This window comes from Bacteroides stercorirosoris (assembly GCF_900142015.1).
GTDB classification, from domain to species: Bacteria; Bacteroidota; Bacteroidia; order Bacteroidales; family Bacteroidaceae; genus Bacteroides; species Bacteroides stercorirosoris.
Map to the genome: position 1 here is coordinate 1 of NZ_FQZN01000013.1, position 57671 is coordinate 57671.

Consider the following 57671-nt stretch of genomic DNA (forward strand, 5'->3'; position numbering starts at 1 on the left):
ATTAAAACTTCGGGAAAGATGACTCGTAGTAACTTATGTAGGTTGCGATTGGAAGGCATTGGGCAGATAATTTTAATTTGAACGCAAAGATAGTTTACTTGCGCGTATTAACATAACATACCCACAGGGGTTTCGGACTGACCCAGTATAAGTCATTAAAATCTATTTCGTAGGATGAAAATATTCGTCTCGTGACCCGAATTTTTGCACATCATGAGACGAAAAAAACGTCCCCTGAGATGAATTTGGTAATCTCAGGGGACGAATATAAAAGCTTATCTCTCTTTAGCACTTAATGTTCAGTTCATCCAGAATCTTTCGCATGGCCTCGAAAGTTGTAATTCTGGTAGGCACGAGCGGGAGGCGGAGTTTGTTTTCAATCATTCCCATAACGTTAAGCATCGCCTTTACACCTGCCGGATTGCCATCTACAAAAAGCAGCTTGAATAATTCGGCAAATTTATGGTGAATGGTCAATGCATTTGCATAGTCTCCTCGTAAAGCCAGACGTACCATGCGACTAAATTCGCGCGGAAAGGCGTTTCCTATGACTGATATGATACCAACTGCTCCCAAGGTAATCAAAGGGAAGGTGATGCCATCATCACCTGAAATAACGTCAAAATTGGCGGGTTTGTTTTTTATGATATCATCCATTTGGGTAATATCTCCGGAAGCCTCCTTGATAGCAATTACATTCTTGAAATCACGGGCAATGCGTAACGTAGTTTCCGCTTTCATATTGACTCCGGTACGCCCCGGAACATTATAGAGTACTATAGGAAGCTCTGTAGCTTCAGAAATGGCTTTATAATGCTGATAAATGCCCTCTTGGGATGGTTTATTATAATATGGAACAACGGATAGAATGGCATCTACACCGGTGAAATCGTCGTTTTTAAGACTTTCTACGATGGCACGGGTATTATTTCCTCCAACTCCAAGTAGAATAGGTATCCGACCATTCACGCGTTCGATGACCATTTTCTTGATTTTCTTTTTTTCTTCTTCCGTCAGTGTCGGAGTTTCTGCCGTGGTACCCAACACACATAAAAAATCAGTATTGTTTTGAAGCTGATAGTCCACCAAACGTATCAATGCATCGTAATCAACGCTTTCATCCTCTTTAAAAGGAGTAATCAGCGCTACCCCCATTCCTTTCAATTTAGCCTGTATCATGAGTGAAATTTAAGTAATCTCTAATTAAATGACTCGCAAAAGTACGAATATTTTCGATTTCTACAGCAAATATTATCTATAAAAAAGATTTCACTGGAAAAATGTTACGAAATGAGTGCTAAAAATTCATCTTCGCTCATAATCTGTACACCTAGCTTTTGGGCTTTTTCCAGTTTGGCCGGACCCATATTTTCTCCTGCCAGTATAAAGCTGGTTTTAGCGGAGATACTGCCTACATTTTTCCCGCCGTTTTTTTCTATCAGATCTTTATACTCATCTCTGGAATGATGTGTGAATACGCCACTGATGACAATGGATTGTCCCGCAAGCTTGTCGGTGTAGCCACTTAAGTCTTCTTCTTTCCGGTTAAACTGCAATCCTGAGGCTTTCAGACGTTCTATCAGTTCTTTGTTCAAAGGGTTAGAGAAGTAAGCGAGAATGCTTTGCGCTATTTTTTCACCGATTTCATCGATATTTATCAGTCTTTCAATATCTGCATTTTCCAATTCCTCTATGTCAGTGAAGGATTTGGCAATCTTCTTTGCCACAGTTTCACCAACGAAGCGAATGCCCAGTGCAAACAATACGCGCTCAAAAGGAACTTCTTTACTTTGGGCAATGCCGTTTACTATGTTCTCGGCTGATTTATCTCCCATACGCTCCAGGTTTTTGATGTCGTCGGAGGTTAGCTTATACAGGTCAGCAGTATCTTTAATTAGTCCTAAACGGAAGAACATATCCACGGTTTCCGGCCCCAATCCGTCTATATTCATAGCCTTTCGGCTGATGAAATGCTCGATTTTTCCTTTTATTTGGGGGGGGCAGGCTGTTTCGTTCGGGCAATAGTGCGCTGCTTCTCCTTCATAGCGTATTAATTTGCTACCACATTCGGGACAATGTGTGATGAATTTCACCTTTTCTCCGATCATCATGCCTCGAGCATCTTTATCTACTCCGGTAATTTTAGGTATGATTTCGCCACCTTTCTCTACATAAACCATATCTCCGACGTGTAAGTCAAGTCCTTCGATGATATCGGCATTGTGCAAAGACGCTCGTTTTACGATTGTACCGGATAATTGCACTGGGTCCAGATTGGCAACCGGGGTGACAGCTCCGGTTCGTCCTACTTGATAAGTTACTTTGTTTAAACGGGTTAATGCCCGTTCAGCCTGAAACTTGTAAGCAATGGCCCAACGGGGAGATTTTGCGGTGAAACCGAGGTTTTTTTGCTGTTTCAGACTATTGACTTTCAAAACAATACCATCCGTGGCAACAGGCAGATTCTTGCGTTCGGTATCCCAATAATGGATATAGTCAAACACGTCCTGCAGACTATGGCACTTTTTCATATGGTCTGATATCTTAAAACCCCACTGTGCGGCTTTCTGTAAGTTTTCATAATGTCCGTCACAAGGTAATTCTTCACCTAATAGATAATAAAGATATGCATCCAGTTTGCGGGAAGCTACGATGGCAGAATTTTGTAATTTCAGAGTTCCCGAAGCCGCATTGCGTGGATTGGCGAACAGGGGCTCTTCGCGGGCTTCTTTTTCGCGGTTCAATTCTTCAAAAACGACCCATGGCATTAATATTTCGCCTCTTATTTCGAACAACTCAGGATAGTCTCCATGCAATACAAGGGGAATTGTGCGGATTGTCTTAACATTATCTGTCACGTCATCGCCTTTTTCGCCATCCCCACGGGTTACGGCGCGTATTAGTTTTCCGTTCTCATAGGTCAGCGAGATTGAAGTACCATCATATTTCAGTTCGGCGCAAATTTCAAAATCCTCATTCAGTGCCTTTTGTACGCGATCATAGAAGTCTGATACCTCACCTTCAGAGTAGGTATTGCCTAATGAAAGCATCGGATATTTGTGCGCCACTTGCGTGAAATTCTTGTTCAAATCACTTCCTACACGCATTGTCGGCGAATTATCATCTTGATATTCAGGGTGCTCTCGCTCTAGGTCCTGCAATTCCCGCATCATATCGTCAAACTCCTTGTCAGAGATTTCCGGAGTGTTCAATACGTAATAATTATAGTTATGCCGATGTAGTTCGGCACGGAGCTGATCTATCTTTTCTTTTGTAGTCATAGCTATTTCAGATTGTTTGAACGCAAAAATACAGGTTTCTCCTCTAATATTTGTACTTTTGCAGAAAATTAAAATTAATATGCGCATTGATATTATAACAGTTTTACCGGAGATGATTGAAGGCTTTTTCAATTGCTCCATTATGAAACGTGCTCAAAATAAAGGGCTTGCAGAAATACATATTCATAATCTGCGTGATTATACTGAAGATAAATATCGTCGGGTGGATGATTATCCTTTTGGTGGTTTTGCCGGAATGGTGATGAAAATAGAGCCGATAGAACGCTGTATCAACGCTCTGAAAGCAGAACGGGACTATGATGAAGTTATTTTCACCACCCCTGACGGCGAGCAATTCAATCAGCCGATGGCGAATACGCTTTCTCTTACCCGGAATCTTATTATCCTCTGCGGACACTTCAAAGGAATCGATTATCGTATTCGCGAGCATCTTATTACTAAAGAAATCAGTATTGGAGACTACGTGCTGACCGGTGGAGAACTGGCGGCGGCAGTGATGGCGGATGCTATTGTCCGCATTATCCCCGGTGTGATCTCTGATGAACAATCGGCCTTGTCCGATTCATTCCAGGACAATCTGCTGGCAGCTCCGGTTTATACACGGCCTGCCGACTATAACGGTTGGAAAGTTCCGGAAATTTTATTGTCCGGTCATGAGGCAAAGATTAAGGAATGGGAGTTGCAGCAGTCTTTGGAACGGACGCGTAGACTTCGTCCGGATTTACTTGGCGATGAATAAGACAGCTGTATAAAAACAGAAAAAGGACATTCTTTTCGAATGTCCTTTTTTATGTAAAATGAATGCGAACGGTATTCTCTTGTTATTAGTTATACCTCAAGCGCGCCAATAATTTCTTTCACAGATTTATATCCGTGTCTATCGAGATAGTCATTGATGCCTTCCACTACTTTAATCGTAACTGTAGGATCAATGAAATTTGCCGTACCGATTTGGATGGCTGAAGCTCCGGCAAGCATAAATTCCACAGCATCTTTCCAGTTCATGATACCTCCTAAACCTATGACTGGAATTTTTACCGCCTTAGCGACTTGCCATACCATACGGAGAGCAATCGGTTTAACAGCTGCCCCCGACATACCACCTGTTATGGTAGATAGCACCGGACGCTTGCGCTCCGCATCAATAGCCATTCCTAGTAGTGTATTAATTAATGATACGCTATCTGCACCGCCATTTTCTGCTGCGCGAGCAATTTCCGTTATGTCCGTAACGTTAGGAGACAGCTTTACGATAAGTGTCTTTTTGTAAACAGCGCGCACGGCTTTCACTACTTCTTCGGCACCTTTTGCCGTGACACCAAAAGCCATTCCACCTTGCTTCACATTGGGGCAAGAAATATTCAATTCTATGGCAGGAATTTTGTCAAGTGCATTGATGACTTCTGCTGTTTTCACATAATCTTCTATCGCAGACCCCGAAACATTTACAATCATATTGGTTTCAATGTCTTTGATGCGCGGATAGATATGTTCAACAAAGTAATCTATACCCTTATTTTGCAGTCCCACAGCGTTTAACATGCCTGCCGGCGTTTCTGCCATACGCGGATACGGATTACCTTCACGTTTGTGAAGAGTAGTTCCCTTTACAATTATACCACCTATTCGCGCAATATCAATGAAATCGGCAAACTCTTCACCATATCCAAATGTACCGGAGGCTGTCATTACCGGATTCTTCATTTGTAATTCGCCTATGTTTACACTTAAATCTGCCATAATAGTTTGTTTATATTAAAAACCGGACCTTCTTTACATACACACAAATGTCCTTCCGTTGTGTTTTCCACACAACAAAGGCAGGCACCTATACCACATGCCATCGTATTTTCCAATGATACTTCGCAGGCTATCTCTTTACTTTTGGCATATTTGGCAACAGCCATCATCATAGGCTTGGGACCACAAGTGTAGATTTGTTCGAACTGCACCTTGTTTAATATGGAATGTTGCGTTACGTATCCTTTTTCTCCATGACTGCCGTCCTCGGTAGTTGTATATACATCACCATAAGCTGCAAATTGCTCTAATTGCAGCAAATCCTTATCACTTCTTGCTCCCAGAAGGAATGTAGGTCTGCTACCATTCTTAGCCAATTGCTCGCCTAAGTAGAGCATAGGAGCTGTACCGACACCTCCGCCTACTAATAAGAGCTTATCGGAGGGCTTTTCGGGCATTGTGAAGCTATTTCCCAAGGGAAGCATTACGTTGATCGTCTCTCCGGATTTTGCTTCGCCTAATCGCCTGGTTCCATCACCAATCAACTGGATAAGGAACCAAACTTCATTGCGTTGTCTGTCCACATAATTAATGGAAATAGGGCGGCGCAGGAAAGTAGTTGGAGAACCATCCACGCGAATTTCCGCAAATTGCCCCGGAAGCATTTCCGGAAGCGGAGACGGAGCCGTCAGTTTCAACAGCACATAGTTGGTGTGCAGTCGGACGTTCTCAGTCACAGTTAAATCTAAAATATATTTTTTCATATCCTATATAAGAGGTGAATTTTGTCTTCAGCGTACAAAGATACGGGAAATTGTGCAGAATGTCGTTTTTACCTCTTATTTTTCGGGTTTGAATGTTTCGTATGTATTATCGTCGAAGAAAATTCTTATTTCGGTAATTTTTCTAAGAGGTCTTTCTTTGTATATAATCTCCTGTTTTACAATCTCTTTAGGTGCGTTGAACGGTGTTTCTGATGCGATTTCCTTGCGATTTTCTGCATGACCCGTAACTTCGGACGGATTTTCTGCATTCTCAGCGAATAATGGATAGTCAAATCCGCTTTCGATAGAAGAGTCGGACGTATTACTCATTTCGCCTTCTCCGGTTAGTAACCATTCAAGGTTGATGTCATTATACCTTTGATGCAAACGAAGAATAACTTCCGTACTTGGATACTTATTGCGGGGGCCTAAGATATGTGAGATAGTAGCTTGAGCTACTCCAATACTTTCGGCGAATGCACCTGCGGTTAATCTTTCCCGCTCCATGATCATTTTGAACCTATCTTTTATGCTCATACTGTTACGATATAGGTGTAAGTTTACAATTGTATTTACCTTCTTTGGATTTACAAAAGTAAAAAAAGGAAGTTACAAAAGCAAATTAATATTGTGAATTATGCGATATTACAATGTTGATTGTAGTATTTCATTTGTTATTGATACAATTGTGAATCCCCTATTTCTCCCACATTATAAACTCTTATTTACACTTTAACAAAACATTATATATCTTTGGTTATTAGTGCTATATGTTTATGATTATACCTCATTTTTCATCTATTTACAATTGTTTTTATATCTAACTCTTAATATTTTAATTATTAGATGATATAATCATTGTAATAATATTGGTAATCAGTGTTTTATGTGGATTATTATATCTCGTTAACTCCTACCCTATTAATCTTGTTATTTAGTTATTACTTTATTAAAATCACATCTATTACAATTGTGTATTGCAAATGTGTATTACGAATGTTATCAATAAAATTGCGATTAGTATTGTTGTAATATAAGTGATATTACAATCTTAATATTTCATAGTTAAGAAAGCAACTATTCTTAGTTATATTATGATTCTATACTGATGGGAATCTGATTATTATTGGAAAGAATTTGTTACACTGAAATTAAAAAAGTTCAATTACCCCTTTCTATAACTTTCATAATTGGAAATCCTTGCTTTCTTTCCGTATAAATGCCTATGGATTTGGAAATTTTGAATTCTCAGAAGGCTATTTTCTATCTATTTTATTGTTTTACAGTTAATTATCCATTATCTTTTAGTTTGAGTTTTACTCTGTTATAGAAAAATAATCCCATTCTTATCGAAGAATATCATAATGATAGTGAAAATGGTATTTTCTTCTCTATAATTACAGGATATGTTAATAATCAAAATTTTCCAAAATGCTTCATGGAAGGCTATATTCTACTTGGTCTTTTGATTACCTTCTATAATCTTATTCTCTTCCTTTTAAGAATAAGTCTGTCATTTTCCTATAAAATTTACTTGGATTAAAATGAAGATTGATAATGTATTCTTTGAAAACAGATGGTCTGTTGGTAGTTGATAGATGGTCTGTTTAGCCCAAATAGACCATCTGTTTTAGAGAAGTTGTACTGGTTTTGTTGTAGAAATTAATGCAGGATTTTGAATACTAACTCACGGAGAATATCCCCATCGCTCAAAGAAGGATTACCTACTCCTTTGGATTTTGCATCAGCATATCGTATCTCGCCAATAATCTGCATCGTCTTTACTCCATTGTATCGACGCATGGCGGCGAGATAATCTTTCGCCTGCCAAGGTGTTCTTAATCCCAGCATATTGGCTATGCCTTGCTCTGACTTTTCCGGGGCATAATACGCCAACATCAAGTTTGAGAAGAATCCGAAAAGTAAAGATAAAGTCATCTGAATTGGATTCGTTTTCGGATTTTCCTCAAAATATTTTATTATTTTGTTAGCCTTCAGGACATCTTTTTCGACGATAGCACTGCGTAGTTCAAAGTTATTATAGTCCTTGCTGATACCGATATTCTTCTCTATTTGCTCGGGAGTGATGCGTGTATGACCTTTTGGAAGTGTGATAATCAGTTTTTCCAGCTCTCCGGTGAGGCGGCTGAGGTCGGCTCCGACAAAGTCTGCCAGCATGGCAGTGGCTTTAGGTTCCATGTCGACGCCTTTGCGCTTCATGTAAGAGGTGATGAATGCCGGCAGTTGGGCATCCTTCACCTTTTTAGATTCAAACAGGACACCGGTCTTTTCGATTTCGGCAGCGAGCTTCTTTCTCCGATCCAGTACGCCATGTTTGTGGCATATTACCAATATGGTGGAGAGCAAAGGCTTTTGGAGGTAGTAAGAGAGCTCTTCCATATTGCGGATATTCTGCGCTTCCTTCACTACTACCACTTGGTGTTCGGACATCATCGGATAACGCTTGGCGGCGTTGATGACGGTGGCTATATCCACGTCTGCACCGTAAACAACGGTCAGGTTGAATTCTTTTTCCGTTTCGGTCAGGATGTTGTCTGTAATATAGTCGGCAATGAGATCGATGTAATAAGGTTCCTCGCCCATGAGATAATACACAGGGCGGTATTGCTTTGCTCTCAGTTCCTTTAAAATGTCGTCACACGTGATTTCCTGCTTTGCCATATCTTATTTTACCAGTCGAATTTCAGATGTTTTACGGTTTTCTTCTCATCAATAATCATACGCAGGGAAGCAATGCCTATTTCAACATGTTCCGTCACGTAGTTTTGAGTAACCATATTGTCGCTTTTATCGGTTTTCACTCCTTCGGGTATCATAGGTTGGTCGGAAACCAAGAGAATGGCACCGGTCGGGATGTGGTTGGCAAAACCGCAACTGAACAAGGTTGCAGTTTCCATATCGACGGCCATAGCGCGGGTTTTCTTCAGATATTCCTTAAACTCTTCGTCATGTTCCCAAATGCGACGGTTGGTGGTGTACACAGTACCTGTCCAGTAGTCGCGGGCATGGTCGCGGATGGACGAAGAAACAGCACGCTGCAACATAAATGCCGGTAGTGCCGGTACTTCGGGCGGGAAGTAGTCGTTAGAGGTTCCCTCACCGCGGATGGCGGCAATAGGAAGGATAAGATCCCCTATCCGGTTTTTTTTGTCGATGCCACCGCACTTGCCCAAAAACAGGCAGGCTTTAGGCTGAATGGCACTTAGCAAATCCATGATAATGGCAGCGTTAGGGCTTCCCATCCCAAAGTTGATGATGGTCATACCCTCTGCCGAAGCAGACGTCATATTAGCGTCCTTGCCAAGAACGGGCACATTGAATTTCTCTGCGAAAATATCTACATACTTGTTGAAGTTAGTCAGCAGAATATACTCTCCAAAGTCCTCAAGTCTACGTTTTGTGTAGCGGGGCAACCAGTTAGCTACGATTTCTTGCTTTGTTTTCATAAGATTTCATTAAATTTGTTCCCAAATACTTTAGGGAGCGATTATTTAACTCACAAAAGTACAATAAAAAAGTAGAATCATGAAATTAAAACAGGATGAAACAACATTTATTACTATTGCTATTTTGTTTGTTAAGTAGTGTTGCGTGGACACAGGAACAAGCACAGCCGCAGAATAATGATAGTCTCCGTTGGGAAGTTGCTGCCAAGGAATTGCAAGCGGGACATTATGAGAAAGCGTGCAGTCTTTATATGGATGTAAACAGCCATACGATAGCTACTTATCAGGACATCAATTCCCGCAAAGTCGAAGATTTGCGAAATAAATACTCCATAGACGAAGTACAGTTGCAGAGAAATCTTCAGCAGAGCCGTTTGCTGCGTCTGATGTGGATTGCCGGAATCGTTCTTGTAACCGTATTTATAGGCTGCGTTTTCCATATAAGGAAACAGAACAGGCTTTTGGCGCGTTCGCGTGAAGAAATGAACCGTGCGAAGGCTTTGGCTGAAGAGTCCATTCGGAACAAAAGCCTGTTCCTGTCCAATATGAGCCATGAAATTAAAACACCGTTGAATGCTCTTTCCGGGTTTGCGGAAGTGCTGACGATGCCCGGTATTGATGAAGGGACGCGTGAGCAGTGCAATGATATTATCCAGTTAAATTCGGAATTACTGTTGAAGTTGATTAATGATGTGATAGATATTTCATGCCTGGATGTGGCGAATATGAAGTTTTGCATTAAAAGTTGTGATGTCGTGGCTCTTGGCCGGAATGTAGTGAAGACCTTGAGCACCATCAAACAGACCGATGCTGAAATGGTGTTTGAGACTGGACTGACTTCATTGGAGCTGGCGACCGATGCGGAACGTCTGCAACAGTTATTGATTAATCTGCTGGTGAATGCCACCAAATTCACGAAGGAAGGCAGTATCACATTGAAACTGGAACAGACAGAAGATGGTAAGGCGCAGTTTTCGGTGACTGATACCGGTTGCGGCATTCCTTTGGAAAAACAGGCACATATCTTCGGACGTTTTGAAAAGCTGGATGAAAAAGCACAGGGAACAGGGCTTGGCTTGTCTATCTGCCAGTTGATAATCAAACGTTTGAATGGAGATATTTGGGTAGATTCAAGCTATACCAAAGGTTCCCGGTTTGTATTTGTACACCCCATAACACAGGAGGCGCGGTCATGAAAACGATAGGACTTATCATACTTTGCCTGCTGATACTGGTGTTGATGTTAAAAGCGGAAGATACGCTGTCCGCTCAGGAAAAGCTGAAACCGGAACAACTCCTCTCCGTCCGGGATAGACAGTTGCGTGACAGTATTTTCTTTATCTATCATTCCATGTCGGGAGATACCGCAAGACGCGTGAAATTCATGCGTGATATGTTGCAGAAGAATATTGGTGAGAAATGGTCGGTAGAGTTGCTCGATTCGGCCTTGGTTTTGACTGGTGACAGTCAGTACAGAGAAGAGGAAGTCAGCATTCGTTATGATTACTACCGTCATTATAAGTACCAGGCCGATACGGCACAGATGAACAAAGCATTCAAGACCTTGCGAACTGTCAGCCGGAAATATAAGATTTATGATCTTTATTTCACGGCGTGGGGAGATATTCTCCAATTCAGCACGGTGCGTGGGGATACGGAATATGTTCTTCTGGAAGCAGAACGTATGGAAGAAGAGGCCCGGAAACTGAATAATGTAACGGGTGTCTACTGTTCTATGCTGACTACTGCCAGAGCCTTGAGAGCCTCTAAACAAGAGGATGAAGCAGTTAAGAGATACCGGGAAGCGTTGGAAATCCCCTACCTGCCTGAAGTGGATAAGGCAACGGTCTATAACGAAGTAGCCACCATTTACCAGCTGAGAGGAGAATATGACAAGATGCTTTCCGAGCTGAATATGGAGCGTAGCATGATGGAACAAGTATTGAAAGAGTCGCCTGAAAAGGCGGATAGTTACAGAGACAAAATGCTGGATATGGAGCTGTCGTACTGTGCCGCCTATCTGGATAATGCCGATCTTGACAACTTGTTGAAGCATCTGCAACAAGCCCGGAAGTATTATTCGTCCAATACATTGTTCTCTTATAAGATAAAATATCGCATCATGTGGGGTGGATATTACTGTCTGAATGGAGATTGGGACAAGAGCTTCAACGAATATGATGCTGCCTTGGCCTCATTCGACGGTACGCAGCCATTGTATAAAATGACGGTTTACATCATCAAAGGAAGCGCTCTCCAAATTGCAGGACGTTATAAGGAAGCTGCTGAGAATTACCGTCGCGGGGCAATCGAAATGGACTCCCTGAATCAAGATGTGCTGCGTCTGCACGAAGAAGCACACCAGGCTAACTACATCATCCGCCAGGCTTTGCTGGAGCAGGCAGCCGCAGAGAGACATTATAATCTGCTGTTGGTGGGGTTGATTGTGCTGGTGATAATCCTTTTGGTGGCATTGTTGGTTCGCGCGCTGCACGTAAACCGGGTGCTGCTCAATTCGGAGCAAGAGACGCGTGAGGCATTGGAGACAGTGGAAGCTGCTAATAAAATGAAAGAGGTTTTCTTGCGCAATATCACCTATCAGATACGCGAACCGCTGAATATGGTGGTCGGTTTCTCTGAGGTGCTTTCTACCGAGAAGGGACTGTCGCAGGAACAGATGCAGGAATATGCGTCTTTAGTGAAAAAGAGTGCCGGACAGTTATCTCAACTGATATTTGACGTGCTGGACCTCTCCCGCCTTGAATCCGGTATGATGAAATTTAGTGTTGCGGAGTGCGACGTAGTGCAGTTATGCCGCGATGCCAAAATGATGGTGGAGATGCAGGAAGGGAATGCGGTGCACTTACAGTTCAATACAGAACTGGAAGCACTAATGATACGAGCGGATAGCGGACGTTTTATGAAGTTGCTGTCATCTGTGCTTTCCGCTCCTGAGGGGTATCAGGGAATAGCCTGGGTGGATTATACTTTAATCCGTGAAGGTGAAGCCATGAAACTTGTCGTACATGGCAGCCCGTTGCTGAAAGTAACGGAAGAAAAACAACTCTGTCATCAGATACAGCACGATATCAACCGGCTTTATTTGGAAACTTTCAAGGGAAGTTATCAGATCGGGACGGAGAAAGAGAAAAAAACGATTGTAATCACTTATCCTATATAATTATGTTGTCATTAAATTTACCTGTATTCGATGCTAAGGTGGTGAACAGAGAAGGGAAGCCTGTCATTTTCGATGTGATACGGCGCCGTTATGTGGCGCTTACGCCTGAAGAATGGGTACGCCAGCATTTTGTACATTTCCTCTTGAATCATAAAGGATACCCGCAGGCATTGATGGCAAATGAAGTGCAGGTGCAGCTGAATGGTACTAAAAAACGCTGTGACACTGTGCTTTACCGTCGTGACCTGACTGCGCGGATGATTGTGGAGTACAAAGCTCCGGATATAGAAATCACCCAGGCGGTATTCAATCAGATTACGCGCTACAATATGGTGTTGAAAGTAGATTATCTGGTTGTGAGCAATGGGCTTCAACATTATTGTTGTCGCATGGATTACGAAAAAAACAGTTATACTTTCCTACCTGATATACCTGATTATCAATCACTATAAGGCTAACGTTGTCATGACTGAAAAATGGCTACACCCTTTGCCCGGTATGGTGTAGCCATGTACCCAAAAGGGTGTAGCCATCCGGGGTAAAAGGTGTAGCCATTCTGAATTACTCTTTTTTCTTAGTGAACCGCTCCTGTAACTTCTGCATCAATTCATAGAAGTTCGGGATGTAGACCGTGGCAAGCAACGTATTCAGTGCCATACCGAACACTACTGCGGCTCCCAAAGCGATACGGCTCTCCGCTCCCGCTCCTGTGGCAAAAAGCAACGGCATCACACCGAGCACAAACGCCAGTGACGTCATCAGGATAGGCCGCAAACGGATATGTCCGGCCTGGAATGCTGCATCACGGATGGAATTTCCCTCTGCACGGAAGTCGCGGGCAAACTCTACAATCAGAATACCATTCTTGGCGGACAGTGCCACAAGCAAGATAATTCCGATTTGTGTGTAGATGCTGACCGGTGTGCCCATCACAAGACAGCCAATCATGGCTCCCAGCAGCGCCACCGGCAATCCCATGACCGCAGATACCGGGCTCGTCCAACTCTCATATTGTGCAGCCAATACCAGGAATGCAACCAGCAAGGCCATCACCAGTACAGTGCTGGTGGTTGTTCCCGCCTGCGTTTCCTGATAGGCAACCGAAGTCCATTCGTAACCGAACTCATCACCCAATTGTTCCCGGAAGAGTTCCTCCATCTGCTGAATCGCCTCTCCCGAACTGCTTCCCGGCATCACGTTGCAGGTAACGGATGCGGTGGAGTACATATTATATCGGTTAATCTGATCCATACCCAGTTGCTCTTCCATCTTGGTGAAAGCTGAGAAGGGTACCATCTCTCCTGTCGCATTCGGTACGCTCAGTTTCAATACATCGTCAATAACCCGCTGTGCATGGTCCCGCGCGCCGAGTTTCACTTGGTAGATACGTCCGAATTCCACGAAATCATTCACGTAGGCAGCCCCCATATAGTACCCCAATGTGGTGAAAACACTGTTCAACGGGATGCCCATCAACTGTACCTTGTCACGGTCGATATTCAGAAAATACTGCGGCACATTGGCTTGGTATTGACTGCTGACACTGGCTAATGCGGGTTTCGTGTGATAGGTTTCCATCAGTGTCTCTACGGCGCGCTGCATTTCCGTCGCACCCAGATTCTTTCTGTCCTCCAGTTGCAACTGCAATCCGCCTGTGGCACCCAGTCCGGGGATGGCCGGAGGAACCATGGCGAACACTTCTGCCTCCTGTATGCCGTATGCCTGTGCATTGAAACGGTTGACGACAGCCTGTGCGGTGTGTTCCTTGCCTTTGCGTTCATCCCAGTTTTTCAGAATCACGAAATAGGTTCCGGAGTTGCTTTGTTCCCCTCCGCCCATTACGGAGAAGCCGGATATGCCGATGTAGTTTTTCACTTCGGGATAGCTGTTGAGGATTTCGTTGATTTCCCGTCCTACGGTTTCCGTCCGTTCCAGACTTGATGCAGGCGGCAACTGCACTACAGCGAGGAAATATCCGTCATCTTCTTCGGGAATGAACGTACTGGGCCATTTGATGAACAGGATGACTGCGAGAGCCGTAAACACTGCATAAGAGACAAGAGCGGCGCCCGGACGTTGGAGCAACCAGCCTACAGTCCTGTCATATACCCCTTGTGTCTTATCGTACACAAAGTTGAATCCCCGGAAGAGTGGCGATTTGGCGGGTTTGGTGGGTTGCAATATCAGAGCGCATAGTGCCGGAGTCAGTGTCAACGAGTTTATGCCACTCAATACGGTACTGGCGGCAATGGTCAGTGCAAATTGCTTGTAAAGCTGCCCTGAGATGCCGCTGATGAGCATTGTGGGGATAAATACGGCAAGCAATACCAGCACCACACCCACAATCGGGCCGGTAATCTCTCCCATCGCCTTGGTGACAGCTTCGCGGGCACTGTATTGTCCGGTGTCGAGCAATCGGCTCGAATTTTCCACCACCACAATGGCATCGTCCACCACAATTGCTACGGCAAGTATCAGTCCGAAAAGTGTCAGTGTATTGATGGAGAAGCCGAACAACGCCATCACGGCCAGCGTACCGATAAGCGATACCGGAATCGTGATACAGGGAATGATGACTGCCCGCCAGTTTTGCAGGAAGAGGAAAATGACAAGTACCACGAGTAAGGTCGTTTCCAGGAAAGTTACCAGCACTTCGTCCACCGAAGCATGAATGACGTCTGTCGTATCTAGCGTCACACTATAATTTATGCCTTGAGGAAACGATTGCGACAATTCTTGCATCTTGGCACGTACACCTTTGGAAACGTCCAACGAGTTGGAACCGGGCTGCTGATAGATGGCGATGGCGGCAGTCGGCTGTCCGTTCAGACGCGAAACGACGTTGTAGGATGCCGAGCCGAGGTCGATGTGCGCCACGTCTCTCAAGCGAAGCACCCGTCCACCCGTTTCGGTACGCAGAATGATATTGCCGAACTCTTCGGGAGAAGAAAGCCGCCCTTTCACCGTAAGAGTGTATTGGTAGGCGGGCGAACCGCTGTTGCCCGAGGTTCCGCTTGCCGGTAGAGGTTGCCCGATGGTTCCGGCGCTGACTTCCACATTTTGCGCTTGTATCGCTTGGTATACATCGGATGCGGAAAGGTTGCGGATGCGTAGTGCTGCCGGATCCAGCCAGATGCGCATGGAGTAGTCGCCCGCTCCCATTATATTGACGGCACCCACACCGGGCACGCGCGTCAACTGGTCGGCCAGGTTCAGCGTGGCATAATTGCTGAGATAAAGTCCATCGTATTCCTTATTATCTGACGTCATTGTGAGGAACATGACAATGTTTGAAGACTGTTTCTGTACTGTCACTCCCTGCACTACAACCGGTGTCGGCAGGGAAGCCTGTGCCACACTGACGCGGTTCTGCACCTGCACGGTCGCCATGTCGATATCTGTTCCGACCGCAAAGGTGATGGTCAGCGAGTAAGCGCCGGATGAAGAAGAATTGGATGACATATAAAGCATGCCGTCCACACCGTTTACTTGTTGTTCGATGGGAATACCTACGGTTTGCGCCACTGTCTGGGCATTGGCTCCCGGATATACGGCGCTGACCTGTACGGTTGGCGGAGTGATTTCCGGATACTGCGCGATAGGCAGTATGCCTAGGGTGACCAATCCTGCCACTACAATCAGTAGCGCCAACACAGTAGCAAAGATGGGGCGGTTTATGAAGAATTTTGAAAACATGAGTGTTAGGGTTTAATTATTAATTCTAAATTATTTGCCGGTGGGTTTTACTCTCATCCCATCCCGCACTTTCATCAGTGCTTTGGTCACGTAGTGTTCCTTCGGAGAGAGTCCGCCGGTCACTTGCCGGAGGGTGTCGTCTATCAGTTGTCCCACTTCGATATGGCGGTAACGCACCATATCGGAATCATTCACTATGTACACGTATTTTCCTAATTGGTCGGTACCGATGGAGGCTTCCGGAACGAGTACCGCCTGGCGTTCTTTGCCGTATGGCAGGGTGATGCTGACATAAAGTCCGCTTTTCAATAATCCTTTCGGGTTGTCCAGTCGGGCACGCAGGCTCAACGTTCCGGTGTTCAGGTCTACGTTTGGCGCAAAGTAGTCTAATGTGGCAGGATAAGGCTGCATGCTGTTCTCGCCCAGGTTGACGGTGACTTGTCTCGGCAGCGTATCCTTTTGTTGGGCTGTTCCTTGTTGCATCAGCATGGCAAGCCATTGGTTGTCAGCGATGTTGAAGTAAGTATACAACAGGTCATCCTTATAAATCGTGGCAAGTGTGACAGGCTGTACACTGCCACCCACATAACTGCCCACATCCACCTGGTTACGGCTGACAGTCCCGTCGAACGGTGCACGCACGGTGCAATATCCCAGATTGGTACGGGCGGTATTCAGTGCTGCTTCCGCATTGCTTACTGCCGCTTGTGAGGTCGCAACATTAGACTTGGATTGTAGCACTTGTATCTGGCTTACAGCATCACTCTTGACGGCTTCCAGCATACGCGAGTAGTTATTTTGAGCATATTCCAGATTAGCCCGGGCGGTATTCAGTTCAGCTTCCGCCTGTTCTACATTGTCCCGGTAGATAGTTGGTTCGATGATGAATAATACCTGTCCTTTCCTTACCCTGCTTCCGGGAGCATAGGCGACGGTTTGCAGAGTTCCGTTAACCCGTGCCACCAGGTCAACGGTTTTCTCAGAACTGAGATAACCCGGATATTCTTTAGTCAGCGTGATATCTTTCACCACAGGAAGGGCGACGCTTATCTCCGGAACGGGCATCGCGGTGCGTGCCGTCTCTTTTCTCTCCCCGCACCCCGCCAATAGCGGAATGAGCGCAAGGGTGATGTACATTCTATTTCTCATATATGGTTATGGTTTAAGTATTTATCTAAGTTGTGATGAGATACGTATGTCATGGGTAGTGAGATACGTATGTCATGGGTAGTGAGATACGTATGTCATGGGTAGTGAGATACGTATGTCATGGGTAGTGAGATACTGTATGTCATGGGTGGTGAGATACGTATCTCATTCTCGGCCTCTTTATTTCTCTGTATATCCTCCTCCCAGTGCCTGGTATAATGATACCAGATATAGCAGCGAGTTCCCTTCAGCCTGCACCAGTTGGTTTTCGTAGGTCAACAGTGAACGTAGCGCATCAAGCACATTCTGAAAGGGGCTAAGTCCTTGTTTATAAAGCTCAAGGGAGAGTTTTAACGTCTCCTGTCCCTGGTTTCTCACTTCACGGAGGGCGACAATTTGTTTGATGGAATTCCGGTAATTGTTCATCGCATTGTCCGTCTCCTGTACGGCGGTGAGCACTGTCTCGTTGAAGCTATGTACCGCCTCGTCCAGTTGTGCGCGTGCCTGCTTGGTGGCGTTCACCAACTTTGTCCCGCTGAACAAGGTCCAACTGATGGTAGGGGCTATCTCAAACGTCATGCTTTTCCGTCTGGTCAGGTCCTTCAAGTCACGGGAGGCATATCCCACAGACCCTTTCAGGAATACCTGCGGCAACCAATCGCTTTTGCTTGCGCCCAGCAGTGCAGCCTGTGCATTAACCTGTCTCTCTGCCTGGCGGACATCCGGGCGGCGAAGCAATAAATCAGCCGGTAGCCCTACTCCAACGGGTTCCATGTAGTCGGGTAACTTTCCGGTCTTCTCCAGCATCGGGCGTAGTTCCTGGGGGTAGGTTCCTAATAATATCGCCAGCGAATTGATGTATTGGCTGATTCCCGATTCCAGTTGTGGAATGGATGCTTTCGTGCTGTAATACACGGATTTGGCTTGTGCTACATCCAGTTTTGATACAAGCCCTGTGTTGTATCGTACTTCGGTGATGTTGAGCACTTCCTCTTGTGTCCGGCAGTTGTGGGTCACTACCTGCAACTCTTGTTGTAGTTCTCGCAGGTTGATGTAGGCAGAGGCGATTTGTGTACAAAGGGATATCTGCACGGAGATGTATTCTTCACGGCTGGCACGGAAGGTTTCACGTTGAGCTTTCACTCGTTGGCGGATGCTTCCGAATATGTCCAGCTCCCAGCTGGCATTTAGCGAAGCGTCATAATAATGGGTGATAGACTGTGGCAATTCACTGGTATTGCCACTGCTTTGCTGCCGGAGCCATCCGGCATTCAGACTGATAGAAGGGAAAAAGTTGCTGCGTTCTATTCGCAGACTGGCACGTGCCTGTTCCATGCGGTCTATGGCGGCCAGTACGGAATAGTTTTCTCCAGAAGCCACGCTGATAAGCGAGTCCAGCATTGGGTCGTTGAATGCTTTCCACCACTGGTCGTCTACGGGTAATATCTGTCCGCTGAACAAATCAGTATCTGCGGAAGCCGCAGTGGAAGAAGGAATTGCCGTACTTCCCCAACTTCGGGGTAGCGGCTTTTCCAGGTAACGGTCGCCATTCTGCGCTGTGGCGGCAGAACATAGGCATAATAAGAGCAGTGTACTGCCCCAAGCTTTAATCTTCATAGGTTTAGGTCATTTTTGTGATATTAGGTATCATAACAACTTAAGCCTTCATTTGTTTATCGAAGAGTAGGCTGGTGGTGTGGCTACTTGCTACTAACCACTTATCGCGCTTCGCGCGATATGTAATAGAAAACACAAAAAGCCCCTACAAGCTGAAACTTGCAGGGGCAGATATTTCTTTTCCGGACAATCTTACGGATTACTCCGCAGTCTTTCTTCTTCTGGTCGGCTTTTCCTTTACTTCCTCCTTGTGTTCGAGGGTTACACCTGCCAACTCCGGGTCAATCATGATACGTCCGCAGTATTCGCAAACAATGATTTTCTTACGAGAACGGATATCCAACTGTCTCTGGGGCGGGATTTTGTTGAAGCAACCACCACAGGCGTCACGCTGTACGTATACGATACCAAGTCCGTTGCGAGAGTTCTTGCGGATACGCTTGAAAGACTGGAGTAGACGCGGTTCAATCTTTGTTTCAAGATCTTTGGCCTTGTCTCTCAGCTTTTCTTCTTCCTGCTTTGTTTCGGAGATGATTTCGTCTAGTTCGTTCTTCTTGACATCCAGGTCTTTTTGTCTTTCGTCCAGGGCAACTGTGCTCTTTTCTACTTCTGCTGATTTCTCTTGTTCCTGTACGGCAAACTCTTTGATTCTCTTTTCACAAAGTTCCATTTCCAGAGTCTGGAATTCGATTTCTTTGCTCAGGAAGTCGTACTCGCGGTTGTTGCGTACATTCTCCTGCTGTTCCTTATATTTTGCAATAGAAGCTTTGGAGGTTTCGATTTCCACTCTCTTGGTAGCGATGGCGGATTTCAGTTCGGCTACTTCTGCCTTAATTCTGTCGATACGTGTGCTCAGACCAGCGATTTCGTCTTCCAAGTCTTGTACTTCCAGCGGAAGTTCACCTCTCAAAGTCTTGATTTCATCAATCTTGGACAACATGGTCTGCAACTGGAACAGTGCTTTCAATTTCTGTTCCACGGTCAATTCCTGTGGGTCTTTTTTTGCTTCTTTAGCCATTTTACTTATAAATATTTTATGGGGTTGGTGTTTGCTTTGCACTGTTGCAGGGCAAGGCTTGGAAACAACTCCCGGATTATTGTATAGAATATCTCTTTCGTATATTGTTCACTTTCATAGTGTCCTATCTCTGCCAGCAGGATGTCCGTATCATGGCCGAAGTAGTCGTGATACTTGATTTCCCCGGTGATGAACACGTCTGCGCCGTTACGTATGGCAAGCGGCATCAGGAATGCTCCGGCTCCTCCACACAGGGCTACAGTCTGTATTTCGCGTCCATTCAGCTTGTTATGCTTCAGGCAGCCCACTTCAAAGGTCTTCTTGATGCGTTTCAGGAATTCCAGTTCCGTTTCCGGTACTTCCAGTTCACCGATAACTCCCGATCCTGCCTGTGCCCAACTGTTCTGAAGGGGATACAAATCGAATGCGGGTTCCTCGTATGGGTGGGCGTTCAACAGAGCCTTGATAGCTTCTCCTTTTTTGTAGGCAGGCAGCACGGTTTCTATGCGCACTTCCCTTTCCGTATGCAGCTCTCCTATGTTTCCACAGAACGGATGGCTACCCTCCCGGGCACGGAAGGTTCCCTCTCCTTCTATATTATAGCTGCACATATCGTAATTTCCTATGCAACCGCATCCGGCCGTAAACAGGGCTTTCCGTACATCTTCCGCTTGTTCCACCGGAACAAAGGTCACCAGCTTCAGTAGAGCGTTTTCCTTGGGTTCCAGCACACGCACGTTACTCAATCCTATTTTCTCGGCAATCTTGAAGTTTACTCCACCCGGTGCATTGTCCAGATTGGTGTGTGCGGAATAAATCACGATGTCGTTCTTTATTGCTTTCATGATACAACGCTCCACATAGTCCCTGCCTGTGATGGATTTATATCCTTTGAATATCAACGGATGGTGGGATATGACGAGATTGTACCCTAACGCTATCGCTTCGTCCAGCACGTTTTCAGTAACGTCAAGACACAACAAAGCCCCTGTTGCTTCCGCTTCTGTCAATCCGATTTGCAGGCCGACATTATCAAATCCGTCTTGCAATGGCAGAGGCGCGAACCGTTCAAGGGCGCTTACTATTTCCTTAATTTTCATTATGTAACAGAAAATTTCGCTGCAAATATAGTAAAAATACACTGAATATCTGACCGTTTTACTATTTTTTAGTATATTTGTTCTGATAATTGTAAAACTTAGTACGATGAAAGCACTGCTTTTCTTGTTTTCTGCACTAATGTGCGTCTTGTTTTCATGTCAGCCTTCACCTAAAGTCCAGAATGAAGGTGATAGTGATGCACAAGAGGTATTTGTGGATACTACTCCGAAAGCGACGGCTATATTCTGGGTGGACAAGAATAAGAAGCTGCCTGGTTATATGTCCGGCAAACCGGTTCCTATACGCACCTTGAAGGCACAAGTTGAAATAGATACGGTGGGATGTATCGAAGTGCTTTCCTATGTGAAGCCACAGACAGAATCGGTAAAAAAGCATATCAACCGTTGTCTTGAAACGTTTCGGGTAAAGAAAGTGCTGATGGATAGCGCTTATATCAATCCGGGTATACAGTATGTGCAGATTCGCTATACTCCCTCTAAAATAAAAGATTAACGGTTTTTCTTCTTTTCTTTCTTCTCAACCATAACCTCCAGCAACTTCCCGTTGGCATCGAACGACTTGCGGGAAGCCAGTGAAATGGTAATCATCAGCGAAAGCATGGATGCCGTGAAAGTTATCACCATAATCATCATCTGATACTTGATGGCTACATTCGGGCTACTGCCTCCCAGAATTTGTCCGATCATTGTGCCGGGAAGTGCCACCAGTCCCATTACGGCTATGTTTGCAATCAGCGGGCTAAACGACTTAATGATAGCTTGTTTAATGAAAGGTGCCTGTGCCTCTGCCCTTGTGGCGCCATTGCCAAGCAGATAGCGATAGAGCTGTTGTTCCCGCTTCAGTCCGCTGTAATAAGCATTCAGCGCAACCACATTGCTGGATAGCATATTCCCCATCAGAATGCCGAATATCGGAATAAAGTATTGTGCACTGAACACATTTTCCAGTCGCAATACGATGGCAATGAAGTACATACCGACGCAGACCACACTGCACAGGAAGCCGACGGAAATAGGAATGAACAGTATTTTCCGCTTCAACTGGGTGCGTGCCACCGCTGTTTGGGCGGCAACGAATATCATGATAATCACCCACAGGAAGTTTATCCAGGGGTTATTCCACAAAAACAGGTATTTCAGGTAGATGCCGATAAAGAAAAGCTGCACAATCATGCGTGCAATGCCGATAACAGTGACCCACAGCAGTCCTGTCCTGAACTTCCACAAGTAGAACAGCGGAATGAGCAGCAACAGCAAACCGATGGCCAGACTGGTATATGATATGTCAATCGTTCCCACTTCTTAATGTTTTAATCACAACGTTATCATTTGGTTACATCCTTGCGCAAAGCCCTGGTCATGGGAAATGGCAAGGATGGCACTCCCCTTTCTCATCTGCTTCCGGAAGAAGGCGAGCACCTTGTCTGTAGAGTCCGGGTCCAGTGCCGAAGTCGGCTCGTCCACCATCAGCAACGGTTTTTGCATCATGGTGGCTACGGCAATCATGATGCGTTGCCGTTGTCCGCCGGAGATTTCATTCACGCGTTTGTCGTACACTTCTTCTTCCAGCCCCAGTTCTGCAAAGCAGGCAAAGAGTTTATCGAGCGAAAAGGGAGTGGCGCGGTTCGCTTTCAGGTTGAACGGAAGTTGCACCATTTCCTTCACCCACTCCGATGGAAGCGCCAGTTCTTGCGGTATCCATGCCACTTGGCGGCGTATATGGTCGATAGTTGCCTTTTCCAGTAAGATATTGTTGACGATGATGCGCCCTGCTTTGAGGGGTACGAATCCCAGGATCGCATTCAGCAAAGAAGTTTTTCCCCGCCCCGATTGTCCGGAAATGCAGGCTATTTCTCCTTCGTGCAATTGTAAGCAAAAGCCGGAAAAGAGTGTGTCTTCTCCGAAAGCGATGCATGCGTCCTCTATCTGAAGTATAGTTTCGGTCTCCATTTGCAAGCAAATATAGAAAGGAATTCTGAGAAAATGGCGGATTATTAGCCGAAATAAGTATCTTTAAATAAGATAAGCTGCATTTCGGCAGAACTTTTTCATGCTTGCATGAAAGTTCTGCACTCAAATTGCATTATCTTTGACTTTAAAAGCGAAGATAGGCTGCACCTCAGCAGTAAAAATAAGCAAGCTTATTTTGTACTGCCTTCGGTTTGCACTATCTTTGCTATCAGTTTTTAATAAAAGTGAGAATTATGATACAGAACGAACGTGCAAGCCGACACGAACATGTGTTGGATGTGGCAAGGCAGATGATGACCGCTGCCCGCACTGCGCCTAAGGGCAAAGGTGTTGATATTATTGAGATTGCGATGGTTACCGGTGACAGTCTGAAGGTATTGTCGGACAAGATGGTGGCTATGGTGGAAGAACATGGAATGAAGTTCTTTCTGCGTGATGCGGCAAACATTTTGCAGGCGGAGTGCGTAATAATAATAGGTACGCGCGAGCAGGCGCAAGGGCTGAATTGCGGACATTGCGGATATCCCACGTGTGCCGGTCGGCCTGAGGGTGTGCCTTGTGCTATCAATTCTGTGGATGTCGGCATAGCTATCGGCTCGGCTTGTGCCACGGCGGCCGATTTGCGTGTAGATACGCGCGTCATGTTCTCTGCCGGACTTGCCGCGCAGCAATTGGAATGGTTGCCCGGTTGTAAATCGGTGTATGCTATTCCGGTCAGCGCATCATCCAAGAACCCGTTCTTCGACCGGAAACCGAAAGAGGAGAAGAAAGAATAACGTGATACGTAAATGATAATTCATCATTTGAATATTACTCAATTAAATTTTCTCTACTGGCAAAATATTTTTCTCCAGTTGGGAAAATAAAAAAACTATTATATCACTTTCCTTTTTACGCGTTACTTAATAAATATAATGAGCAATAAGTATCTGAAAAACAGTCTTCCTGCCGAATGGGCATCACAAAGTGGCATACAACTGACCTGGCCTCATGCCGAAACAGATTGGGCATATATGCTTACCGAAGTAAGGTCGTGCTTCACTGCCATTGCCCGCGAGATAGCTAAACGGGAATTACTTCTGATTGTGACTCCCGAACCGGAGGAAGTCAGAAAGCAAATCTCAGCTACCGTTAACATGGAAAATGTCCGTTTCATGGAGTGTGAAACGAATGATACCTGGGCACGTGATCACGGGGCAATCACCTTGCTCGATACAGACGGTCCTTCCCTTCTCGATTTTACTTTCAACGGGTGGGGATTGAAATTTGCTTCGGACAAGGATAACCTGATTACCCGCCAGGCCGTGGAAGCAGGTTTTCTGAATGGCCGCTATGTAAATCGTCTCGGTTTTGTCCTCGAAGGCGGTTCCATTGAGAGTGACGGGCAGGGGACACTGCTTACCACTTCTGAATGTCTGCTTTCCCTCAATCGTAACGGGCAGATGAGCCGCGATGAAATCGAAGCATATCTTTGCTCCGTATTTCATCTGCAACGTGTGCTTTGGCTCGACCACGGATATCTGGCGGGAGACGATACGGACAGTCATGTCGACACTCTCGCCCGCCTTTGCTCGCCGGATACCATTGCCTATGTGCAATGCACCGATACGCAGGACGAGCACTACGAAGCCCTCCACCGGATGGAAGAACAACTGAAAACCTTCCGTACCATAAGTGGAGCCCCCTATCGCCTGTTGGCATTACCCATGGCGGATAAGATTGAGGAAGAAGGAGAACGCCTCCCCGCTACGTATGCCAATTTCCTGATAATGAACGGTGCCGTGCTCTATCCTACTTATCGCCAACCGGAGAATGATACCCGTGCCAAAGAAGTCTTGCAGGAAGCTTTTCCCGAACACGAGATTGTCGGTATTGATTGCCGGGCATTAATCAAGCAGCACGGTTCCCTTCATTGTGTAACGATGCAATATCCTACAGGAGTATTGAAATAAAACAGAAGAAATATGAGAAAAATAAAAGTCGGTATTATCCAGCAAGCCAATACATCAGACCTTCGTACGAACCTGATGAACCTGGCTAAAAGTATAGAAGCCTGCGCCGCCCACGGTGCCCAACTGGTGGTTTTGCAGGAATTGCATAACTCCCTGTATTTCTGCCAGACCGAAAATACGCAATTGTTTGATTTGGCGGAAACGATTCCCGGCCCTTCCACCGGATTTTACTCCGAACTGGCTGCGGCCAATAAAATAGTATTGGTAACCTCTTTGTTTGAGAAGCGTGCACCGGGACTTTATCATAACACCGCCGTTGTTTTCGACCGCGATGGAAGCATCGCCGGAAAATATCGTAAGATGCATATTCCCGATGATCCGGCCTATTATGAAAAGTTCTATTTCACACCCGGTGATATAGGATTCGAACCCATTCAGACCTCTATCGGCAAACTGGGTGTGCTCGTTTGCTGGGATCAGTGGTATCCTGAAGCTGCCCGTCTTATGGCACTGAAAGGTGCTGAACTGCTGATATATCCCACCGCCATCGGCTGGGAAAGCAGCGATACCGATGATGAAAAAGCGCGTCAGCTCAATGCCTGGATTATTTCTCAGCGTGCCCATGCCGTAGCCAACGGATTGCCGGTCATCTCCGTCAACCGTGTCGGTCATGAACCCGATCCGTCTAAGCAGACTAATGGCATCCGGTTTTGGGGAAATAGTTTTGTGGCAGGTCCGCAAGGCGAATTCTTGGCACAAGCCGGAAACGATCATCCGGAGAATATGGTAGTGGAAATAGATATGGAACGTTCTGAAAATGTCCGTCGTTGGTGGCCTTTCCTGCGCGACCGCCGCATTGATGAATATGGAGGATTAACGAAGCGCTTTCTTGATTAGCAACGGCTATTTGAACGTCACTTTCTTGTTCATTATGAAGTTCACTCCTCCGTAAATGAACAATCCCAGGAACTGGGCAAGATATTCATCGCAGTTCAGTCCCTCCACCAGTACTACAAGAAACAGGAATTGTGCCAGATAGGCCATTCCGAAAGCGATAGAAAAGAGCAACGCCTGTCTCCAGGTATTGCTCTTCTTTTCTTTCTCCAAAGGGAATATCCAGTGCTTGCACCAGATGAAATTATGAGTCTGTGCGACTATATATGCTGTTATGTTTGAAAGCATATAGTCGATGTCCAGTTCGTCCATCATCAGCCAGATGACTGCGGCTGTAATCAAGGCATTCAGTGTGCCGATTACCGCAAAGCGGAAGATGCGTCTGGACTCTTTCACAGCAGGATATTGCTCCTATTCCTTTATGTCAACAATTAAATTCAGTTCATCCAATTGCGACGGGTCAAGTGCTGCGGGAGCGTCCAGCATCACATCGCGTCCGCTGTTGTTCTTCGGGAACGCGATGCAGTCACGAATACTATCCAGTCCGGCAAACAGAGATACCCAACGGTCAAGGCCATATGCCAGACCACCATGAGGAGGTGCACCATATTTAAATGCATTCATCAGGAAGCCGAATTGTTCTTCCGCTTTTTCCGGAGTGAAGCCCAGGATTTCGAACATCTTTGCCTGCAACTTCGGATCGTGAATACGGATAGAACCGCCACCAACTTCCACACCGTTGATAACCATATCGTAAGCATCAGCACGTACTGCTGCCGGATCAGTATCCAACAGGTCGATATCCTCATCTTTCGGATGCGTGAACGGATGATGCATAGCCATCAGGCGATTTTCCTGTTCGCTCCATTCAAACATCGGGAAGTCAACCACCCACAGGCATGCGAAGGTGTTCTTGTCGCGCAGACCTAACTGGTTACCCATTTCCAGGCGGAGTTCGCAAAGTTGTTTACGCGTCTTCATGGCGTCGTCACCGCTCAATATCAAAATCAGATCACCCGGTTTAGCACCGAAAGCTTCCTTCATCTTTTGCAGTACTTCCTGCGTATAGAATTTGTCAACGCTTGATTTTACGGTTCCATCTTCTTCTATACGGGCGTAAACCATGCCTTTTGCACCAATTTGCGGTCTCTTTACGAATTCCGTCAGTGCGTCCAGCTGCTTGCGGGTGTAGTGTGCGGCACCTTCAGCACAGATACCACCGATGTATGCGGCATTGTCAAATACGGAGAAGCCATGACCTTGCAATACGTCCATCAGTTCCACGAACTTCATACCGAAACGCAAGTCGGGTTTGTCGCTACCGTAATATTTCATGGCGTCGGCCCATGCCATACGCTGGAATTGTCCTTCCAACTCTACACCGCGGATTTCTTTGAAAAGATATTTCGTCATGCCTTCAAACAGGTTGATAATGTCATCCTGTTCTACGAAAGACATTTCACAGTCGATTTGTGTAAATTCCGGCTGGCGGTCGGCACGAAGGTCTTCGTCACGGAAACACTTGGCAATCTGGAAGTAACGGTCGAAACCGGATACCATCAACAACTGCTTTAAAGTCTGCGGGCTTTGTGGCAGAGCATAGAACTGTCCCGGATTCATGCGTGAAGGCACAACAAAGTCGCGGGCGCCTTCCGGGGTAGAACCTACCAATACAGGAGTTTCCACTTCAATGAAACCTTGACTGTCCAGATAACGGCGTACTTCAATCGTCATTTTATGGCGGAGTTCCAGATTCTTACGCACAGACGGGCGGCGTAAGTCCAGATAACGGTATTTCATGCGGATATCATCGCCTCCATCTGTGTTGTCTTCGATAGTGAAAGGAGGAGTCAGCGCTGCATTCAGTACATTCAGTTCCGATACGATGATTTCGATGTCTCCGGTCGGGATATTGGTGTTCTTGCTGAAACGCTCGTTCACTGTTCCGGTAATCTGGATAACGAACTCGCGTCCCAGGCGGTTGGCGCTTTCGCAAAGTGCCGCGTCCACCTCTTCGTTGAAAACTAACTGGGTGATGCCATAACGGTCACGGAGGTCTATGAAAGTCATGCCTCCCATTTTGCGGCTGCGCTGTACCCAACCTGCCAGCGTTACTTGCTTATTGACGTCGGAGATACGGAGTTCCCCGCAGGTATGTGTTCTAAACATCTTGATAATTATAAATTATGAATTATAAATTATAAATTGGCTGCGCTGTCAGGCGCATGCTTATTGCTAATGGCGTGCAAAAATACAGATTTATTTTATAAAAAACTCAGATTTTCGTTAACTTCTTAATCTGTTCTTTACTCTTGTCCAGTATCATCTTATTCTTATGGGCAATGTCCTCCACGATGGCCTCATTAATCTGTTTCAAGCCGTTGATGTAATCCTGTGCCCGTTGCAAGACGTTCGAAGAATCTTTTTCGGCATAGCGGGGTATGATAACCTGCAATCCCTCTTTGATTACTTTCACGTCGATGTTTTCACCCATCATCATCGGATCGCCGTCAAAGTGCACTACTCCCGGCTTGGTGCGGTGGATGCGCAGAGTCTGGCAACGGAAAGTCTTGATACGGCTATTCTGGTCTATCGTCTTGTTGAACAGCTGGAAAGATAATGCAGGCACATCCAGCACCGTGAAAGGCTCCAGGATGGTCACATCCAGCAATCCGTCCGTCAGAGTGGCTTGCGGGGCTATGTATGCATTGTTACCATATTGTGAGGCATTGCCACAAGCTATCAGGAACGCTTTATACTTTAATGTACCGTCTTCCGTTTCCAGCTCATAAGTTTCGGGTTGGTATTTCAGACTTTCCAGCAAGGTCTTTTCTAAATAGGTAAGAGGTCCTCTCCTGCCCGCCTTAGCGAATTTCAGGCTGACAAAGGCGTCAAAACCTACTCCGCATGTGCAGAAGAAAGGCACATCATTGATTTTTCCGTAATCAATGACGTCCATAATCCCCTCATTAATGATTTCGATTGCTTTTTTCGGCTCCATCGAGATTTGCAGATGGCGCGCCAGTCCGTTTCCCGAACCGCAGGGAATGATTCCTAATGCCGTTTTTGTATGCACCAGCGAACGGGCAATTTCGTTAATCGTGCCATCTCCGCCAATAGCTACTACCGCATGCACGCCTTCCTTGGCTTTTTGTGCGGCAATTTCAACGGCATGTCCGGCATATTCTGTGTACACCACTTCTTTGGCATACTTCGTCTGATCCAGCTTTTCATCGAGCAGATGGAGGATTTGCTCTTTACTCTGCGTACCGGATTTCGGATTTATAATGAATGATATTTTCTTTTTTTCTTCGTCCATGCAAGGGGTATTTCACTATGCAATTATTTAAATGGCAAAAGTAATATAAATACTTGAATTTTTAGTCATAGAGAGACTTTTAATCCACAGGCAAATATATTTTTTAGTAGAAAAAGAACATATAAACACATATTTTGCTATCTTTGCCCCCTGTTTTCAAAAGGCTTATAATTTAGGAGTTAAATATTTCATACTATTATATAATAAACATTTCATGGGATTACTACAAGACAAATTGGCGAAATACGACTTGCCGCAGCAATATATGGCAATGGGCGTATACCCCTATTTCCGCACAATTGACAGCCATCAGGATACTGAGGTGTTGATGGATGGTAAAAAAGTCCTGATGTTCGGCTCGAATGCTTATACGGGACTGACTTACGATAAAAGGATCATAGAAGCTGCGAAAGCTGCTACAGATAAGTATGGTACTGGTTGTGCCGGTTCCCGTTTATTAAATGGAACTCTTGATATACACGTAGAGTTGGAAAAGGAACTGGCCGAGTTCGTAGGAAAAGACGATGCTCTTTGTTTCTCCACCGGATTTACTGTGAATGAAGGTGTCATCCCTCAGTTGACAGGGCGTAACGATTACATCATTTGTGATGACCGCGTGCATGCCTCTATTGTAGACGGCCGCCGTCTCTCCTTCTCCACTCAGTTGAAGTATAAGCATAACGACATGGCCGAGCTGGAAAAGGAACTCCAGAAGTGTGAGCCGGACGCTATCAAGCTGATTGTAGTGGATAGTGTGTTCTCTATGGAAGGTGACCTTGCCAATCTTCCCGAAATTGTACGCCTGAAGAAGAAATACAATGCCAGCATCATGGTGGATGAAGCACATGGTCTGGGTGTGTTCGGAAAACAAGGCCGCGGTGTTTGCGATCATTTCGGCGTTACGGAAGATATTGACTTGATTATGGGCACGTTCAGTAAATCACTGGCTTCTATCGGCGGTTTCGTGGCCGGAGATGCTTCGGTTATCAACTGGCTGCGTCACAATGCACGTTCCTATATATTCCAGGCAAGTAATACGCCTGCCGCTACAGCTGCGGCCCGTGAAGCTCTGCACATCATTATGAATGAGCCGGAACGCCAGCAACGTTTGTGGGACATCACCAACTATGCTTTGAAGAAATTCCGCGATGCAGGTTTCGAAATCGGTGAAACGGAATCTCCTATCATTCCGCTGTATGTGCGTGATGCTGAAAAGACGTTTGTGGTAACTAAGATGGCATTTGACGAAGGTATCTTCATCAATCCGGTAATTCCGCCTGCATGCGCTCCTCAAGATACGCTGGTGCGCGTGGCGCTGATGGCTACCCACACCAAAGATCAAGTGGACTATGCTGTTGAGAAGTTGACAAAATGCTTCCGTGAATTGGGAGTGATCGAATAAAGATTTTCCGGAAATCAGATAAATGAAAGAGAGTGTCTTCAAAAGGCAGTCTCTTTTTTTTTTAGGTATTGCTAAAATTGTGTAAGTTTGTGGCATTAACTAAATACTAAAATAACAGATGTCTAATACTCCTTCAGCAGCTTTTGCAGACACCAAAGCGCATTATGATCTCCTTGACGGACTTCGTGGTGTGGCGGCTCTTATGGTGATATGGTATCACGTATTCGAAGGCTATGCCTTTGCCGGTGGTACTATGATTACGACTTTCAATCATGGATATTTGGCCGTAGATTTTTTCTTTATCCTTTCAGGTTTCGTTATCGGTTACGCTTACGATGACCGTTGGGGCAAGAGTCTTACAATGAAAGAGTTCTTTAAACGCCGTCTGATACGTCTGCATCCTATGGTGATTATGGGTGCTGTGCTGGGAGCTATCACGTTCTGCATACAGGGTTCTGTGCAATGGGATGGCACGCATATCGGCCTGTCAATGGTAATGCTGTCTCTTCTTTGCACGATTTTCTTTATTCCTGCGATGCCGGGTGTGGGCTATGAAGTTCGTGGCAATGGCGAGATGTTTCCGTTGAACGGGCCTTGTTGGTCGTTGTTCTTTGAGTATATAGGCAATATTCTCTATGCTTTGTTTATTCGCCGCTTGTCAAATAAGGTATTGACTGTGCTTGTGGTATTGCTGGGAGTGGCATTGGCGCTATTTGCGGTTCTCGATGTTTCCGGTTATGGAAACATGGGTGTGGGCTGGACGTTGGACGGTGTAAACTTTGCGGGCGGATTATTGAGAATGCTTTTCCCTTTTTCTGTGGGTATGCTCATGTCGCGTAACTTTAAGCCCGTTAAGATAAGAGGAGCATTCTGGATATGCACTATTGTGCTGATAACTTTATTCTCAGTGCCATATCTGGAAGGTGCGGAGCCGATTTGCACCAATGGCCTTTACGAAGCATTCTGTATTATCATAGCTTTCCCCGCCCTTGTCTGGATAGGTGCGTCAGGGACTACAACCGATGAAAAGTCGACAAAGATATGCAAGTTCCTGGGAGATATATCTTATCCGATTTATGTGATTCATTATCCGTTCATGTACTTGTTCTATGCGTGGCTGATTAAGAATCAACTCTTTACTTTGGGCGATACCTGGCAGGTGGCTCTATGTGTTTATGCATGGAATATATTGCTGGCTTATCTGTGTTTGAAGTGGTATGATGAACCCTTACGGAAATATTTGGCTAAACGTTTCTTGAAGAAGAAACAATAGTGGGATATTCAATCCCACTATCAGGTTATGCAGCTTCGTGTATCAGACTTTTTTGATTAGTTTCTTAGGATTCTGACGGCAATCCCATACCATGTGTATTACAATATCTTCTCCTTCTACTGTGTAGATAAGTTTATTATGTTCGTTGATTACTAACGAGCGGAAATTTTCACTACGATGTTGCAAAAGATTCTCCAACTGTCCTATTTGCGGGAATGAAAGTAATCTCTCTGCTTCATTTATGAAAGAATTGTATAACTTTACAGCATACTGTGCATTCTGCAAGTGCCAAAAAGCATAGATTTTATCCATGTCTTCTTGAGCCTGTTCAGTCCAGACTATTCGCATTGCGGATGACGTTTGCGTAGCTCCTCACTCGTACAATATTTGCCTTGATGATAACTTTTCATGGAAGCTGTAAGACGTTCTTCCAACTCTTCTGTAGTATATTGGCAGGGAGGTACTGATTGATGGGAAGCCGCTTTGGTTTTGAGTTTTCTCACGTATTCCAATGTCTTACGCGTCAGTTCATCGCTTTCGATAATACTGGCGATTTCCTGTAATAATGAGCTTCTTAATTCCATTGTTGTCATTATATAAATCTCCTTTCTTAATGCTTGTTCATTGCAAAGGTAGTCATTCTTTTCCATAATCTTTGGTTTTCAGTATGATTATGAGTTAAATGATATAATCTTTAAGAGTGGATATATATATTATGAAGCTGTGTACCGTTTCTTTATTTGGCTTCTTCTTTGTTACAATATTGTTTATTTTGTTGTCATCTTGCTTTGAATTTGAAAGTTTTTTAGTATGTTTGCCGCATTATTAATGAAAAACACGTCTTTTCAATGAAAAAGCAAGATTTTCTGTTTATCCTTCTGGTAGTGGTGGTTTTCCTGCCGTTCTTTGTGAGTAGTGCCGTTTACGACTGGTACAAATCGTTCAATGCTGAACATGGCATGGTGATGAGCTTTCTGAAGTTTGCCATTCTGTCTTCATTGGGCGAAGTGCTGGGACTTCGTATCAGTGCGGGAGTATACAACAGGAAAGGCTTCGGCATTATTCCGCGTATGGTGGTATGGGGAATACTCGGTATGGGTATCAATGCGGCCATGATCATCTTCTCCAAGGGCGTGCCCCAATTTATGGAATATATGGGAATGGCGAATGCAGCCGCGACCTTTACGAGCGACGCGATATCTCTTGATAAAGTATTGGTAGCACTGGCTATATCCGTGACCATGAACACTATCTTTGCTCCGGTATTCATGACTTTCCATAAGATTACGGATACGCATATCCTGATGTGCGGCGGTTCTCTCAAGAGCCTTATCACCCCTATCCCGATGACGAAGATTATCACGGGGCTGAACTGGAACGTTCAGTGGAACTTTGTTTTCAAAAAGACCATCCCGTTCTTCTGGTATCCGGCACATACGATTACTTTCATGTTGCCGCCGGATATGCGCGTACTGTTTGCCGCATTGCTGGGCATTGTGCTGGGAGTATTGCTGGCAGTAGCAGCACGGAAATAGTTTTTTTGCTACCTTTGCTTCCTGCAAGAACAAGAATAGATATATGAAACTATATAATAAGCAGGAAGCAATAGGGCGCATGAACGTTCTGGCAAGTCGTGCAAAGCCGTTTGTCTTTCTGATTGACTACTTACAGGAGCAGGTTTATGTGGAAGAAGCGAAGAATGTTTCTCCGGCAGAACTGGTGTATAATCTGAATGGATTTACGAATGAAGACGGTTGGCATCATCAGCAGCAGAAAGGCTTGCCGGAACAAATAGAATGGAATCCCGATCCTGTTTCTTTTGAGGAATATAATTGTGCATTTGAGTATGTAAGGAAGAATATTCTTGCAGGAAACAGTTTTCTCACTAACCTGACATTCCGGACGCCGGTATGTACCAATCTTACTTTAGAGAGCATATATTGCCATTCCCGCGCCTTATATCAGGTGTGGGTGAAAGGGCGGTTTGTTGTGTTCTCGCCGGAGATTTTTGTGCGGATAAACAATGGAGTTATCAGTTCTTATCCCATGAAAGGAACGATTGATGCTACCCTGCCCGATGCCCGGCGTATATTGCTGGAAGATGAAAAAGAAGCTGCGGAACATGCCACGATTGTAGATTTGATAAGGAATGACCTGAGTATCGTGGCTTCCCATGTCCGGGTCAGCCGCTACCGCTATATGGATGTCATACAAACCAACCGTGGCCCTATCTTGCAAACCAGTTCGGAGATATGCGGTGAGTTGCCGGAGGATTATAAACAGCGTTTAGGAGATATTCTTTTCAGTATGTTGCCTGCCGGTTCCATCACCGGAGCGCCTAAAAAGAAAACGATGCAGATTATTTGTGAGGCTGAAGGATACGAACGCGGATTTTATACAGGCATAACCGGTTACTTTGATGGAACTAACCTGGATAGTGCCGTGATGATCCGTTTCGTAGAGCAACAACCTGAGGGGCTGTATTTCAAAAGTGGCGGTGGCATTACTTTCAAGAGTGACGCCCGCAGCGAATATGAGGAAATGAAACAGAAAGTATATGTGCCGATTTATTGAAACCATACAGGTGCGTGATGGTGAGTTGCGGAATCTTACCCATCACAACCGGAGAATGAATGAGACCCGGAAGGCTGTTTTCGGAGTATCGGAGCAGTTGGATATCCGGAGGTATGCAGAAGGCTGTCCTGTGCATGGAATCCATAAATGCCGTGTTGTTTATGATAGAGAGATATGTGAGGTGGCATTTTCACCTTATATAATGAGGCCGGTACATTCGCTCCGGCTGGCATATTCCGATACGGTTGATTACCACTATAAAAGTACAGACCGGAAAGAGTTGGAAGCATTGTATTCCCTTCGTGGCAATCAGGATGATGTGTTGATTGTCAGAGATCATCTTTTGACGGATACTTCCATTGCTAATGTGGCATTGGAAAAAGAGGGAGTCTGGTATACTCCTGCGACTCCCCTCCTGAAAGGAACAAAGCGTGCGTGGCTATTGGAACAAGGTCTGTTGGCGGAATGTAACATTCCGGCGGATGATATTTACTCTTATTCCCGCATCGCTTTATTTAATGCGATGATTGATTTCGGATTTTTATTTCTGGATATCAATCGAGATACGGTTATTCACATTTGATACTCTCTACGGGATTGTTTCTTGCTGCCCGGTAACTATTCAGATATACAGTAAGCAGGGTGATGCAGATAGTGAATAACAGAGGAAGCAGGAAGTGGATGATTTCCAGATGTGCATGATAGGCAAACTGTTGCAGCCAATAGTTCATTGAATAGCAGATAACGGGAACAGCCAGTACGAAAGCAATGCCAATGTAGCATAAGAACGGACGGTTGACAAGCCACAATATCTGCCGGAAGGACGCACCGTGAATTTTACGGATTCCTATCTCGCGAGTGCGCTGACGGATGGCATAATGGGTGATACCGAACAAACCGAACAGCGTGAGAAACAAGCTGATTGAAGCATACATCAGAAGAATACGGGAAAAGTCGGTAACCTCCTGATTATTGGACATTAGTATCTGGTGAGGGTCTTCATAGTTGAACGAAGTGCCGGGGTACTTTTTCTCCCAAAGTTCACGGATATGGTTGATTACTTCTGCGCGATACTTTTCATCAAACTTTATAGTCAATGTAGTGTAATTCTGCTGCGGTGTTTCGTGAAGAAGCATTCTCAACGGGAATATGTTGTTTGTGAGGGAGTACTTCTTGAAGTCTTTTACAATTCCGATGATAGTGCCATTTATACTCTCATCGGAAGCGTATTTGGAGATAGACTGTCCCATCGGGTCTTCACCTGCGGGAACAAGATAACGGATGAATGCCTCATTTACGACTACCGGTATGGGAGTACGTGGTAATAAATTGAATGTCTGTTTGGCATCCAGCAATTCAAAGTCGTATATGGATAAGAAATCCGGGCAGTTCTCGTAGAGTTCCAGCATCAGAAGATCATTCTCTTTACCCTCTTGGCGCGGTATAGCCACACTCATAGGATAAAGCCCCGATTGGGACGGGATGACACTTTTCACTCCGGCTATAGGCTTGATTTCTTCTATCCATGTCTGCAAAGGAGAATGCGCAGAGTCACCAATGCCAAATTCAATGATTCCTTTATAGCGGCTTCCCTCCTGCTCTATCAAGTCCATCTGGCTGCGGATAACCATAAAGGCACTTAGCAAACCAATGGAGATAATGAATTGCAGAGTAACCAATGCCGCGACAATACGCCGTTTCTTGCGACCGGTGAAGAAACTACGGTAGCTGCTTTCGGACAGAGTGTGTATTTTCCGGCTCATATATTGGGCTGGTACTACGGAGAGAATAATCACAAACAGCAGGATAATCGGAAGCACCTGACCGGAGAAAAGATAAGGCAATGACAGGTTTGCAGTTACTATCGTGTTGAAACTTGTCAGTAAGTCGCTCATTAACAGAACGGACAGAAGGAATGCTGTAACCACCATCAGAAAGGTGTCAACAAAGAGCTGCCAACGGATGTGACGGTGAGTTGCACCTAAGAGGCACTCAATATGTAAAGTACGTATTTGCTTTAGCAAACGGGAGAAGCTCAGATTGATGTAGTTGAAACAGCCGATGAATAGAATCAATAAAGCGGATAACAGCCCGACGCTCAAGAGGGCTGATTGCCGGTGTTCGATGCAGTGGTCACTATCTTGCAGGGTGGTATTAAAATAAGATTCCTGTAATGTCAGGGTACGGTAATATCCTTTGCCCAATAAGGTCGGGAGTTCGGTGGTTTCAAAACGTTGGCGAAAGGCATTGATATCTGTTCCCGGTTTGAGAAGTATCGAACACGTAACTCCTTCCTGAGCTTTGAGACTTGTGAGCATATCTGCTTTTAGCATGCTTTGAGGGGGCAGGCTGAAGACCGCGACAATCCGGTAGGCCTTTTTCTCAGACTGTGGCATTTCCAATAGCTTACCGATGCAGTCGATTGTTCCAAAACAACGTTTAGCTACTTCCTGGCTGATGGCAATAGTTCTGGGATGTGTCAGTGCTTCTTTTACTATTCCTGCAAGAGGTTCTATCGGAAAGAACTTCTCAAGCGTAGAATCTGCCGATATCAGGTTCAGTTCAGAGAAATCTTCATTGTCCACCCGGATTTTGGTATGTGTAATGCTTAGTGTACGTAGTGCGGCTTCTATTTCCGGAAATTGTGAGATGATTTCCGGAACAGATTCGTGATATACGAATGTTCCTTGCATTTCTTCTTGCGCGAATGGCAGTGTTTGTGTAAGTCTGAGGATGCGGTCACGATTGGGGTTGTTGTATTCGATGTTGTATTCGTACAATACGAATGCCGTTAGCAAATTGGTGCAGGTGATGCCGATGACCAGACTGACAAGAGAAATAGTGACGAATAATTTGTTTCGCCACCAGCTACGCAGGACTATTTTTAGTGTATGCATACTTTTTATGTAGTTATGAATAGAACAGGTGATTATTTGCGCAGCTTAAGGCTGAAAGCCTTTCATCTTACAGCCCAGGGCAACGCCCTGGGAATTGAGTTATGCTTATCCCTGCGCCCTGTAAGGGCATAACAGCACACATCAGCTTTTGCCCTTACAGGGCGTAAGATTGCGGGGGACGATTCATTCCCGGGGCGTTGCCCCGGGCTGTAAGATGAAAGCCTTTCAGGCTTAGGCTGCACTAAATTATCATTTGATTCCTTTCTGTAACGGTTTTTAATCAACTCAGGCCAACAGGCAGAGTCTCAATTATCTACAGACTGACTTCCGTCACCACCTGTCCGTCAAACAGATTGATGATACGTCCGGCAAATCCGGCATCGTGTTGTGAGTGGGTTACCATGATGATGGTGGTTCCCTCTTTATTCAGTTCGCTCAGCAGTTCCATCACCTCTTTACCGTTCTTGGAGTCCAAATTACCGGTAGGCTCATCGGCGAGTATCAGCTTTGGATTAGCTACTACCGCACGGGCGATAGCTACACGTTGTTGCTGACCGCCTGAAAGTTGTTGTGGGAAGTGCTTGCTGCGGTGTGTAATTGCCATGCGTTCCATAGCTGTCTCTACGCGGCGTTTACGTTCGGCGGCAGGTATGCCCATATAAAGCAACGGCAGTTCAATGTTTTCATATACATTCAGTTCGTCAATCAGGTTAAAGCTTTGGAATACGAAACCGATTACGCCTTTACGCAGACTGGTACGTTGCGCCTCTGTGTATTTGGAAACTTCCTTGCCGTTCAGGTAATATTCTCCGCCCGAAGGATTATCAAGCAAGCCGAGAATATTCAGCAATGTAGATTTACCGCAACCGGAAGGTCCCATGATTGCGACGAACTCGCCTTCTTTCACTTCGATGTTCACATTGTTCAAAGCCCATGTCTGCACTTCTTCAGTCTTGAAGATTTTTTGCAGGTCAACTGTTTTGATCATAATAGTAAAAATTTAATTTGATAATATATTTATTCGTTTTTAATTACTTCCGCCGGATTGCTCCTTGCTATCCGCAAGATACGGAAAAGTATTGTAATGGCTGTAATAAAAGTAACAATCAGGAATATACAGAACCAGAACAGGAATCCGCAATCAAAGAACACTGTATACATCTGTTTCCATAGCATCAACGCGGCATATACAAGCGGGAATGCAATGACGGCACTGCACAACAACAGAATGATGTAAAGGCGTGCAAACAACAGGATGATTTGCGGAACATTCGCTCCGTTCACTTTGCGGATGGCAACCTCCTTTTGCCTGCGTTCCGTATCGAGTGTGATGCTGGAATATACACCCAATAAAGTAATGATGATACTGACTATGGCAAAGAAGAGAATAATATCTTTCAGATTGTACTCAATGGCCTGTACCTCGTGGATATTATCAAGGAACGTTTTTGTTTGATAAGTTATGTTTTCAGGCAACATTTCGCGGCAGACTTTCTCTATCCATCGAGCTACTTCTTTCTGCTGTCCGGAATGGCTTTTGATATAGCAATGGCCTATATAGCCGGAAGAGTCATAAGGAACAAAGGCATACCCATTACTCCGGTTATATACATCAGCCTGGAAAGGAGCGGATATTCCGCATATTGTGTAATCCGTATTCCGGCTGTACAGATTCATGCCGATTACATCCTTTTTCTGTATTTCCTGCCAGGCTCTGTCTACTATAATTTCTTTTTCTGTCTGTGGGGTACTCCCCTGCTCTATGGAAATATTCATGAAAGAGAAGAAATTGGATGGAACAGCCATGATGTTTATGTCAATCCAGGAGTTCTCATTTCCTTTCTCGGTCGTTAATCCATTCCCGGATATTCCATACATGTAGCCTATATCTGACAACAGAACTTCTTTCACTCCGGCATGTTGCTTGAAACGTTCTATCATAGTCAGCTTTTCTTCGTTTTTCATGAATGAATAATCCAACGGGACACTTAATATTTCCGCTTTCTCTTTCCGGCTTAATGTGTGGAATAAAGTATTGGCTGTTTTTTCTGATTGCAGGTATAGGGCAACAGTCAGTGATACGAATACCCAGCAAATAAAAAATTGGATGCCCAGCATGAGGTTACGTCCCCATTGTTTCCCTCTGCGCTTGTTGCTTCCGTAGATACCTGTTTGCACTGAAATCTTACGGATGCGGGTGGAAACAGACAGGCAGATGATGGCGCAAAGTATGATAAGGAATACGATGTATTGCAAAGCATGCATCAAAAGAACTTCAGGAGTAAAGGACATGGCAAATCCCGGTAAAGAGAAATTCATGCGGTTTCCAAGTAATTCGATTCCCCAAAATACCAATACGGATGATATGGAGATAACGATCAGAGATTGTGTAAACAGCAGGCTGAATAATTGTTTCCAGTTGCAGCCTGCCATCTTCATGATGCTGTATTCTTTGGTTCGGTTAAAGAATGAACCTATGAGAAAATGAAAGAAGTTTATCAACCCTACCAACAAAATCAATGTACCTATGATTCCGGTCACCAATGCCAGATAGGAAGCCCCTTGTTTCTTCAGTTGAGTACCCATGCGATCGGCTGTGATGGTGTAGGACTCGTTATATAGAGTATAAGTATAGTTTCTTTGGGAGAATTGTTTTTCTAAAGCGGCACAAGTGGCTTGTGGTGATAACAAGGCATAGGTGGTTGCTCCTGTCATGTTGTGGCGTTTAGGGCTTTGCAAAAGTCCCTCACTGTCATTTATAGCCAGTACGTCTATGCTTTGCATGAAATCAATGCTATTGTTCAGCGGTATATCTTCCATTACAGCTTGAATGATATATACGATGCCTCCTGTTTTCGGGGTACTCTCGGGAGACGTATTGAGCCTTCTCATCAAAGTCATGTGTTTGCCGATTGCATTTTCTGCATCACCGAATATCTTAATGGCAATGGATTCGCTCAGAATAACAGAATTAAGAGATTGACTTGCCATTTTCCAATGTCCTGCCACTATTTTGGGGGTGAATACTCTATTGTAGCAGGTGTCCGCTTCAATCGTTTCAAGTTCATAAGGCAACGTCTTTTCAGGAGATATCTCTACATAGAAAGAACGTTCACGCGGATATGTGACAGATGAGATGGCTTCCACTTCTCCCATCGACCAGGTGCGAAGTTCTTCGGATAAGGGGACGGGTGTGCCGGAAAAATATCTGTCGGCCTTACTGTCATAAAGGCTCAATTCGGCTATGCGGTTGTAATTGGCGAAGCAATGATTGGTGCTGTCTACGAAGCGGCTGCAATACATACAGATACAGAAGCATAACAGTCCCACCGATAATCCGATGATGGATATAATGTTCTGTGTCTTGTATTTACACAAGTTTCTGATTGCAATTTTGAAATAATGTAATATCATAAGTTTATGTTAATTATGTGTATTATTCGCTTTTGATTACTTCTATATATTCTCACATTTCATTCGCTTTTGACGGCTTTTACTGAATCTTTTCATATTAAGATTTCAAATCCTGTGCCAAACTTATAACTAATTGTTTATTAGATAAATATTGAATATGATAATAGAAAATCAGTGTGCTATACTGCACAAAAATAGTGCATATTCGCACACGGTATACATTTAACCGCTCAATTATTTAAGTTTCGTAAGTGCTCGGCTTTTTAGTTGAGTAAGGACTAAAAGCGTGGCATGGAATAGATGTAATTTTATTTCTTGGAGAGGTGGAGAAGACTTATTTCACTTTTCCTAATATTCGGTAATTTGCAATTGAGAACTTTTTCTGATTGTTATCGCCAGTATATCAATGTGTTATGCTTGTAAAAATAGAAAATTAGGGTCATGAATAGGTTCAGGGTCAACTATACCCCCAATTTTACTCAAATAAAATACTTTCCCTTGAGGATATGTAAATATAAAGATACATTTTATGCCAAAGCATCAAAGAATAAGATGAATTCATCTGAATAGCTCCATGTTTGAGTTTGATGTATATTATAATTACCTATATTACAGGCACTCGGATTGAATGAAAATACTGTCATTCCTAAACCTTCCGAGGAAATGTTTTTCAATAATACATAAAATTGTAATTTGTTGAAATACAATGGAGTAAGTGTTTTTTCTTTCTAAATACACCTATAAATGACGTTATAGGTGACCCTGAACCTATTTTGAACCCTCTACAAGGTTTTTCGAAAGCTTCTGTAGAACTGTAATATGTTGCTTTTATTCATGCAATGTATAGGTGAGAGCTGATAGCAAGCAATGTTACCACATAAAACAAGCAATGTCACAATGCAGCACATTGCTTGTTATACACTGCAACATTGCTTGTCGTTCATACATTTCGAGCTGCTCCCCCGGCTCATTCACTCTTTATCACTTCTGCCGGATTCTGCCGTGCTGCCTGCCACATGCGCCACCCGATGCTGAAAGCAATTACTATTGCAATGCCTGTGAATATAAGGATGAATGGCAATACTCCTATATTGACCTGGCGATTGTAAGTCTCAATCCACTGTTTCATGATAATGTAGCCGACGGGGAAAGCTATCAGCGATGATATAATAAGAAGCAATGCATATTCTTTGAAAAAAATGCATAGAATATTACCGATGGTAGCTCCATTCACTTTGCGGATAGCTATCTCCTTGCGTCGTAGCTCGCAAGTCAATGTAACCAAAGAATAGATGCCGAATACGGATATCAGAATACAAACTAATGAAGAGAAACTCAAAAGACCGGATAAGGCATCTTCTGATTTCAGGTATTGGTTGTATCGTTCTTCTTCACTATCCAAAAATAATTTGCGGTCGGGAAGTTCCGACTGCTGCATCTCTTCAATACGGCGGTGACATTCTTCCCAGGTCCCCGGCTTATATTTGAAAAGTACGAAACAACGCGGCCACATATATTTCGATTTATTTGTATTGACAAATACTGCGTGCGGCAAATCTTTTGTGGGAGATCTGTAAGCACAGTCTTTTATGACTCCTATTACGGTCATAGGTGTCATTTCTTTATTACAATAAGAGATGTGTTTTCCGATTGCTTCTTCAGGTGTCCAGCCCATAGTCCGGGCTGTTGTCTCCATAATATTGACTTCGCGGACATCTGATTTATCTGAAACCCACTCTCCCGCCAGCAGTTGCATATTGTAGAATTTGAAAAACTCTTCACCTGCCAGAACCTCATCTATGCCGAGTGGCTTTTCAATTGTTCCATCCAGGCCATCCCATGAGTCGACTTCAAAAGCAGAATAGGCACCCATACTGATGAGAGGCCAGTAAACAGGTTTCACCACTTCGGTAACCATGGGTAATGCCTTCACTTTTTCTGCCCACACATTCATGTCCACATTCATCCAGATACCCAAGGATGCCCGGTTCTGATAATCCATTCCCGTATCTACATTACGTAAATGATAGAGTTGCATTTGCATAATGGCGGTACAGAGGATAAATGCTATGCAAACCACCAGCTGTATTACAATGCTTCCTTTGCGACATATATGTCCAATGGCGCCTGCGTGTGGACTATGTATTGTGTTGTGCAGCGAATGGCGGCGGAATATAAAGACAGAAAGTATAGCAACAAGGAATGCCAATATTGCCATACCTGCTATGTATATCATGCAATTGCCATAAACAGATATATCTGTATCAACAATCATGGAATAGCGTAAGAACCAAGGCTTGAGTAGTTCTATGAAAAACATTCCCAATATGGAAGCCAGCAAAATGGTAAATAAGAAATCGGTGCTGAGCAGTGCCAACAAAGATCCTTCGGAAGCCCCGTTTACTTTACGCAAAGCCATTTCACGTTTGCGGGAGCGGAAACAGTCCATATAAATCGTCAGATAGTTTACTAATGCACATAGAATAATGAGTATTCCTGTTATCGAGAAATAAACAATATAACGGAATTGTACAATGAGTTCATCTCCACGAACAAATTCATCTGCGTAGCGTAATTCTGTGATAGGTTCCAGATAGAAACGGGTAATTCCGGTCACTTCAGTGTACTTGTTCCTTTTCAATTCTTCAGGGAAATTCCGGTTCATCTTTTCTAAAAGTGCGTGCGCGTCAGTTCCATCCTTTACCTTTATCAACAGTCTATAGTGGCTGTTATCCCATGAAGTGTCACCATTGCTCATCCATCCCATAACGGAGTATTTAAAATTAGAGTGTCTTCCCCAATCACTAATAACGGCCCCTATGCGATATTCCCTCATATTGTTGGAGGCAATCACATTTTGTCCGATGACCTTGGTGGTGCCAAAAAGCTCACGAGCCATCGTTTCTGTTATAGCTATCTCTTTTGTTTCTCCTGTATTTGATAAATAGAAATCCTGGCTACCTTCTAAAATCTTTATATCCATCATGCGTATAAAGGTAGAATCCGGCGCAATATACGGGCATTCTATCTGTTGTTTGTTTTTTAGGGTGAAGAAACTTTGTTGTTCGAATATGCAGAAGTCTTCTATTTCCGAATAAGTATTCTTTAGATAACCACCCAAAGCGTAGGGCACAAAGTTGGAATAATGTGCTCCGAAATGACTATCATCCGTGCGTACCAGATAGATACACTCCGCATCCTTGTGAAAGCTATCGTAAGTCATCTCATATTGTATCCAGAATGTGGACAAGGCGAAGCAGGCCAGACCGATTGCCAGACCGACAATGCTGATTATACTTTGTATCTTATGTTTTAGTATATTCCGAAATGCTATTTTCAGATAATGTTGTATCATGGTATTCTATATTTTTTATTCTGTTTTCATAATCTTTGCCGGATTAATGCGTACGGCCTTATTCACCTGCCATAACAAAGTGCCCAATGAAATGCCTACAACAATTAGTATGGCAATCACATATATGAATATACTGACAGGTGCTTTAACAACGAAATCCTTTGTATAAATGTATATGAGATAATAAGATAATGGTACGGTAAGCAGTGTTGCCCCTCCTGTCACCCATATATATTTGCGGAATAAGATTGAATATAAATTCCGTAGTTGCGCTCCGTTTACTTTTCGAATAGCTATCTCTCGGTAACGTTGGCGGATATCGAACAAGGAAAGTCCGAACAGTCCCAGCGCCGAAACAAAGATGGAGATGGCGGAGAAAAGCGTGAAGACAGTTGACACACGGCGGTCTTCGCGATACAGGGCCTGTACATCTTCTTCCAGCCAGTGATAGTCCAGTTCTTCTGTATTATAGATTTCTTGCCGGGCGTTTTTCAGATAGGCGATGATTTCTTTCTCTTTTCCCGGTTTACAGGCTATTTGATATTGTGCGCCCATGCTATTAGGAGAAACCATATATACCACCGGCTTTTTACCGGCAGTAAGATGCCCTGTATAATAGTCTTTGATGACTGCCTCTACTGGCATTAATGATAAGCCTCCTTCTATTATCTTTCCATCTGTACCCATCGAAATCCAAAGAGCCTGTTCTCCTCTGACGAATGCGTCTTCACGACGTGTATAGCCGAAAATTTTCATGGCGGCTTCATTCATGACTACCAGATATTGGCTGTTTCTATCCACCTTTTGGGGCAAGGTGCCTTCTATCGATTGTAAATTATATAAATCAAAGAAGTCCACCGGAACCCACATCATCATTACATTTTGCTTCATGTCTTTGTCATTTATAAGAGCATACGTACTTCCTGCTCCATAGATTCCACTGCGTGTCGGGTTTCCGCAAAACCATCGTTCAATGAACGGACATTCTTGCAGTTTTTGCTGGATGCTCTGAGCATTTTGCCTGTGCTTGTTTTTCTGTTCATTACTTTCTGAATACCAGTTTTTGGAAACTGCTACTAAGTTGGTATATAATATACCCGTAGTCCGAAATCCCGGTGGAGTATTCTGCAGAAAGCGGAGGTGATTGCTGAAATACAATGATAGTATAATGAGCAAGAGAGTGATGCTATATTGGATAAATAAGAAAACCGTACGGGTTGCAACCGATTGGCGTGAGCCCCCGATGGAGCGTATAGATACAATAGGCGGTAGATAATTGTATTTGATAAAGGGATAGATTGTAGTGATTAATGGCAAGAGAACTAAAACGCCTAATGACAACTGCCAGTCAAAAGCGGTATAGGGAATATCACTCTCTAATAACTGGTTGGCATATCCGGCAAATACCTCGATGAAGAACCAGGCCAGTAGCAATGCGATGGATATCATCAAAACATTCTCAGTCCATAATTGTGTGAACAGAGTGCGTCCCTGCACACCGAAGACTTTCTTCACCCCATATTCTTTGGAACGCCTTAGCATAAAGACCAGATAGATATTAACGAAGTTCAATATACCTGCCATCAATAACAGCAAACATACTCCGGTGAGTATCAGTATGTGTGAACGGCTGCTGTAATGCCATATTTCAGGGTCATCGCCCGAAGCCGCCAATTCCTTGTTCCAATAAAGTTGGCTGACAGGGATGAAATCATATCGTATTCTAAATCCTTGTGAAGTCTGACGGTAGACATTACTGGAAGCATTAATGGCATCCACATCAACTCCAGGCATGAAACGTAGAAGTTCAATATACATTCTGCTCCATTCCCTTTTTGTCTTGAGATTCAGGTTCATCACAACATCAAATGTCAGCGAGGATTTGCATGCCGGTTCATCTAATATGCCGCAAATAGTGAGGTGCTTGCCTCCGGAGTACTCCATCGTCTGTCCTATTGGGTCTTTGTCTCCAAATACACGTTTAGCGAATTCCCGTGTGACAAGAGCTTCTTCCGGGGCTTCCATCCGTTTACCTTTCAGCGGATAATTAAAGAAATGGAAGAAAGCTGTATCAGCTACTAATACTTGGACAGCATAAGGCTTTTCATCAATCGTCACATTATCATTGCAGGATGTAATGAAGTAACTTCTTTCTTTGATGGCCTCAGGCTGAAAATAGATAGTATCTGCTCCGTTATCCGCACCCACACTGCCGGGGAATACATTGCCGTCAATATCCCGGAGCGGAATATAGACATTGTCAGCATCCGTGCAATGGGTGTTGACCTGAATTTCCCGATGAATGTAGCGGACTAATATGATAGTACATGCCAGACTCAGTGCTAGCCCGATAATATTAATAGCTGTATATGATTTAGAGCGTATTAGGAAACGCCAAGCGTATTTGAGTGTTTTCATATTTTTCAAGTATACTGTGTTATTATTCGCTTTTAATTACTGTTGCCGGATTTTGCCGTGCTGCTTGCCATATCCGCCAGCCTATGCTGATGGAAATGATAACAATCATTGCTGCCAGAATAGCGACATAAATCCACCAGGTAATAGCAGCCTGGATTACATACCCCTCCAACCAATGTTTCATGACAACATAACCTGCTGCAAAAGCTATAATTGCGGCCAATGCCAGTATGGTCATATATTCCCGAAGGAAGATACCGATGATGTCTGATATCGTAGCCCCGTTTACTTTGCGAACGGCAATCTCTTTACGCCGCTGTTCGCACGAAAGATTGACCAGGGAAAATACTCCGAAGACTGCAATAATAACGCAAACTAGAGATGATATAGTGAGCAGTTTCATCAGAATACGTTCGGAAGCAGTGGCGTCATCAATGATACGCCCGAAACTTCGTGACCACATATAAAAATCAGGATAACTTTTCTTAATGTACTCGTTAATGGCTTTCCGAGCGTCCTCATACTTTCCATGATAGGTATACACGTATTCTTTTCTGGGGGGAAACATTGATATAGTATATACAGCCGGCATTGCTTCTACTGTTGGCGAAAGACGAATGTCTTTCAGAACGCCGACAACTACATAAGATTTTGAAAACTTTTTCCCGATTGGATCTTTCCATCCGAATTTCTTAGCGAGAGCTTCGTTGATTAGAACATCATTACGATCAGACGACTCATCCGGAAAACTACCGGCCACTAATTTCAATCCAAACAAATCGAATGTTTCCTTTGAAACCTGAAAGTCATTGATTGCAATTTCTTTATCACCCGGTTGTTTGTCATCCCATTCTGATGTAGTAAACATCGAATTGGAAGAACTGGGTAAAGGTAGGTTTGAAACTTCCCGGAAGTCAATGCCTGGAATCTCTTCCATCAGTCTTATCCAGTTTTCCTTTTCATCGTCTGGAATACCTTGAAGGTAGGCGACATATTCCAGATCCGGGTGGGCAACTCCCATGTCAGAAGAGGTACGGAGATGGTGCAGTTGCTTCATCATTACCGCTGTGCAAAAGATAAAACCAATGCTGATGACCAACTGAAGCCAAAGTCCTGTCCGGCGGTAAAAAGCGGAAAAACGGTGGGTGAAAATGGAAGATATGGCAGACTGCAATGTAAAATGGCGCTGAACCAACAGTGTTCCCCAAGCAAAGAGTAAAACGATACCCATTGCAATTGACATATAGATAAGTGTCTCTTTATAGAAAAAGAAATTACTTTCCTCAGAAATATAAGACCACTGCTTGAATGTGGGCAGACATATCTCCACCAACAACAATCCGACCAGGATTGCTGCGAACAGAAGTAGTATAATTTCGGACATCAACAGGATAATCAGACTCTTTTCTGTTGCCCCGTTTACTTTACGGAGTGCCCATTCGCGTTGTCGCATACGAATACGTATCAGATATATAATCAGATAGTTGGACAGTGCTCCTAATACGATCAGCAAACTGATTAGGCAAAAAAGACGAACATACTCTATACGGACAAATGTATTGTATTGGGGATATGTATAATGCAATTCGGTCAATGGAGTAATCTGAACAGGATATTTCTTTATATTTCCGTCCATATCGACTTCCATGTTTTCCAGTTTTTTCCGCAAAGCATCAATGTCAGCGCCTGGAACTACGCGAAACAAGGTTGTTCCGGCAGCATAACCCCATTCCTGATATTGTGGAGTTGGACGTCTTGATATAACATCGAAGTCATAATTTGAATGTCCTTTCCACTCTTGCACCACGGCAGTAATAATCAGCTTTTTATTAAATGGATATTCTTTGCCTATGGGGGACTCATCGCCAAAAAGTAAGCGGGCAGCTTTATCGCTGATGGCTACTTCGTCAGCTGTATTGTGCAGAAACTGCAAGCTGCCTTCCAGTACCGTTATCGGAAAGATTGAAATAAAAGCGCTATCCACTGATATCATCTTCCAATGTCTGCTCTGTTCGTCGTTAAATTCCGTCGTGAAATTGTTGTAGGTAGCCGCTTCTATTTCGGGAAAGGTCTTGACCAGATGAGGAGCCAACAGTGGAGAAGTGATAATGGAATTACCACCGGTATAAAATACGGATGAAACAGAGGCCACATAAACCCTGTCGGCTCCATCATGGAAAGCATCGTAGCTCTGCTCATAATTTACCCACATACTGGATAAAGCAAAGCTGGCAAATCCTACTGCCAGACCAATGATACTAATCAAAGTCTGTGCTTTATACCTCAGCAGGTTTCTGTTTGCTATTTTTAGATAATGTTGTATCATGTATTTGTTCTTATTTCAGTATCAACTCTTCCGCTTCGCCAAAGTTATCATATCCCGTCGTAATAACCCAATCTCCCGGCTGTAAACCGTCCGTAATCTCATATTGTTGGGGATTCTGGCGTCCGATATTAAGAGGAACGCGTGTTGCTTTGTTCTTGGAGGCATTCAGTTTATAAATCCATTGTCCGCCGGTGGCCTGGTAGAAGTTGCCGCGTGGAATGACGATGGCCTGTTCCGGTTGTCCCAGTTCTATCTGTACACGGAAACTCTTTCCGACACGTACATTGTCGGGCATCTCTCCGGTAAATACCAGATCTACATCAAAAGTGCGGTCTTTCACTTCGGGAACGACCTTGGTGATGCGGAGCGGATATTTGCGTCCCTGATAAATGATTGTGGCAGGAAGCCCCGTCGTAATGCGGTCTATGTAATATTCGCTGAGAGATGTGTGGATTTTATATTGATCTAATACCTTGATTTCTGCAATACTTTCGTTGGAAGAAACCTGTTGTCCCGGAGTCACTTTTACAAAACTAAGTTGTCCGGCGACGGGGGCTTTCACAATTAAGTTTTCCAGCCGTTCGCAGGCACGTTCATACTTCTTGCGTTCACGTTCGCGGTCATTGCGGATCAAGTCTTTACGGATTACGGTTACGGCGGAGTCATGACGCAGACTTTCGCGCTGTAACTGTGCGTTTTTTACTTTATAGTTGTATTCGTCTTCGGAAACTTCCAGCTGGGCTTTGCTTTTGATACCCATTTTATATTCTTCTTTATCGAGATCGAAACTCTTCTTGAGGCGGTCCAGTTCGTAGTTGGTCTGCAAGGTTTGTTGTTGCAGGTTCAGACTTTTCTGTTCCATCTCGATTTCTTTCTCCTGATAGGTTATCAGTTGTTTTTCCCAATCATCACGCTGGTCTTCGATGCTACGCAGAAGGTCGGGGTTTTCAAGCATAAGGATGGTATCTCCTTTTTGAAGCAGACTTCCCTCCTCGCCTATGATGCGTTCCACGCTTCCTGCCTCGCGGGCATTGATCTTAATGGTGAGAATGGGCTGGATAAGTCCCTCCACGTCTACATATTCCATGAACTTATCGTTTTTCACTTCTGCAATCTGTACATTTTCCTGATCGATGCGAAGCTTGCTCGGACCGGCGGAAAGGATGATGACGTAGATAAGGAAAGCGAGAAAAACAACGCCTCCTGCCAGATAATAACGGTAGCGGATGTACCAGGGCTTCTTTTCAAGTTTAATATCCATAATGCTATTTATTTTTTCGATTTATATAGTGGTATGGTTTATGATTCTATTTTCTTATCATCTCATCCATCACCGCTTCTATCCTTTCCGTTTCCGTCAGCGGTGCGTCCAGCTCAAAATCGTAGAGTGTGATGCTGCGGAGGGTGTAATACAAACTCCAATAATTATATAATGCCGTTATATAATTCCGTCTTGCAGCGTCTTTTTCGCTGATGGATGCATTAAGGTCGAGTACGGTAGATTTGCCTAAAATATAAAGCCTCCGGGCTACGTCGGCACGCCGTTGTGCGGTTTCATCGGTGCGGGCGGCAATGTGTACGCGTTGCGATTGCAGATTGAACTGCTGTACCAGCTTGCGGACATTCAATTCAAAGTCCGTTTTGTCCTGTTCTACTTGAGTATAGGTCAGGTCACGGTTGGAACGGGCTACGCGAACCTGCCCTTTTCCCCGTCCCCAATCCAATATAGGCAGATTGATGCCGAGGGTGACGTATTGTTGGTCTAAAGGGTTGTGATAGGCATCTTTCAGTTTGTTTCCCGTTTGCGTCAGTCCGAAACGGAGATAGAGGTCGGCTTTCAATCCGGCATTGGCGCGGGCGTTGGCGACGTTGCTCTCACTTTCCAGCTTACGACGCTGCATATTCAGTATATCCGGACTGTTTTCTCTTGCTGTCATCAAGGCAGCATTCAGGTCAATGTGAAGACTGGGTACGTGGTCGTTGACCTCTACCTTTATCAACACGTCTTCCTGAATGCCGAGATACGAACGGAGTTCCTGCATACAATCTTCTACCTCGATATGTGCGTTCATGCGGTTGGTCTCTTCAGTCAGTTTATTCAGTTCCAATTGCAGCATTTCGTTTTCGGTGATGGTGCCGATGTTATAGCGCCCTTGCGCGTATATATATAAGGTGTCAGCATTGGCATAGTTGGTAGAAGCAATTTCGTAGTTGCTTTGTGCCGTAGCAAGGGCGAAGAATTTTTGTGTGGCACGGGCAGCAACAAGTTCCAGGGTTTCTACGTAGGTTTTCTTAGCCTCTCGATAGCGCAACGGTTCGATGCGGCGATTCCATTTCAGACTATTGTAGCCGAAAAGTGCCTGGCTGTAACCTATATTTATGGGGGATGTCTGCCATGAAACGGTGTTATCGCTAAACAGGTCAAGCCGTTGGGCGGATGTTTCTACAAACAGTGTACCTCCTGTCCAGGGGATGTTTTGTGTGAGACTCAGAGTGAGGTCGGTACTTAAAAGGTTCTGCTCTACAAATTTTACGCTACCATCGCTCATCGTGATTTTGTTGATGGCACGGTTCAAAGCTGGGTCGGAGGTCAGCTTTAATGCAGGCAAGTAGTTGGCCCGATAGTATTTGTAACTCCAATAGGCGGAACGGAAACTGTGCCTGGCTGTTTGTGCATCAGGCGATTGCTGGCGGGCACGTTCTATCGTTTGGTTCAAAGTTAGCTCCAAAGTGTGCTCCTGGGCGGTAGCTGTTACCAGAGTTCCGCAAGTTATTATTGATAAAAGTATATTTTTGTACATAGTATGTTCCTTTTGATAAAAGAGTTTCAAATCCTATGCCAAAGTTGTAAGGTATTGTTTATTAGTGATATATCTGGATTGTGAAATGCTGTTTCGTGTGCTATACCGCACAAAAATAGTGCGTATACGCACGCACAACACATCAATATATTACTTATCTTTGCCGTGGGTATAAGCAAGTTTTGTTTTACTTATAGGCAAACATACCTTTACTTATAACCAAAGCGATGTTTTCTTATAGAGAAACGATTACTAAGTTGCACAACTTGGGAGTCTTAAGTTGTAGATGTTGGTAGTACCGAGTTGTGCAACTTGGGTAATGAAAGACTATGGGAAAGTATATGTTTGGTATAGACATAATATAGAAAAGGATTACTGAAAAACAGAGTTGCTATGGAACAGTTAGGAAAGATATTAATAGTGGATGATAACGAGGACGTGCTCTTTGCCCTCAACCTTTTGCTGGAACCCTATGCCGAGAAGATAAAAGTGGCGGTAACTCCCGACCGTATCGAACATTTTATGACAACTTTCCAGCCGGATATCATATTGTTGGATATGAATTTCAGCCGTGATGCCATCAGTGGGCAGGAAGGTTTCGAGAGTTTGGAACAAATTCTGCGGATAGACTCCCAGGCTGTTGTTATTTTTATGACGGCGTATGCGGACACAGATAAAGCGGTGCGTGCCATCAAGGCCGGTGCTACGGATTTTATTCCGAAACCCTGGGAGAAAGAGAAGTTGCTTGCGACACTCTCGTCCGGTATGAAATTGCGGCGTTCCCGTTGTGAAATCAATCTGCTGAAAGAACAGGTGGAAGTGCTGAGTAGTGCCGGAAGTGCTACGGAAGAAGCCATTATCGGTGAGTCTGCTGCGATGCAGAACGTTTTTTCGACAGTGGATAAATTGCGTGATACGGATGCTAATATTTTGATTCTCGGTGAGAATGGAACAGGAAAAGATGTAATAGCCCGTTTGTTGTATCGCAGTTCGCCCCGTTACGGACGGCCGTTTGTAACGATTGACCTCGGAAGCATCCCGGAACAATTGTTTGAGAGTGAATTGTTCGGTTATGAGAAAGGAGCATTTACTGATGCACGGAAGTCAAAAGCCGGACGAATGGAAGTGGCGACAGGGGGAACATTGTTTTTGGATGAAATAGGTAATCTTTCATTGCCTATGCAGGCAAAGCTGCTCACGGCTATTGAAAAACGGCAAATCAGCCGTTTAGGAAGTACACAGGCGGTGCCTATTGATGTACGTCTGATTTGTGCAACCAACGCGGATATACGCCGTTTGGTCGAAGAAGGTAATTTCCGGCAGGACTTGCTTTATCGCATCAATACGATTGAACTGCATATTCCGCCTTTGCGGGAACGGGGGAATGACATTCTCCTGTTGGCCGATTATTTCCTGCAACGCTATGCCCGGAAATATCAAAAGGAAATGAAAGGGCTGACACGTGAGGCAAAAGCCAAGTTGTTGAAATATCCCTGGCCGGGCAATGTGCGTGAGTTGCAGCATACAATGGAACGTGCCGTTATTCTGGGTGATGGCTCACTGTTACGTCCCGATAATTTCATGTTTCAGGCTTCTGCTCCCCGTCCCAAGAAGGAGGAAGAGGTGCTTAATCTGGAACAATTGGAACGACAGGCAGTGGAAAAAGCAATGCGGTTGAGCGAAGGAAATATGACGCGGGCAGCAGAGTATCTGGGGATTACGAGATTCGCGTTGTATAGGAAGATTGAAAAATTGGGGTTATAAATGATAATTTACCAGCGTAGCGCTGGAGCAAGGTTCTCCTTCGGCGTGCAAGTAATCTTTCAGACACGGATGACACGGATGACGCGGATTCTTTTTTCCTTCGGTGTGATATGCCGGTATGTATAGCGCAGCTTTAAAAATCCGCGTCATCCGTGTCATCCGCGTCTAAAAGATTAAAGTCCGCGTTCGTCCGCCTTATCCGCGTAGTCCGCGTACCCATTCCCTCGCCGATAAATTATCATTTGATGAACAAAAACATATAATATGAAGCGGTATTCCTTAGTTGTAGTTTTGCACATTTGCCTTTTGGCAGTGCTTTCCGTAGGTGTATATGTACTATTCCGGGCTGAGCTGTGGTTTAGTACACTTATCACATTCCTGTTTCTTTTAGGTACAGGGGTACACCTCTATTATGTACAGATAAAGCAGTTGCAGATGATGCGCCGTCTGACGGATAGTTTGCGTTACAATGACATGACGCAGACCTTTCGCCCACCGTATAAGAATAAGCTGATGACGGAAATGGCGATAGAATTGTCCGAAACCCTGCAAGCTTTTCGTGCCCGCCTGTTAGAAGAAGAAGTGAAGCATCAATACTACGAAAGCCTGCTGAACAAAGTAGATACCGCTGTATTAGTGACCGATATGTCCGGACGTATTGAATGGATGAACCGTGCAGCCATTGCCCAACTGGGACAAGACCCGCAACTGCCGACCGAACTTATGACCCTTTCTTCGGGAGAAACGCATGTCATGCGTATTCACCGAAACGGAGCTACTTTGGAAATGGCCGTAGCCGCCACCCTTTTCGTGGCTCGTGGCACGGAACGGAGACTGATCAGTTTAAAGAACATCCACTCTGTACTGGAACGGAATGAAATGGAAGCCTGGCAAAAGCTTATCCGCGTCCTCACCCACGAAATAATGAATTCCATCACTCCTATCATCTCTCTTTCCGAAACTTTAAGTGAGCGTGGAGTACCTGAGGCATTAAAAGATGCTACCGGAGAAAAAGAATATGCCGTAATGCTGCAAGCCATGCAGACCATTCACCGGCGCAGTAAAGGTTTATTGGGTTTCGTTGAAAATTATCGTCGTCTCACCCGTCTTCCTGCTCCCGTCCGGACCATCGTGCCTGTTCACGAATTGTTCGCGGATTTGCAGAAACTGTTTCCGGATCAAACCATCCACTTTGAACTTCCTCCGTCAGACAAAAGCCTGGATGTGGATCGTGCCCAAATAGAACAAGTACTTATCAATCTCCTGAAAAATGCCCGCGAGGCATCCGCCCGGCGCGAAGTACCTAAAATTGAGGTAAAGGCCAGTTTTGCACCCAAAGTGACCTCTTCCCTATCTTCATGGCGTTGTTCTATTACGGTCCGCGATAATGGTGAAGGTATCTTGCCCGAAGTACAGGATAAAATATTCGTTCCATTCTTCACTACAAAGACAGCAGGTTCGGGCATCGGGCTGAGTCTTTGCAAACAGATAATGAACCAGCACGGAGGAAATATTTCCGTTTATTCGGAACCGGGAAAAGGCAGTTGCTTCACTTTGCAGTTCAGTTAGAGAGTTGCTTTTGTCCGTATAGCAATCGCTTTGAGTTTTATTAAAAAACACCAATATTATATAATCGTAAAAATTCAGTGTTAATATTTTATTGCTTTTAACAGCTACTAATTTTCTCATTTTTTATTTTTGCAGCCTCACAAGTCGACAACTCATATTTAATTAACCATAAAATTTCATATGACTATGCGAACTAATTATTTGCTGCTATTAACTATTTTACTGGGGTTGATTCCCATGAACAACACACACGCTTCTGACTCTATACCAAGCGTGTTTCTTTATTCTCCTTACACAAAAATCTCCGTTTCTCCGGGGACGAGCATTGACTACAAAATAGACTTGATCAACAATTCAAAGTCTCCGGTCAATGCCGATTTATCTGTCAGCGGATTACCTTCGAGTTGGAAACGTGAGATAAAGTCGGGGGGATGGAATGTAAATAAATTGGCTGTTCTTCCCAACGAAAAGAAAGACTTTAATCTGAAACTGGAGGTTCCTTTGAAAATTAACAAAGGTAGCTACAATTTCATTGTTTCCGCCGGAGAATACCAACTTCCTTTAACGGTCACCGTAGCGCAACAAGGTACTTATCAGACCGAATTTACTACTGACCAGCCCAATATGCAGGGCAATTCAAAATCAACATTTACTTTCAGTGCCGTACTGAAAAATCAGACTGCCGACCAGCAATTATATGCTTTGATGGCCAATGCACCAAGAGGTTGGAATGTTATTTTTAAGCCCAACTACAAACAGGCTACTTCTGCGCAAGTAGAGGCAAATGCCAGTCAGAATGTATCTATAGACGTCACTCCACCAGCCAACGTGGAAGCCGGAAGCTATAAGATTTCAGTGCGTGCGGTTGCCGGCAATACTTCTGCCGACCTGGAGTTGGAAGTAGTGGTTACAGGTACGTATCAAATGGAGTTGACCACCCCACGGGGATTGCTGAGTACTGAAATAACAGCCGGGGATGTGAAGCGTCTGGAACTGGTGGTAAGAAATACAGGTTCTTCTTTACTGAAAGATATTCAACTCTCGTCCGGTAAGCCTCAGGATTGGGAAGTATCTTTTGAACCGGCCAAAATTGAGATGCTGAAAGCCGGAGAAACTTCTACTGTCACGGCTGTGATGAAAGCTTCAAAGAAAGCTTTGCCGGGCGACTACGTTGCGACAATGGAAGCCAAGACTCCTGAAGTGAATGCTACCGCGCAATTCAGAATCGCAGTAAAAACTCCGATGTTATGGGGCTGGGTAGGAATATTAATCATCATTGTAGCTGTGGGAGGCGTCTACTATCTGTTCCGCAAATATGGAAGGAGGTGATTATGGGCGAACAAGTGATCGTGCTTACCGATCTGACGAAGAGATACGGTAATTTCACAGCTGTAGACCATATCAACCTGTCTATTTGTAAAGGAGAAATCTTCGGATTGCTGGGACCGAACGGCGCCGGTAAATCGACCACTATCCTGATGATGCTGGGACTGACCGAACCGACTTCCGGCAAGGTTGAGATTTGCGGGATAAATTCCACTACAAATCCTATTGAAGTAAAGCGAAAGATAGGCTATCTCCCCGAGGACTTGGGTTTTTATGATGACATGACCGGACTGGATAATCTTATTTATACGGCACTTCTGAATGGCCTTTCGAAAAAAGAGGCGAAGGAAAAGGCAATGGAACTTCTGAGCCGTGTAGGGCTTGCCGGGCAGATTCATAAAAAGACCGGAAAATATTCGCGTGGTATGCGGCAACGTTTGGGATTGGCGGATGTGCTGATTAAGAATCCGGAGATTATCATTCTGGATGAGCCGACATCGGGTATCGACCCTGCCGGAATTCAGGAATTTATTGAGTTGGTCCGTAATTTGAGCAGGGTACATTCCCTCACGGTATTGTTTTCTTCCCATAATCTGGATCAGGTGCAGAAAGCTTGCGACCGTGTGGGGGTATTTAATCATGGGGAACTGCTGGCGCAACTCGACCTCAGAGAGATGGAGGAAAAGAAAGTGGAACTTATTGATGTTTATAATAACTATGTAAAGGAAGGAGGTGAGAAACATGAACAAAGCTGAACAGCCTTTCTGGGTTATAGTCAATAAAGAGATAAGGGATCATGTATGCAGCTGGAGGTTTATTATTCTGCTTGTCATCATTACCCTTACTTGCATGGGCGCACTGTACACGTCACTCACCAGTATGCGCGAAGCTATCAAGTCCGGTAATGCGGAAGATACGTTTTTCTTTCTGAAGTTATTTACCGTGTCGGACGGCACTCTCCCTTCTTTTGTGTTGTTCATCAACTTTTTGGGGCCGTTACTGGGTATTGCTTTAGGGTTTGATGCCATGAATTCGGAACAGAATAAGGGGACGTTGTGCCGTATATTGTCACAGCCGATACATCGTGATTGCATGATAAACGCCAAATTTCTGGCTGCATTAATCATAATCACTATCATGCTGTTTGTGCTGGGATTTCTGGTAATGGGTGCCGGACTGATTGCCATTGGTATTCCTCCTACTCCGGAAGAATTCGGGCGTATCATCTTTTTCCTTATCCTGAGTATCTTTTATGTGGGACTTTGGTTGAATATGGCAATCTTGTTTTCACTTTGTTTCCGCCAAACGGCCACTTCAGCTTTGGCTTCTATAGCAGTATGGTTGTTTTTCAGCGTATTCTA

45 protein-coding genes (1 of these 45 running past the window's edge) are annotated in these 57671 nt (G+C 44.5%); 18 read left to right on the forward strand and 27 right to left on the reverse strand.

Annotated features, from left to right (window positions below; genetic code table 11):
* Window positions 1–285: 285 nt before the first annotated feature.
* Together dapA and ligA are read right to left on the reverse strand one after the other, a co-directional pair.
* The gene (dapA, locus tag BUC01_RS11010) at window positions 286–1179 is read right to left on the reverse strand and encodes a 4-hydroxy-tetrahydrodipicolinate synthase (protein ID WP_073313741.1); all 894 of its coding nucleotides are present in this window, start codon (window positions 1177–1179) and stop codon (window positions 286–288) included.
* A gap of 104 nt (window positions 1180–1283) precedes the next feature.
* Entirely contained in the window at window positions 1284–3281 is a 1998-nt protein-coding gene (gene ligA / locus BUC01_RS11015; protein WP_025835730.1) for an NAD-dependent DNA ligase LigA, read from the reverse strand.
* Between the two features lie 79 nt (window positions 3282–3360).
* Here ligA and trmD point away from each other — a divergent pair, with 79 nt between their 5' ends.
* A complete protein-coding gene (trmD, locus tag BUC01_RS11020; protein ID WP_025835732.1) occupies window positions 3361–4041 on the forward strand; it encodes a tRNA (guanosine(37)-N1)-methyltransferase TrmD in 681 nt (226 codons plus the stop codon).
* An 89-nt stretch (window positions 4042–4130) separates the two neighbouring features.
* Here the strand turns inward: trmD and BUC01_RS11025 are convergent, their stop codons facing one another.
* The 5 genes from BUC01_RS11025 to BUC01_RS11045 all read right to left on the reverse strand — a co-directional run bounded on the left by BUC01_RS11025 (window position 4131) and on the right by BUC01_RS11045 (window position 9273).
* Entirely contained in the window at window positions 4131–5042 is a 912-nt protein-coding gene (locus BUC01_RS11025; RefSeq protein WP_025835733.1) for a dihydroorotate dehydrogenase, read from the reverse strand.
* The gene (locus tag BUC01_RS11030) at window positions 5030–5806 is read right to left on the reverse strand and encodes a dihydroorotate dehydrogenase electron transfer subunit (protein WP_073313743.1); all 777 of its coding nucleotides are present in this window, start codon (window positions 5804–5806) and stop codon (window positions 5030–5032) included. The genes BUC01_RS11025 and BUC01_RS11030 overlap by 13 nt, the downstream gene beginning before the upstream one ends.
* A gap of 75 nt (window positions 5807–5881) precedes the next feature.
* Window positions 5882–6343, reverse strand: a complete 462-nt coding sequence (locus BUC01_RS11035; protein ID WP_025835736.1) for a helix-turn-helix domain-containing protein — start codon at window positions 6341–6343, stop codon at window positions 5882–5884.
* A gap of 1125 nt (window positions 6344–7468) precedes the next feature.
* Window positions 7469–8488: a DNA polymerase III subunit delta gene (gene holA / locus BUC01_RS11040; RefSeq protein ID WP_073313745.1), complete on the reverse strand. Its 1020-nt coding sequence runs from the start codon at window positions 8486–8488 to the stop codon at window positions 7469–7471.
* Window positions 8489–8496: 8 nt separating this feature from the next.
* Window positions 8497–9273: an AMP nucleosidase gene (locus tag BUC01_RS11045; protein WP_025835738.1), complete on the reverse strand. Its 777-nt coding sequence runs from the start codon at window positions 9271–9273 to the stop codon at window positions 8497–8499.
* A gap of 95 nt (window positions 9274–9368) precedes the next feature.
* Here BUC01_RS11045 and BUC01_RS11050 point away from each other — a divergent pair, with 95 nt between their 5' ends.
* From BUC01_RS11050 to BUC01_RS11060, 3 genes are read left to right on the forward strand one after another with little or no spacing between them, the layout of a single operon-like run.
* Window positions 9369–10469 carry a sensor histidine kinase gene (locus tag BUC01_RS11050; RefSeq protein ID WP_025835740.1) on the forward strand — a complete coding sequence of 367 codons (1101 nt, stop codon included), beginning with the start codon at window positions 9369–9371 and terminating at the stop codon, window positions 10467–10469.
* Window positions 10466–12454, forward strand: coding sequence for a tetratricopeptide repeat-containing sensor histidine kinase (locus tag BUC01_RS11055; RefSeq protein ID WP_073313747.1), 1989 nt, complete (start codon window positions 10466–10468; stop codon window positions 12452–12454). Before BUC01_RS11050 ends, BUC01_RS11055 begins: the two co-directional genes overlap by 4 nt.
* A gap of 2 nt (window positions 12455–12456) precedes the next feature.
* Window positions 12457–12906 carry a type I restriction enzyme HsdR N-terminal domain-containing protein gene (locus tag BUC01_RS11060; RefSeq protein WP_025833872.1) on the forward strand — a complete coding sequence of 150 codons (450 nt, stop codon included), beginning with the start codon at window positions 12457–12459 and terminating at the stop codon, window positions 12904–12906.
* 109 nt (window positions 12907–13015) lie between these two features.
* Here BUC01_RS11060 and BUC01_RS11065 read toward each other — a convergent pair whose 3' ends face one another.
* The 5 genes from BUC01_RS11065 to BUC01_RS11085 all read right to left on the reverse strand — a co-directional run bounded on the left by BUC01_RS11065 (window position 13016) and on the right by BUC01_RS11085 (window position 21034).
* Complete coding sequence (locus BUC01_RS11065) at window positions 13016–16150, reverse strand: efflux RND transporter permease subunit (protein ID WP_025833873.1); 3135 nt, start codon at window positions 16148–16150, stop codon at window positions 13016–13018.
* Between the two features lie 30 nt (window positions 16151–16180).
* Window positions 16181–17299, reverse strand: a complete 1119-nt coding sequence (locus BUC01_RS11070; RefSeq protein ID WP_025833875.1) for an efflux RND transporter periplasmic adaptor subunit — start codon at window positions 17297–17299, stop codon at window positions 16181–16183.
* A gap of 180 nt (window positions 17300–17479) precedes the next feature.
* Window positions 17480–18916, reverse strand: coding sequence for an efflux transporter outer membrane subunit (locus BUC01_RS11075; RefSeq protein ID WP_025833877.1), 1437 nt, complete (start codon window positions 18914–18916; stop codon window positions 17480–17482).
* 199 nt (window positions 18917–19115) lie between these two features.
* Window positions 19116–19934 (reverse strand): zinc ribbon domain-containing protein, encoded by an 819-nt coding sequence (locus tag BUC01_RS11080; protein WP_025833878.1) that lies wholly within the window; start codon window positions 19932–19934, stop codon window positions 19116–19118.
* A 5-nt stretch (window positions 19935–19939) separates the two neighbouring features.
* Window positions 19940–21034: a Nif3-like dinuclear metal center hexameric protein gene (locus BUC01_RS11085; protein WP_025833879.1), complete on the reverse strand. Its 1095-nt coding sequence runs from the start codon at window positions 21032–21034 to the stop codon at window positions 19940–19942.
* A 106-nt stretch (window positions 21035–21140) separates the two neighbouring features.
* On the opposite strand from BUC01_RS11085, the gene BUC01_RS11090 reads away from it, so the two are divergent.
* Window positions 21141–21548: a DUF4891 domain-containing protein gene (locus tag BUC01_RS11090; RefSeq protein ID WP_025833880.1), complete on the forward strand. Its 408-nt coding sequence runs from the start codon at window positions 21141–21143 to the stop codon at window positions 21546–21548.
* Here BUC01_RS11090 and BUC01_RS11095 read toward each other — a convergent pair.
* Both BUC01_RS11095 and BUC01_RS11100 read right to left on the reverse strand, forming a co-directional pair.
* A complete protein-coding gene (locus BUC01_RS11095) occupies window positions 21545–22354 on the reverse strand; it encodes an ABC transporter permease (protein WP_025833881.1) in 810 nt (269 codons plus the stop codon). The two genes, BUC01_RS11090 and BUC01_RS11095, sit on opposite strands and share 4 nt — an antisense overlap.
* 15 nt (window positions 22355–22369) lie before the next feature.
* Window positions 22370–22990, reverse strand: a complete 621-nt coding sequence (locus tag BUC01_RS11100) for an ABC transporter ATP-binding protein (protein WP_025833882.1) — start codon at window positions 22988–22990, stop codon at window positions 22370–22372.
* A 269-nt stretch (window positions 22991–23259) separates the two neighbouring features.
* On the opposite strand from BUC01_RS11100, the gene BUC01_RS11105 reads away from it, so the two are divergent.
* The 3 genes from BUC01_RS11105 to BUC01_RS11115 all read left to right on the forward strand — a co-directional run bounded on the left by BUC01_RS11105 (window position 23260) and on the right by BUC01_RS11115 (window position 25875).
* Window positions 23260–23802: a ferredoxin domain-containing protein gene (locus BUC01_RS11105; protein ID WP_073313749.1), complete on the forward strand. Its 543-nt coding sequence runs from the start codon at window positions 23260–23262 to the stop codon at window positions 23800–23802.
* 138 nt (window positions 23803–23940) lie between these two features.
* Window positions 23941–24978, forward strand: coding sequence for an agmatine deiminase family protein (locus BUC01_RS11110; protein ID WP_073313751.1), 1038 nt, complete (start codon window positions 23941–23943; stop codon window positions 24976–24978).
* Window positions 24979–24990: 12 nt separating this feature from the next.
* A complete protein-coding gene (locus BUC01_RS11115; protein ID WP_025833884.1) occupies window positions 24991–25875 on the forward strand; it encodes a carbon-nitrogen hydrolase in 885 nt (294 codons plus the stop codon).
* Window positions 25876–25881: 6 nt separating this feature from the next.
* Here BUC01_RS11115 and BUC01_RS11120 read toward each other — a convergent pair whose 3' ends face one another.
* From BUC01_RS11120 to BUC01_RS11130, 3 genes are all read right to left on the reverse strand, one after another.
* Window positions 25882–26268: a GtrA family protein gene (locus BUC01_RS11120; RefSeq protein WP_025833885.1), complete on the reverse strand. Its 387-nt coding sequence runs from the start codon at window positions 26266–26268 to the stop codon at window positions 25882–25884.
* A gap of 15 nt (window positions 26269–26283) precedes the next feature.
* The gene (aspS, locus tag BUC01_RS11125) at window positions 26284–28041 is read right to left on the reverse strand and encodes an aspartate--tRNA ligase (protein ID WP_025833887.1); all 1758 of its coding nucleotides are present in this window, start codon (window positions 28039–28041) and stop codon (window positions 26284–26286) included.
* Between the two features lie 106 nt (window positions 28042–28147).
* Window positions 28148–29191, reverse strand: a complete 1044-nt coding sequence (locus tag BUC01_RS11130) for a diacylglycerol/lipid kinase family protein (protein WP_025833889.1) — start codon at window positions 29189–29191, stop codon at window positions 28148–28150.
* 214 nt (window positions 29192–29405) lie between these two features.
* Between BUC01_RS11130 and spt the strand changes: the two genes are divergently transcribed.
* Window positions 29406–30593, forward strand: coding sequence for a serine palmitoyltransferase (gene spt / locus BUC01_RS11135; RefSeq protein WP_025833891.1), 1188 nt, complete (start codon window positions 29406–29408; stop codon window positions 30591–30593).
* Window positions 30594–30711: 118 nt separating this feature from the next.
* A complete protein-coding gene (locus tag BUC01_RS11140) occupies window positions 30712–31866 on the forward strand; it encodes an acyltransferase family protein (protein WP_025833893.1) in 1155 nt (384 codons plus the stop codon).
* A 42-nt stretch (window positions 31867–31908) separates the two neighbouring features.
* Here BUC01_RS11140 and BUC01_RS11145 read toward each other — a convergent pair whose 3' ends face one another.
* Window positions 31909–32214 (reverse strand): type II toxin-antitoxin system RelE/ParE family toxin, encoded by a 306-nt coding sequence (locus tag BUC01_RS11145; RefSeq protein ID WP_025833895.1) that lies wholly within the window; start codon window positions 32212–32214, stop codon window positions 31909–31911.
* Window positions 32205–32450 carry a hypothetical protein gene (locus BUC01_RS11150; protein WP_139261859.1) on the reverse strand — a complete coding sequence of 82 codons (246 nt, stop codon included), beginning with the start codon at window positions 32448–32450 and terminating at the stop codon, window positions 32205–32207. Before BUC01_RS11150 ends, BUC01_RS11145 begins: the two co-directional genes overlap by 10 nt.
* 264 nt (window positions 32451–32714) lie before the next feature.
* Here BUC01_RS11150 and BUC01_RS11155 point away from each other — a divergent pair, with 264 nt between their 5' ends.
* Genes BUC01_RS11155 through BUC01_RS11165 form a run of 3 tightly spaced genes read left to right on the forward strand, consistent with a single transcriptional unit; the run spans window position 32715 to window position 35023 of the window.
* Window positions 32715–33401, forward strand: coding sequence for a hypothetical protein (locus BUC01_RS11155; RefSeq protein WP_025833899.1), 687 nt, complete (start codon window positions 32715–32717; stop codon window positions 33399–33401).
* A gap of 43 nt (window positions 33402–33444) precedes the next feature.
* A complete protein-coding gene (locus BUC01_RS11160; RefSeq protein WP_073313753.1) occupies window positions 33445–34440 on the forward strand; it encodes an aminodeoxychorismate synthase component I in 996 nt (331 codons plus the stop codon).
* Complete coding sequence (locus BUC01_RS11165) at window positions 34424–35023, forward strand: aminotransferase class IV family protein (protein WP_025833901.1); 600 nt, start codon at window positions 34424–34426, stop codon at window positions 35021–35023. The genes BUC01_RS11160 and BUC01_RS11165 overlap by 17 nt, the downstream gene beginning before the upstream one ends.
* Here the strand turns inward: BUC01_RS11165 and BUC01_RS11170 are convergent.
* The 8 genes from BUC01_RS11170 to BUC01_RS11210 form a co-directional block, all read right to left on the reverse strand.
* Entirely contained in the window at window positions 35010–37337 is a 2328-nt protein-coding gene (locus tag BUC01_RS11170; RefSeq protein ID WP_073313755.1) for an ABC transporter permease, read from the reverse strand. The genes BUC01_RS11165 and BUC01_RS11170 overlap by 14 nt on opposite strands.
* A 313-nt stretch (window positions 37338–37650) precedes the next feature.
* Window positions 37651–38325: an ABC transporter ATP-binding protein gene (locus tag BUC01_RS11175; protein WP_025833903.1), complete on the reverse strand. Its 675-nt coding sequence runs from the start codon at window positions 38323–38325 to the stop codon at window positions 37651–37653.
* 29 nt (window positions 38326–38354) lie between these two features.
* On the reverse strand, window positions 38355–40751 hold the full coding sequence (locus BUC01_RS11180) for an ABC transporter permease (RefSeq protein WP_025833904.1): 2397 nt from the start codon (window positions 40749–40751) through the stop codon (window positions 38355–38357).
* A gap of 967 nt (window positions 40752–41718) precedes the next feature.
* Complete coding sequence (locus BUC01_RS11190; RefSeq protein WP_025833906.1) at window positions 41719–44106, reverse strand: ABC transporter permease; 2388 nt, start codon at window positions 44104–44106, stop codon at window positions 41719–41721.
* Window positions 44107–44121: 15 nt separating this feature from the next.
* Entirely contained in the window at window positions 44122–46524 is a 2403-nt protein-coding gene (locus tag BUC01_RS11195) for an ABC transporter permease (RefSeq protein ID WP_025833907.1), read from the reverse strand.
* Between the two features lie 22 nt (window positions 46525–46546).
* Window positions 46547–48850 (reverse strand): ABC transporter permease, encoded by a 2304-nt coding sequence (locus tag BUC01_RS11200; protein WP_025833908.1) that lies wholly within the window; start codon window positions 48848–48850, stop codon window positions 46547–46549.
* 10 nt (window positions 48851–48860) lie between these two features.
* Window positions 48861–50111: an efflux RND transporter periplasmic adaptor subunit gene (locus BUC01_RS11205; RefSeq protein WP_025833910.1), complete on the reverse strand. Its 1251-nt coding sequence runs from the start codon at window positions 50109–50111 to the stop codon at window positions 48861–48863.
* 46 nt (window positions 50112–50157) lie between these two features.
* On the reverse strand, window positions 50158–51651 hold the full coding sequence (locus BUC01_RS11210; RefSeq protein WP_025833912.1) for a TolC family protein: 1494 nt from the start codon (window positions 51649–51651) through the stop codon (window positions 50158–50160).
* Window positions 51652–52044: 393 nt separating this feature from the next.
* Here BUC01_RS11210 and BUC01_RS11215 point away from each other — a divergent pair, with 393 nt between their 5' ends.
* The 5 genes from BUC01_RS11215 to BUC01_RS11235 form a co-directional block, all read left to right on the forward strand.
* Entirely contained in the window at window positions 52045–53415 is a 1371-nt protein-coding gene (locus BUC01_RS11215; RefSeq protein WP_025833914.1) for a sigma-54-dependent transcriptional regulator, read from the forward strand.
* A gap of 264 nt (window positions 53416–53679) precedes the next feature.
* Window positions 53680–54984, forward strand: coding sequence for a sensor histidine kinase (locus BUC01_RS11220; RefSeq protein ID WP_073313757.1), 1305 nt, complete (start codon window positions 53680–53682; stop codon window positions 54982–54984).
* A gap of 180 nt (window positions 54985–55164) precedes the next feature.
* The gene (locus BUC01_RS11225; RefSeq protein ID WP_025831067.1) at window positions 55165–56313 is read left to right on the forward strand and encodes a COG1470 family protein; all 1149 of its coding nucleotides are present in this window, start codon (window positions 55165–55167) and stop codon (window positions 56311–56313) included.
* A 2-nt stretch (window positions 56314–56315) separates the two neighbouring features.
* Window positions 56316–57065, forward strand: coding sequence for an ABC transporter ATP-binding protein (locus BUC01_RS11230; RefSeq protein WP_025831068.1), 750 nt, complete (start codon window positions 56316–56318; stop codon window positions 57063–57065).
* A protein-coding gene (locus tag BUC01_RS11235; protein WP_025831069.1) for an ABC transporter permease crosses the window boundary here: on the forward strand, window positions 57052–57671 show its 5' portion. 337 nt of this gene lie beyond the right edge of the window; 620 of the gene's 957 nt are visible here — the first part of the coding sequence; its start codon is at window positions 57052–57054; the stop codon falls past the right edge of the window. The genes BUC01_RS11230 and BUC01_RS11235 overlap by 14 nt, the downstream gene beginning before the upstream one ends.

What these genes read in the sequence shown, in the direction of transcription:
- dapA (WP_073313741.1), bottom strand. Translation starts at nt 1,179, where the DNA reads ATGATACAGGCTAAATTGAAAGGAATGGGGGTAGCGCTGATTACTCCT.
- ligA (WP_025835730.1), bottom strand. Translation starts at nt 3,281, where the DNA reads ATGACTACAAAAGAAAAGATAGATCAGCTCCGTGCCGAACTACATCGG.
- trmD (WP_025835732.1), top strand. Translation starts at nt 3,361, where the DNA reads ATGCGCATTGATATTATAACAGTTTTACCGGAGATGATTGAAGGCTTT.
- BUC01_RS11025 (WP_025835733.1), bottom strand. Translation starts at nt 5,042, where the DNA reads ATGGCAGATTTAAGTGTAAACATAGGCGAATTACAAATGAAGAATCCG.
- BUC01_RS11030 (WP_073313743.1), bottom strand. Translation starts at nt 5,806, where the DNA reads ATGAAAAAATATATTTTAGATTTAACTGTGACTGAGAACGTCCGACTG.
- BUC01_RS11035 (WP_025835736.1), bottom strand. Translation starts at nt 6,343, where the DNA reads ATGAGCATAAAAGATAGGTTCAAAATGATCATGGAGCGGGAAAGATTA.
- holA (WP_073313745.1), bottom strand. Translation starts at nt 8,488, where the DNA reads ATGGCAAAGCAGGAAATCACGTGTGACGACATTTTAAAGGAACTGAGA.
- BUC01_RS11045 (WP_025835738.1), bottom strand. Translation starts at nt 9,273, where the DNA reads ATGAAAACAAAGCAAGAAATCGTAGCTAACTGGTTGCCCCGCTACACA.
- BUC01_RS11050 (WP_025835740.1), top strand. Translation starts at nt 9,369, where the DNA reads ATGAAACAACATTTATTACTATTGCTATTTTGTTTGTTAAGTAGTGTT.
- BUC01_RS11055 (WP_073313747.1), top strand. Translation starts at nt 10,466, where the DNA reads ATGAAAACGATAGGACTTATCATACTTTGCCTGCTGATACTGGTGTTG.
- BUC01_RS11060 (WP_025833872.1), top strand. Translation starts at nt 12,457, where the DNA reads ATGTTGTCATTAAATTTACCTGTATTCGATGCTAAGGTGGTGAACAGA.
- BUC01_RS11065 (WP_025833873.1), bottom strand. Translation starts at nt 16,150, where the DNA reads ATGTTTTCAAAATTCTTCATAAACCGCCCCATCTTTGCTACTGTGTTG.
- BUC01_RS11070 (WP_025833875.1), bottom strand. Translation starts at nt 17,299, where the DNA reads ATGAGAAATAGAATGTACATCACCCTTGCGCTCATTCCGCTATTGGCG.
- BUC01_RS11075 (WP_025833877.1), bottom strand. Translation starts at nt 18,916, where the DNA reads ATGAAGATTAAAGCTTGGGGCAGTACACTGCTCTTATTATGCCTATGT.
- BUC01_RS11080 (WP_025833878.1), bottom strand. Translation starts at nt 19,934, where the DNA reads ATGGCTAAAGAAGCAAAAAAAGACCCACAGGAATTGACCGTGGAACAG.
- BUC01_RS11085 (WP_025833879.1), bottom strand. Translation starts at nt 21,034, where the DNA reads ATGAAAATTAAGGAAATAGTAAGCGCCCTTGAACGGTTCGCGCCTCTG.
- BUC01_RS11090 (WP_025833880.1), top strand. Translation starts at nt 21,141, where the DNA reads ATGAAAGCACTGCTTTTCTTGTTTTCTGCACTAATGTGCGTCTTGTTT.
- BUC01_RS11105 (WP_073313749.1), top strand. Translation starts at nt 23,260, where the DNA reads ATGATACAGAACGAACGTGCAAGCCGACACGAACATGTGTTGGATGTG.
- BUC01_RS11110 (WP_073313751.1), top strand. Translation starts at nt 23,941, where the DNA reads ATGAGCAATAAGTATCTGAAAAACAGTCTTCCTGCCGAATGGGCATCA.
- BUC01_RS11115 (WP_025833884.1), top strand. Translation starts at nt 24,991, where the DNA reads ATGAGAAAAATAAAAGTCGGTATTATCCAGCAAGCCAATACATCAGAC.
- aspS (WP_025833887.1), bottom strand. Translation starts at nt 28,041, where the DNA reads ATGTTTAGAACACATACCTGCGGGGAACTCCGTATCTCCGACGTCAAT.
- BUC01_RS11130 (WP_025833889.1), bottom strand. Translation starts at nt 29,191, where the DNA reads ATGGACGAAGAAAAAAAGAAAATATCATTCATTATAAATCCGAAATCC.
- spt (WP_025833891.1), top strand. Translation starts at nt 29,406, where the DNA reads ATGGGATTACTACAAGACAAATTGGCGAAATACGACTTGCCGCAGCAA.
- BUC01_RS11140 (WP_025833893.1), top strand. Translation starts at nt 30,712, where the DNA reads ATGTCTAATACTCCTTCAGCAGCTTTTGCAGACACCAAAGCGCATTAT.
- BUC01_RS11145 (WP_025833895.1), bottom strand. Translation starts at nt 32,214, where the DNA reads ATGCGAATAGTCTGGACTGAACAGGCTCAAGAAGACATGGATAAAATC.
- BUC01_RS11150 (WP_139261859.1), bottom strand. Translation starts at nt 32,450, where the DNA reads ATGGAATTAAGAAGCTCATTATTACAGGAAATCGCCAGTATTATCGAA.
- BUC01_RS11155 (WP_025833899.1), top strand. Translation starts at nt 32,715, where the DNA reads ATGAAAAAGCAAGATTTTCTGTTTATCCTTCTGGTAGTGGTGGTTTTC.
- BUC01_RS11160 (WP_073313753.1), top strand. Translation starts at nt 33,445, where the DNA reads ATGAAACTATATAATAAGCAGGAAGCAATAGGGCGCATGAACGTTCTG.
- BUC01_RS11165 (WP_025833901.1), top strand. Translation starts at nt 34,424, where the DNA reads ATGTGCCGATTTATTGAAACCATACAGGTGCGTGATGGTGAGTTGCGG.
- BUC01_RS11170 (WP_073313755.1), bottom strand. Translation starts at nt 37,337, where the DNA reads ATGCATACACTAAAAATAGTCCTGCGTAGCTGGTGGCGAAACAAATTA.
- BUC01_RS11175 (WP_025833903.1), bottom strand. Translation starts at nt 38,325, where the DNA reads ATGATCAAAACAGTTGACCTGCAAAAAATCTTCAAGACTGAAGAAGTG.
- BUC01_RS11180 (WP_025833904.1), bottom strand. Translation starts at nt 40,751, where the DNA reads ATGATATTACATTATTTCAAAATTGCAATCAGAAACTTGTGTAAATAC.
- BUC01_RS11190 (WP_025833906.1), bottom strand. Translation starts at nt 44,106, where the DNA reads ATGATACAACATTATCTGAAAATAGCATTTCGGAATATACTAAAACAT.
- BUC01_RS11195 (WP_025833907.1), bottom strand. Translation starts at nt 46,524, where the DNA reads ATGAAAACACTCAAATACGCTTGGCGTTTCCTAATACGCTCTAAATCA.
- BUC01_RS11200 (WP_025833908.1), bottom strand. Translation starts at nt 48,850, where the DNA reads ATGATACAACATTATCTAAAAATAGCAAACAGAAACCTGCTGAGGTAT.
- BUC01_RS11205 (WP_025833910.1), bottom strand. Translation starts at nt 50,111, where the DNA reads ATGGATATTAAACTTGAAAAGAAGCCCTGGTACATCCGCTACCGTTAT.
- BUC01_RS11210 (WP_025833912.1), bottom strand. Translation starts at nt 51,651, where the DNA reads ATGTACAAAAATATACTTTTATCAATAATAACTTGCGGAACTCTGGTA.
- BUC01_RS11215 (WP_025833914.1), top strand. Translation starts at nt 52,045, where the DNA reads ATGGAACAGTTAGGAAAGATATTAATAGTGGATGATAACGAGGACGTG.
- BUC01_RS11220 (WP_073313757.1), top strand. Translation starts at nt 53,680, where the DNA reads ATGAAGCGGTATTCCTTAGTTGTAGTTTTGCACATTTGCCTTTTGGCA.
- BUC01_RS11225 (WP_025831067.1), top strand. Translation starts at nt 55,165, where the DNA reads ATGACTATGCGAACTAATTATTTGCTGCTATTAACTATTTTACTGGGG.
- BUC01_RS11230 (WP_025831068.1), top strand. Translation starts at nt 56,316, where the DNA reads ATGGGCGAACAAGTGATCGTGCTTACCGATCTGACGAAGAGATACGGT.